Raw genomic sequence first — 57,671 nt, 5'->3', positions numbered from 1 at the left:
TCGATTTCAAGGAACACGTCAATCCCCTTATCAAGAGTTTCATTAACATAAGTCAGTGGTGTGCCATAGTAGTTTCCTACGTATTCAGCATATTCCAACATTTGACCATTTTTAATAAGCTCCTCAAATTCTTCACGAGTTCGGAAGAAATAATCAACGCCATCGACTTCTCCTGGCCGTTTTTGGCGTGTTGTCATAGAAACGGAATATTCAAATTTATGATCCGGTGTTGAAAAAATTTCTTGGCGAACTGTTCCCTTACCAACCCCAGAAGGTCCTGAGAAAACAATTAACAAACCACGTTCGGTCATGCCACTCTCCTTATTATAGACTACAAGTTAAGACTTGCTTTTTATCAATTAGACTACAAACTAGTGTATCAAAAACATAGCCATTTTTCAAGGAATTTTAAAAGCTTCCGTGGCTCTTTCCGCATAAAAAATGCTGTTTAAATCTTAGTTAGACATTCCACTTAAGTTCTAGTAATTTCAGCAACTATTTCTTAGTAAATAAATATCGATTAAAAAAGAAGCGCTAAGATTAGCACCTCCTTTAAAAATTGTTTTATTTTGCATAATCAACTGCACGAAGTTCACGAATAACGGTAACTTTAATGTTACCCGGGTAATCAAGATTACCTTCAATTTTTTCACGAACTTTGTGAGCTAAGATTGTTACCTCATCATCAGAAACTTTAGTTGGTTGCACCATAATGCGAATTTCACGTCCTGCTTGCAAAGCATAGCTATTTTGGACACCTTCAAAGCTTGTGGCAATTTCTTCCAAATCACGAAGGCGTTTGATGTAATTTTCCATTGATTCGTTACGAGCACCTGGACGAGCTGAGCTCAGCGCATCTGCAGCTGCAACAATCACAGCGATAACACTTTCTGGTTCTACATCACCGTGGTGACTAGCAATGGCATTAACGACAATCGGATTTTCCTTGTATTTACGAGCAAGTTCCGTTCCGATTTCAACGTGGCTTCCCTCAACCTCACGGTCAACGGCTTTCCCCATATCATGCAAGAAACCTGCACGACGAGCAAGCGTCACATTTTCACCAAGTTCCCCTGCGAGAATACCTGCCATCTTACCAACTTCGACAGAATGACGTAAGACGTTTTGACCGTATGATGTTCTAAATTGCAGGCGTCCCATAATTTTAATCAAATCAGGGTGCAAGTTAAGGGCTCCAATTTCAAATGCAGCAGCCTCACCATATTCACGAATACGGTTATCCATTTCCAAACGATTTTTTTCAACCAATTCCTCGATACGAGCTGGGTGAATACGTCCGTCCTGAATCAAAGCTTCCAAAGTCATTCGAGCGATTTCACGACGAATCGGATCAAATCCTGAAAGAACAACAACTTCAGGGGTATCATCAATGATAACGTCAATTCCTGTCAAACTTTCAAGTGTGCGGATATTACGTCCTTCACGTCCAATGATACGACCTTTCATGCTATCGTCTGGTAAGTGAACTGTTGTAATAGTTTGTTCAGTAACATATTCACCTGCCATACGTTGCATAGCTTGCGCGAGAATATTTTTAGCAAGTTTGCTAGATTTATCTCGGACTTCACGTTCAGCATCTTTGATACGAGTAGCAATTTCGTGCGTCAAATTAGTTTCTGTTTCCGTTAAAATAATTTCACGCGCTTCAGCAATCGTCATGAGCGCTACGCGTTCAAGTTCTGCTTTTTTCTGTTCTTCTAGTTCTCCGATTTGTTTTTCACGCTCATTAATGTGTCTAGATTTATCGGTTAGACTTTGTTCTTTACTATCCAACACTTTTTCCTTGCTGGTTAGGTTTTCATCCTTGCGGTCAAGAGAAGAAGCTCGTTCTGTCAAACGAGTTTCCATTTGTTTTAACTCTTGCCTTTCAGATTTAAATTCTTTTTCAATCTCTTCACGATATTTTCTAGCCTCTTCTTTTGCCTCGATTAGTAATTCTTTACGATATGATTTACTTTCTCGTTCGGCTGTTTTTCTGATTTGCTCAGCTTCTAACTCCGCTTGACCACGTAGATTAACAGCGTCTTGTTCTGCATTTAAAAGAGTGAGTTCTGCCGCTTCTTTCGCAGACTTAAGTCTAACTGAAATCAGCGCATAACCAACTATCAAACCAATGAGGGCAAAAACAATCAAGATAATAATATTTGGCATGTTTTTACCTCAATAAAAATTTTAGATTTCATCTATAGAAAGCTACTTTTAAGTTTATCATAAAATAAGCTTTTTCACAATTTAAAATTGTAAAGCGTTTTACTAAAATTTGTGTTATGATATTTACAAGGAACAAAAAAGGAGTGTACTATGTCTAAAAAAGAAGTTACTGTGGAAAGTTTTGAACTTGACCACACTATCGTTAAAGCCCCTTACGTCCGCCTTATTTCAGAAGAAGCTGGACCTCTAGGCGATGTTATTTCAAACTTTGATATTCGTCTTGTGCAACCTAACGAAAATGCTATTCCAACAGCTGGTTTACATACTATCGAACACTTGCTTGCTAAACTTATTCGTGAACGAATTGACGGAATGATTGACTGCTCTCCGTTTGGTTGCCGTACTGGTTTCCATTTGATTATGTGGGGGAAACACAATACAACTGAAATCGCCAAAGTTATCAAATCAAGTTTAGAAGAAATTGCCAACGTAACATCATGGGAAGATGTTCCAGGAACAACCATTGAATCTTGCGGCAACTATAAAGACCATAGCCTTTTTACCGCTAAAGAATGGGCAAAATTAATTTTAAAAGACGGTATTTCAGACGCCCCATTTGAACGTCATGTCATCTAAATATTAAAGTCAGCTTAGCTGGCTTTTTTAATAACAAAAGGCAAAGAGAAGCACTTCTCCTTGCCTTTTATTCATCGATTAATGGAACTGCATACCGCCATCAACAATGATTGTTTGACCTGTAATGTAATCAGAATCAGGTCCTGCTAAAAAGCTAACAGCTTTTGCAACGTCTTCTGGTTCTGACAAACGTTTTAAAGTGATGTCCTTTGCAAAAGTTTGCATTCCCCATTCATCATCTTTACCAGCATTTTTACCGACTTCATGCGCAATGTCAAACATCATTGGTGTTTTAACAATTCCAGGTGCGTAAGCATTTACTGTAATGCCATCCTTAGCTAAATCACGTGCTAAGGTTTGTGTGATGCCACGCACCGCAAATTTACTACCACCGTAAACAGTCAAGTTAGGATTACCAACAACACCTGCTTGTGAAGTTGCATTAATAATCTTACCACCGTGTCCTAATTTTTTGAACTCTGCCAAAGCTGCTTGGGCTCCCCAAATCGTACCTCCGACATTAATGGCAAAAGTACGTTCAAACACTTCCTCAGTAATCGTATCCAAAGGTGTCGTTGGAGCTACGCCAGCGTTATTAACCACAACTGATAAATCTCCAAAGTGTTCAACAACTTTTGCGAAAGCTTTTGCTACTTCGTCACGTTTTGACACATCTGCAACCACAGCAAAGGCATCTGTTGGAGAAATTTCCTGAACAGCCTTTTCAGCTGTTTCTTGATTGTAATCAAGGATTCCCACCTTAAAACCATCGTCATGCAGACGTTTTGCAATAGCAAAGCCAATTCCTTGGCCTGCACCTGTAACAATAGCGACTTTTACCATAATATCACCCCTTATCTTTAAGTTAACTTGATTATAGCGCTTACAATATTTTCTGTCAATTTTTTGAAACTTTTTTCAATCAGTTTTCATTACTTTTATTTATCAAATAAAAAATGCCCTCCGTAAGGAGAGAGCATTTTGTTTTTAATAATCAAGTGCATCCGAATTACCAGAAGCATTCCCAACAAAGTAACCTGTTTTACAGTTAATTGAGAAAAGGTATGTTCCGTCAGCCTTGAACATATTGTAGTAACCATTTCCATTAATGATATTAACTTTTTCAAGAATGTAATCATTTCCTGAGAAGTAACCACGTGATTGAGATGTTGCCACAATTTTATCAAGTACACCGTCCGCAAATGTCCAAGCAGAATTGCTTGAATCCGCAATCGCTGAATCACTATAAGGAACACGGCTCAAGCTACGTTGAAGTGTAGAAGCATCATAAGATGTGATACCATATCCACTAGCTCCAGAGACAGTTGGTGTTGTTGACGTATCAGATGATGATTGAGTTGCACTTTCTGTTTGGCTTGAGATACTTGCACTTGCTTCTTGACTGCTTGATGATGCCAAAGCAGCTAACTGATTCTTACCATCAGTAATCGCTGATTGCAACAATGTATCTAGATTAGCATTGCCTGTATTCAAAAGGTCACTTGATAAATTATCAAAGTTAGCATCAGATTTTACAGTTGCTGAAGCTTTTTCACCATTTACAATAACATTTGATTCAAATAAGGCATTGATTGTTTGGATAGCTGTAATTTGAGCTGCCAAAGTATCGTATTCTTTCTTAGCATCGTCATAGTAATCTGTGTCTTTCAAGTCATCAAGTTTTTCTTTTAATGATGAAATATTGTCAAATTCACTATTTTTCAATTTTGTTTTAGTATCATCTGTAAAGAAGGCTGCATAGGCATCGTCGAATGCCCTTTTCGCCTTTTTAGCTACTGCAGACGAACTAGATGATGTTGATTTCTTAGTTGTAGATGTTGATGAGCTAGCAACACTCGTGCTTGGTTCTTTAGTATAATTCAAACCGTAAGCCACAGCAAAAATAGCGACAACAAGAACCGCCAAGCCACCAATAATCACACGTTTATTTTTATAAGTTGGTTGCTCATCTGCCGTTTCAAGAGCAATAGCTTCACTGTTTTTGTCATCAGCAACCACAGCTGATGCAGCTTCTGGAGTTGGCTCTGAAACTGCTGAATCAGCATTTGGTATTTCAATACTAACATTTTCTTGCTGAATTGTTGAGTCGTTTTCAGATGCTACATCTTCTGATACTGGTACTTCTTGCGAAGTCTCTTGAGTGTCCTCAACTTTTTCTGCTTCAAAATCAACAGCTTTAGGCGTAGCTTCATTTTCTTTCAAAGCAGACTCACCAACAAGCCCGCTGTTGACCAATTCTGCACGTTGTTTCTTAATGAAATTGTCCAAAGCTTTGGTATCTAAATTGTCAAAGTCAGATAATTTAGCCTCAAACTTTTGTGATGTCACTTCGTCTCGGTGTTGTTTAATGTATTTATCCAAAACACCGTCAGACTCAGTCACTCCAGCTTTTAACTCAGAATCTTTCCGAACAGCTTCTCCAATGGTCATATTTTTTACATCTTCTAAATTAAGTCCTTCTTGTTCTTCAGAAGACGGCAATTCTTTCTTGTCTGACACGCTTGTTCACCTCTCTAAATCAGATTGTCTTTTTTATTAGGCTGTTTAACGCCGTATTTTACTTTTCTTGTGTTGGCGTGGTAACTAAACGTTTAACACGTTCGCCATAGAATTGGTACAAATCAACTCTTAGTGTACCGTTGTACAGTTTACGTTTTTTATCAGCCTGTGAACCATAGTTTTGTTCAAATTGTTCATCACTTGTTAGGATAAATTTACTCCATGTTTTTAGCGGAGCAAAAGTCTGTCCCATTTCATTATACAAGATGTCCACAGCTTTGTCATCCAGCAACCGTTCACCATAAGGGGGGTTAGACACGATAACACCGTTGATTTTATCAGTTTTTAAATCTTGAAGTCGCATTTGTTTCAATTTGATGACATCTGCAAGTCCAGCTTCCTCAGCATTCTTTTTCGCAATGTCAATCATGCGTCCGTCAATATCAAATCCAGAAATATCAAGTTCAATGTCATAATTAGCTTTTTCTTCAGCTTCATCACGAACTTGTTGAACCAAATCGGCGTCAACCCAATTCCATTCCTCAAAAGCAAAGTCACGATTAAAGCCTGGCGCAATGTTCATGCCAATCATAGCCGCCTCGATACAGAAGGTTCCCGAACCACATGTTGGGTCGATAAAAGGTTTATCTGGATACCAGTTTGACAACTCAATAATTGCTGCTGCCATATTTTCCTTAATCGGTGCCCCACCTTTTTCCACACGGTAACCGCGTTTGAAAAGACTTGCTCCTGTTGTATCAATCATAACTGTTGCTTTATCTTTTAAAATGGAAACTTCTATTCTAAACTCTGCCCCACTTTCTTGCAGCGGAATACCTTCTGGACGATGATAAACTTTTTGAAGTTTTTTAACAACAGCTTTTTTACTAATAGCTTGAACACTTGGCTCATTATGTAGTTTAGATTTCACACATTTTGCCTTTGAAATTGGAAACTTAGCACCAAGTGGTAAATAATTTTCCCAATTTAATTTGTAAACACCTTGAAATAACTCCTCAAAAGTACGAGCCGGAAATTCACCGACTACAATTTTAATACGGTCAGCTGCACGTAACCAAAGGTTGGTTGTCGCAATCGTTCTAACATCTCCTTGAAAGCGGACTTTTCCATTTTCGACTTGGCAGTCAATGCCTAAATCACGGATTTCACGCCCTACAACCGCTTCAAGTCCTGCTGCCGCTGTCGCTACTAAATTAAACGTTTTTTTCATTCATTAATTCCTATTTCATCAAATTCTTATCTATAAGTTTAACACGTTTTACTGGCTTTAAGCTAGTAAAAATCAATTAATTTTCAAACACCATTATTAGCCAATATCTAGTATTAAAATACAACCAAAAATAAAAGCTAGCCTAAGCTAGCTATATACCTATATGCAATTTTCTATAAGCCATGTTTTGTTCCAGAGATAACTAGGTCTTATCTCCTTCGATAATCATCTGTCTACTGTTTCCAGTCAGGATAGATTGTTCGGATTCCAACTATCCCATGCCCCTACCAAAGTTTGGGTTGCTAGCTTGAGGGGTTTACCGCGTTCCACTTCTTAGGTTTCCCTAAGAACTACGTCACTGTGGCACTTTCAGGGCTATTCAGACATATCCATAAAGAACTTAGCCTTTTTGCCCGCCGTAACATCAAAAAAGATGCCCCTAGGCTTATTGATTCACCTAGCACAAACACTACCGGCATCACAGCCAGTGCTAGCATGGACTTTCCTCATGGTATAAAAATACCACGCGATTATCCAAAAATTGCAATTTATAAACTCACTTTGACAAATTTCCAAAATAAGTTAAACACAAAATCAAAACAGCTTACTAACTGTCGTTAGTTAGGCTGTTTATTCAGTGATTTGTTTTCCAAATACTTCTTTTTCCAATCGGCTAATACGTTTCAAAATATCAATATTTGTTGCTGATTGAGCAACGCGTGTTTGTTGCTCTGCATTAACCGTATGTGAACCAACATAAGATGGTGTTGGCGCTGATTTTGGTTTTGAAGCGAGTTGTTGTTTTATTTTTTCATTTTCAGCGCGTAGTTCTTGAACCTGTGAAATATAACTTTCATAATCCTTGATGATGTCATCAAGGAATTCATCCACTTCTTTCTTATCATAGCCACGCATACTGGTTTTAAATTCTTGTTCAAAAATGTCCTTAGGACTGTAAATAATACTTGCCATTCTATCTCTCCAAACAAAACTATTCTAGTTAAAAGTAAGAATATGAAATCATCATATCAGGATATATGTTACAGAAAATTTAATGAAAAATCAAGCATTTACCTTTATTTCATTATTAAAATTTTATTACCATTCTTCTAAGAATTCATTAAGACGGTCAAAGGTCAGAAAATTAATCGGATAGTCCTCTTTTTCTTGCATCACTTGTAACAAATATTTTAAATTTGTTTCATTTTCACTATCGTAAAAAAGATAGGCTCCTTCTGTATTATCTACTAAAAATTGATTATAGTTTTTAAATTGACTTGGATTTTCATAACTTTTATAGGTATACTTGACAAAATCAACCTGCTTAAATTCACCTAATTTTACTTGGTTAGCTTCATTCCAATTTTGACCATGATTTTCAAAAGTAAAAATCGTTGCTATGCTAAACTCATACTCTTCATGCAATTCCTTGGCAACTTGTAAAGCCCAATATTCAAAACCAAGATTTCCCATAAAAATCAGCCAATCAATTCCTTCTTCAAAATAACGAATCAAATCATAGCGGATAGCTTTTTTTATAACACTAATGCGCTCATCCTTATCTTGAAAGATTCCTAATTCAAAACTCTTATAACCCGTCACGAGAATTGCAGCCATATTCTGTTTCCTTTCTAAAAATATGTTATAATAAGATTGCTTATATTGACTTAAGCATGAATGTTAGGAGTTCTATGGTTAATTACCCTCATCATCTTATTCGAAAACAAGCAGTTCCTGCTTCTAAAAAAGTGAAAAAATCAACGGTTAACTTTGCTAATCGTGGGATGAGTTTTGAAGCAGCAATTAATGAAACCAATAATTATTACTTGTCTCGTAATATTGCTGTCATTCATAAAAAACCAACACCGATTCAAATTGTTAAAGTTGATTATCCGAAAAGAAGCCGTGCCAAAATTGTAGAAGCGTATTTTCGACAAGCTTCCACGACCGATTATTCTGGTGTCTATAAAGGACGCTATATCGACTTTGAAGCCAAAGAAACGCGGCAAAAGACATCTATGCCATTAAAAAATTTCCACGCTCACCAGATTGAGCACATGGCAAATGTTTTAAAACAAGACGGCATCTGCTTTGTTCTACTTCATTTTTCGACACTTAAGGAAACTTATTTTCTACCTGCTAGTGCTCTAGTAGATTTTTACCAAATCAATCTCGGCACCAAATCCATGCCACTTGATTATATCAGAAAAAATGGTTATGTAGTGACAACAAGTTCACTACCTCAAGTTCCTTATTTAGATATTATTGATCAAAAAATTTTAGGCGGTGATCACAATTAAAAAGAAAATAACAAGAAAACAAAAGAAAACTAATCCTACTACTTCTTCAAGAAAAACAACTGCTCTTAAAGTCTTAAAATATGGCTTGATTGCAGGACTAACACTTATCATTGCAGCTGTTTTGGCTGGTGGCTCTCTCTTTGCTTACTATGTAAGTAGTGCCCCAAAATTGTCTGAAAGCAAGTTATCATCTACTAACTCCAGTTTAATTTACGATTCAAGCGGCAATTTGATTGCGGACCTTGGTTCTGAAAAACGTGAAAGTGTTACGGCTGATAATATTCCTTTGAATTTGGTAAATGCCATTACTTCTATTGAAGATAAACGTTTCTTCAAACACCGTGGTATTGATGTTTACCGTATTCTTGGAGCTGCTTTTAACAACTTCACTAGCTCGAGCACCCAAGGTGGATCCACACTTGACCAACAGCTGATTAAATTGGCTTACTTCTCAACGAGTGAATCCGACCAGACCTTAAAACGTAAGGCTCAAGAAGCTTGGCTTGCTCTCCAAATGGAACGCAAATATACTAAGGAAGAAATTTTAACTTTCTACATTAACAAGGTATATATGGGAAATGGCAACTACGGTATGCTTACCGCTGCTAAATCTTACTACGGTAAAGATTTGAAAGATTTGTCCATTGCCCAACTTGCCTTACTTGCAGGAATTCCTCAAGCTCCTAGTCAATATGACCCTTATACTAATCCAGACGCAGCACAAAGTCGTCGTGATATCGTTTTGGCAGAAATGTACGAGGACGGTAACATTACAAAAGGCGAATACGATACTGCAGTAGCAACTCCTGTTACAGACGGCTTACAAACACTCACGGAGACTTCAAGTTATGATGCTTACCTTGATAATTATATTAAGGAAGTTATCGAAGAAGTCAGCGATAAGACAGGTCAAGATATTTATTCAGCAGGACTCAAAGTCTATACAAACGTTGATACTGATGTCCAACAATATCTCTGGAATGTTTACAATACTGATTATTATGTCTCTTATCCAGATTCTGATCTTCAAGTTGCCTCAACTATCATTGATGTGACAAACGGTAATGTTATTGCTCAACTTGGCTCACGTAACCAAGATACTTCTGTCTCACTTGGTACAAACCAATCTGTTCTAACAGATAGGGACTGGGGTTCTACAATGAAACCTATTACTGATTATGCACCTGCTATTGAAAATGGTATTTACACAAGTACCGCAGCTACGACAAACGATAGTAAATATTACTGGCCAGGCACTTCTACTCAGATTTACAACTGGGACCGTCAATACTATGGTACAATGACCATTCAAACAGCGATTCAACAATCACGTAACGTACCTGCCGTTAAGGCTCTTGAAGCTGTTGGGTTAGATGCTGCTAAAGAATTCCTTGAGGGGCTAGGTATCTATTACCCTCAACTTTACTACTCAAACGCCATTTCAAGTTCTACTAGTGATTCTGATGAAAAATATGGCGCAAGTAGTGAAAAAATGGCTGCTGCCTATGCGGCATTTGCCAACGGTGGTATCTATTACGAACCTCAATATATTAATAAAATCGAGTTTAATGATGGTACTACTCAAACTTACAGTTCTTCTGGTACACGTGCCATGAAAGAAACAACAGCATATATGATGACATCAATGCTGAAAACTGTTTTAACTTACGGTACAGGTACTGAAGCTGCTATCTCTGGTGTTTACCAAGCTGGTAAGACTGGTACTTCTAACTATTCTGATGATGAATTAGAAGAAATTGAAGAATCAACTGGTATTTACAACAGCGTTGTTGGTACAATGGCTCCAGATGAACTCTTTGTTGGTTACACCACACAATACTCAATGGCAGTTTGGACAGGTTATAAAGATAGGATGACACCAATTTATGGTGATGGTTTGAATATCGCAGCTGATGTTTATAAAGCAATGCAAAGCTATCTAAATGAAAAATATGGTAGTGGCAGTAAAGACTTCACCGTACCAAGTGGTGTTTATACTAGCGGTAGCTATGTTTACCTAAGTGGTTCAAGTAATAACTACACTTACTCATCAACATCAAGTTCCGTTTACAGTAACATCTACGGTTCAAGTTCAACTTCCTCTGAAGAAGAGTCATCAACCGCTGAATCTACTAGTGAAAATAGTTCTTCAACCGAATCATCAAACGAAGCTGACAACAATTTAGATAATAGTAGCACAGAATCTAGTAATGATTAGCACAAAAAACTCTCTCTGAACGACCTGCACTCTGATCGTTAGACACGACATCTAACGATTGGAGTGCTTTTTGTATGACATTAAGTTATGAAGATAAGGTTCAACTCTATGAGTTACGCCAAAATGGAGAGTCGATTAACTCCTTATCAGAAAAGTTTAGTATTGTTAAGGCTTATATCAAATATATGTTTCGACTGATTGATCGGTATGGAATAGGTATCGTCTAGAAAAGGAAAAATATCTATTACTCTCCAGACTTAAAGCAGGAAATGATTGCTAAAGTTTTGTTTAAAGGTCAATCCCAAAAGCAACTAGCTCTTGATTATGCCTTACTCAATTATAGTCAGCTGGCAAAGTGGCTGGCACAATATAAGAAAAATGGGGGTACTATTGTTGAGAAAACTAGAGGGAGCCCACCAAAGATGGGGCGAAGCAAGGCTCAAAGAGCGACAAAAATCATTCAAGAATTAATTGATCACTTTTCTCTAGAAACTTTGCTTAAAATTCTTGATTTATCCCGTTCAACTGATTACTATCAAGTCAAACGACTAGTTCAAGAAGATAAGGATACAGAACTAAATTCTTTCACCAATGATTTGTCTAGATTTTTGAGGACAGTACAAAAACTGGAGGGAGTATTTTATTCTTATATGCAAAATGACATCAGCCAAACAGCTGATGTCATTCTTTTTATTTACTTGCAAGAGCTCCCATTGGATCCCATGGTGCAAGGACGATTGGTTCTGCTTCATAAGCTGCGCGTTCTTCTGCTGTCAAAAATTCTTTACGTACAACGATTTGGTAAGTAAATTCATCCATCCAAGCGTCTGAAGCGACAAAGTAACCTTTGTTACCAACTTTATCTCCCCATGAATTTTCAACTTTCCATTTAAGAGATTTGCCATTTTCGTCCAAATCAACACCTGTAAGCACCATAGCGTGTGTCATCAGACTTTCGCTGTAATCAAGACGTCCTGCTTTGTCTTGAGTGAAATTGATGTCCATAGCTGTTTCAAAATCATAAACGTTTGTCGCCATGATACCTTTTTGACGGTCTGAGATTTGGCCAACATCAGAACCAAACCAAACAGTTTCACCAGCTTGCATTTGAGCGATAGCCAATTCTTTGAAGCGTTCCATATCAAGGTTAAGGTAACGAACTTCACGGCTACCAACCACATTACCAAGCATTTCAACAGTGTAAGATTTGCCGTAAGGTTTATCGGCTGTTGGCGCATTGATAACTGATACGTATTCTGAAAGGTCTAAACCAACATATTTTTTGAAAAATTCTTGTGGTGTGATGTTTTTATCTGAATGATAATTGTTATCTTTGTCACGGTAAGCAAAGTCAATCGTGCGTGGTGGCAAACCAAGATTGATTGCTAAGAAATTAAAGACTTCTTGGAGAAGGGCTTCTTTTTTCGCTTGAACAGCTTTGTCATCAGCACCAGCTGCAATAGCTTCACGCAAAATTTGAGCGTCTTGACGCAATAATTTGTTAAGGTATTGGTTCAATTCGCGGCTGTTGCTTGATGAAATTGATTCTGGGTATGCTGCTTTTGGTACGACACCGTATTTTTCAAAAAGGGCAACAACCATATCCCATTGTCCACCGTCTTGTTGTGGCACATCAAACAAGAATTTTACTTTACGACTACCGAGTTCTTGATCTGCTGTTGCGATAACTTGTTCTAAGAACCAGTTTGATTTTTCGTATTTATCCCAGAAGAATGTGTGGGCTTGAGAAAGCTCAAAATTTTCCAAGTTCAAATCTGAAATCATTTTATGACGGAAAGTATTGAGTGCTGCAAACATCCAGCAACGACCTGATGCTTTTTGGTTGGCAACCTTATCTTTTGTCAAATCAATTGAAAAAGCGTGATCGTTTTCCATTTCACTTTGACGTGTTTCAAGTGATTTTAACAATCCATTGTGAGTTACAGCATTTTCAACAGCACGTAATTTGCTATCAGCTTGAAAATCAGCAAAGAGTTTTTCGGTAAATGTTGATGATAATTCTGACATAATTCCTCCTATATTATCGGTTGACAGTCATGTAATGTTTTCTGACTTAACCATACTTAACTAATATCCATTATATCGCTTATTAAGGAGATTGCAAGAATTTTTGATAAAAAATTCTGACATTTTTAAAGGAATTACAAGAGTATGTAACCTTTTGTGACAACTACAATTTCAGACTACTGTTTTTCAAAGAAAAAAGACCCAGCGGGTCTTTTGTTTTATTTCCAGAAATCATCAAATACTGTGATCGGTAAGTGACGTTTGTGTTCTGTTTTACGCCACCAATTTTCAATTTTTTCTTTGGCTTCTGATGAAACTGTTTTACCTTCAAGATAGTCATCAATATCATTATATGTGACACCTAAAGCAACTTCGTCTGCAATTCCTGGGCGATTTTCTTCCAAGTCAGCTGTTGGAATTTTTTCATAGATTGCAGGATCTGCACCGAGTTCTGCTAACAATTGTTTTCCTTGACGTTTGTTTAAACGATAAAGAGGAATAACATCAGCACCACCGTCACCAAATTTAGTGAAGAAGCCTGTGATGTTTTCAGCAGCGTGGTCAGTACCAATAACAGCTCCGCTATTTGCTCCAGCAACGGCATATTGTGTGATCATACGTTGGCGTGCTTTGATATTTCCTTTATTGAAATCTGAAACATCAATGCCAGCTTTTTCAAGTTCACGAACCTGTCCGTCAACACCTTCTTTGATATTAACGACAAGGCTAACATCTGGCTGGATGAATTTAAGAGCACGTTGAGCATCCTCTTCGTCAGCTTGGACGCCATACGGTAAACGTACAGCAACAAATTTGTAGCTATCATCGCCAGTTTCAGCACGTAGTTCTTCTACGGCAATTTGTGCCAAACGTCCTGCCAAGCTTGAATCTTGTCCACCAGAAATCCCTAAAACATAACTTTTAAGGAAAGAATGTTTTTTTAAATAATCTTTAAGAAAATCAACTGATACGCGAATTTCTTCTTTAGGGTCAATACTTGGTTTAACCCCTAATTCAGCAATGATTTTTTCTTGTAACGTCATTTAACTTCTCCTTTTTGTTGTGCTTCTTTTCGGATACGGTCAATAAGGTTCATTTTGTTTTGCCAAACTTCTTGTGACAAATCAACTGGGTAATCTTGTGGATTAAGCAGGCGTTTATATTCATCCCAAAGTTTGTCAAATTCTTTACGAGCATATTCTTGAATCTCGGAAAGAGATGGTAAGTTATAAACTAATTTCCCTTTGTCGAAAATATCAACAAGAAGTGGCACAGCCTCAAAATCTCTTACTATTTTATTGATATAAGTGTATGTTGGGTGAAACATGTAAACTTCGTCAAGTTTATTAACATCAGTGTCTGTGAAAGTGATGTAGTCACCTTCTGTTTTATTTCTTTCACGACTAGTAATACGCCACACTTGTTTTTTACCTGGTGTAGAGACTTTTTCGGCGTTATTTGACAACTTAATAGTATCTTGCATGACACCATTTTCATCTTCCATAGATACAATCTTATAAACTGCACCAAGTGCTGGTTGGTCGTAAGCTGTGATTAATTTTGTTCCAACACCCCAGACATCAATTTTGGACTTTTGCATTTTAAGGTTGAGAATGGTATTTTCATCCAAGTCATTTGAAGCGTAAATCTTAGCATTTGGATAGCCGGCAGCATCTAACTGTTTACGAATTTTTTTAGACAAATAAGCCATATCTCCTGAGTCAATACGAACACCAAGGAAATTAATCTTATCACCTAATTCGTTGGCAACGCGAATAGCTGCTGGAACACCAAGACGAAGAGTATCGTATGTATCAACTAAGAAAACACAATCTTTGTGAGTACCGGCATAAGCCATGAATGCTTCGTAATCATCGCCATAAGCTTGAACTAAAGCGTGTGCATGTGTTCCTGATACTGGGATGTCAAACATTTTACCAGCGCGAACATTTGAAGTGGCATTTGCACCACCAATAATAGCTGCACGTGTTCCCCAAATAGCTGCATCCATTTCTTGGGCACGACGACTACCGAATTCTAGCAAGGGCTCGTCCTCAATGACAGAGCGAATACGAGCAGCTTTTGTCGCAATCAATGTTTGGAAATTAATAATGTTAAGCAAAGCTGTTTCAACCAATTGACATTGGGCAAGCGGTCCTTCGACTTGAACGATTGGTTCATTAGCAAAAACCAAATCACCTTCTTTAGCTGAACGAATGGTTAATTCCAATTTGAAGTCTTTCAAATAAGCAATAAAATCAGCTGGATAACCTAAATCTTCTAGATAAGCAATGTCTGTTTCTGTAAAACGAAGATTTTCAAGGTATTCAACCATACGTTGCAAACCAGCAAAAACGGCATAGCCATTGGCGAATGGTTCTTTACGGAAAAAGATTTCAAAAACTGCATTCTTATTGTGAATGCCTTGATTAAAGTAAACTTGCATCATATTGATTTGATACAAATCTGTATGGAGAGTTAAACTATCATCTTGATACATGTGGTATCCCCTTTTTAAGAAATATGAGCCTTGATTAGTCTTGTTAAGACATTACCAGCCTCACAAGAATTTTTTGTTATCTCCAGCTCAAAGTTAATTTATCCCCCATATTATAGCACAATTACGACAGACTGACTAAAACTTTGTGAGGTTTTGCTCAAAGATTTGAAAAAAAGCTGATTTTCTGAAAATATTTTCACATTTTCTCACAAATCTAACAACTAATAAAAAAGCCTAAGATTTTCATCTCAGACTTTAGTGATGTGATTATGTCATATTTTCAATATATTGGTAAACGCCTTGTCCAGCAATAGCTCCGTCGCCAACAGCTGTCGCGATTTGGCGAAGTTCTTTTTGGCGAACATCTCCAATGGCAAAAATGCCTGCTTTTGGTGTCATCATGCGTTCATCTGTTATCACCCAACCAGCTTCATCTGTGATGCCAAGATCAGCTACCATACTTGTTACTGGGTTAACCCCAACGTAGATAAAAATACCACCAAATTCGTGTTCGCTAAGCTCACCAGTTTTAACATTTTCAACGGTTACACCAGAGACTTTAATATCAGTTCCTTTGATTTCTTTGACCACAGAATCCCAGATAAAGTTGATTTTGTCGTTAGCAAAAGCACGATCTTGCAAAATCTTTTGAGCACGCAATTCATCACGGCGATGAATAATCGTTACAGATTTGGCAAATTGTGTGAGGTAAACAGCTTCTTCGACTGCCGAATCCCCACCACCGACAACTAATAAATCTTGATTACGGAAGAAAGCACCGTCACAGACAGCACAGTAAGAAACGCCGCGGCTTGTGTATTCTTCTTCACCAGGTACATCAAGAGTGCGGTATTTAGCACCAGTCGCTAAAATAATTGTTTTTGCTTCATAGCTGGTATCCTCAGTAATGACACGTTTCACATCACCAGCATCCTCGATAGATTTCACAATACCGTAAATATTTTCAACACCAAACTTTTCAAGTGGCGCATGCATATTCATCGACAATTCTGGTCCTGAAATATGGTCATATCCTGGGTAATTTTCGATTTCTGAGGTATTATTCATTTGTCCACCAGGGGCTCCTTGTTCAATAATACCAACTTTCAAATTAGATCTAGCGGCATAAAGCCCTGCAGTCATACCAGCAGGACCTGAGCCGATAATTAATGTATCGTACATTTATTCACCTCAATATCTCGATTATTTCTTCATTGTAGCAATCAGGTATTAAAATTGCAATTATTACGCTTTGAACATTAATAAAATCGCCATAAATGCAAAGGACAAAACTGGGATAGTCATAATTGACATCATTAACACATCATATAAAAAAGCTTGGCGTTCTTTGACTGTTTTGTCCAACTTACGAACAGCACGCCAAAAATTCCAAATGATACCAACTAAAAAAACAAAAGCAATAGCTAATAGAAGTCCTTTGATATAAAGACTAAAAATTTCTAAAAACATACGTCACCTATACTTAAATCAATTTTTGCTTTATCACTCTAAAAAGAGCTGAAAAAGTCTCCCAGCTCTCATTATAACAAAAGTTAGTGGTTAAATATACGTTTTTGTATAGTTTGCGAAGAATTCTTTGGTTCTAGCTTCTTTTGGATGATTGAAAACATCATCTGGTTTACCAGCTTCAAGAATATGCCCCTTATCAAGGAATAAAACCTTGTCTGCCACTTGATAAACAAAGTTCATGTCATGGCTAACCAAAATCATTGTTTGCCCTGCTTTAGCGGCATCCGCAATTGATTTTTCAACTTCTCCAACAAGCTCTGGGTCAAGTGCTGATGTGGGTTCATCAAGCAAGAGGATATCTGGTTTCATTGCCAAAGCACGCGCCAAAGCCACCCGCTGTTTTTGCCCACCTGATAAATGACGTGGGTAATAGTTTTCACGGTCAGACAAACCAACCTTAGCTAATTCTTCTTTCGCAATTTTTGTCGCTTCACTATCTGGAAGCTTCTTGACAATTTTTAAGCCTTCTTTGACATTTTCAAGGGCTGTTCGGCGTTCAAAGAGATTAAATTGTTGGAAAACCATAGCTAATTTACGACGTAAAACAAGGACATCTTCCTTAGAAATCGTTTGAAAATCAACTTTGAAATCACCAATAGCAATACTACCAAAATCAGGTTTTTCTAAAAAATTTAGACTACGCAAGAAGGTTGATTTTCCTGCACCTGAAGCACCGACAAGAGCTAGAACTTCTCCCTTTTGAATATCAACATCCAAACCAGCTAAAACTTTTTGCCCTGAAAATTCTTTGGTTAAATTTGTAATTTTAATCATTAGCGAATATCTCCTGTCACTTCTTTTTGACTTGATTGAGGCGTATCGATATCCATTCGTTTTTCGATGAGACGACCGATTTGTTCAATAATAATACTGATTACCCAGTAAACAAGCGCAACTGAAATGTAACGTTCAAAATAACGATAATCCGAACCTCCTAAAATCTGCGCTTGGGCAAACATTTCAACAATACCTGCGTTAAATGCCAATGATGTTCCCTTCGTCAAGCCAATCAAGCTGTTAATCAACGTCGGCGTTGCAATGACAGCTGCATTTGGAATAATTACGCGACGGTAAACTTGAAAGGAGGTCATTCCCAAGCTACGCGCAGCTTCAATTTCTCCGATATTAACAGCTTGAATCGCAGCTCGAATGGTTTCGCTAGTGTATGCCGCTTCATTGAAAGCAAATGCAGTTACCGCAAAAACAGATGCTGGAATAGCATTGATATTCCAATCAAAACCGTATCTTATTTTGAGAAATTTCAAGAAAAGTGGGATACCGTAGTAAGTCAACATGAGTTGAACAAGGATAGGTGTTCCACGTAAAAAGCTAACAAAAACAGCTTGAATCGGATACAAAACCTTTGTGCGATTGATTTTCACGATAGCAAATAGTAAAGCTAACAACAAGCCAAATATCGCACCTGCTATTGTTAAGCCAAGCGTTGTTGGTAAACGTTCTATTAAAGACGGAATGGCATCAAAAACCGCTCGCCAACTGAATAATTGACCTTCTGGAATTTTTTCAACCAACTTATCATACCAAGACAAGCCAGCTGCTAATGTTGTTAAAGTCATATGAACTCCTTTTCTATTATCCTACACTATAACGATAGCCCTATCACCAATCCTTTTCTTTTTCATTTTTAATTGATTGTTGAAACGAAGTCACCACCAAAATATTGCTCGCTTAATTCAGCCAATGTGCCATCGTCTTTTAATTCTTTGATACGTTTATTGACAAATTTTTGTAGTTTGGTTCCTTCATCTGTATCCGCAAACAATAGGTACTCTAAACCATCTGTCGCGCCGCCAATATCATCTGTTACATTGGTCACTGTCAAATTGAAGCCTTGGTCCTCAACGAGATAATTCGATGAAATCGCATCATACAAAATAAAGTCGATTGTCCCATTTTCAATATGTTGCACACGTGTTGTCAATCCTGTTGAGCTAGAAGCGTAATTAATCTTAATCGGCTCTTTATCAGGATTTTCATCGTTCCATTTTTCTAAAACTTGAGCATAGTTAGAACCTGAAATCACTTCAGTTGATTTTCCAGATAAATCATCAAGACTATCATAACTTGTCCCTTCAGCACTTGTTATGGCATAGTTTGATTTAGAAATTGGGTCTGAGAAAAGGTACTTTTCAGCACGTTCTTCATTATAGTTAAAGTCATTTGCCGCAATTTGGTAACGGTCTGCATCTACTCCTGTTAAAATAGAATCAAACGCCGTTGTCACAAATTCAACTTTATATTTCTTGGAATCCTTAAAAATGGCTTTCACCACATCAATATCATAACCTTTAAAGGTGTCATTTTCTTTGTAAGTAAATGGTGCTGTATCTGAGTCTGTTGCCACTTTGATGACTGTTTTACCACTTGATTGTGATTGATTGGAACAAGCCGCCAGAGCTAGTGTCAGCATAACCAAGAAACCAAACGATAGTAATCTCCTCTTTTTCATTTGTCTTCCTCTTTTCTAATAATTCCTTTCCAGTCTATCAAACTTAGCCACACTTTCCCAATACATTTTTTCTATGGACTTGATAAGAAAAAACTATCAGGAAATAAATCACATTTCTTGACAAAGCTAACCAAGCGCTACTTGCTTAAAATAAAAATCCCGAAGTTATTTCGGGATTCTGTTTTCTAGAAAGTTTGTTTTCTTGCTTTACGTTCAGCACGTCCTTTGGCACGATTAGCGGCACGGCGTTCACGTTTGCGTTTTTCATCAACTTTCCATTGAATTTTTTTCTTGTAGCCTGGTTTAATTTTTTTCTTTTTCTTTTTAACCAGACCGATCATTTCAGTATCTAATTTTTGGTAAGATTTTTCGCGGTTAGCTCGACGGTCACGGTCGTAAGTATCTTGAAATTCACCGTTTTTAAGCATTTTAGGGACAAATTTAATCCCCATTTTTTCAAGTTCACGAATATCAGAATCGTCACTTGGTTTGTAAAGCGTAATAGCAATACCATTTAAATCATTACGTCCTGTACGTCCAACACGGTGCACAAAGAATGATAAATCTTGCGGAATAGCATCATTGATAACATGACTAACTCCTTCAATATCAATCCCACGCGCTGCCAAATCTGTCGCCACAATGTATTCGTATGACAGTTTTTTGATTTGGTTCATGGTGCGTTTACGTTCACGTGGAGGAATATCGCCGTGAATTTTTGCCACTTTCAATCCATTTGACACAAGATAGCTATGCAATTCATCTGCACGTTCTTTTGTGTTTACAAAAATCATGGCAAGATATGGATTTAGGGCTTTAGTGATTTCCAAGATTTGCGCATTTTTATCACGTCCCTTAGTTGAAACCAACCAATTATCGATTGTATCTGCGATAACAGTAGTTGTCTTGATTTTTTCCATGACTGGATTTGTCAAATATTTTTTCAAGAAGGGTTGCAATTTTTGTGGAATAGTCGCTGAGAAAACCAAAATTTGAACATCTTTTGGCAATGTCCCTGCAATCTTATCCACTGTATCAAGGAATCCCATATCAAGCGTCATATCAGCTTCATCAACAACAAAGGTATGAGCTTTATAAATTTCCAAATCACCTGATTTGACCAAATCATAGATACGACCAGGTGTACCAATGACGATGTGTGGCTGAGATGATTTCAATTTTTCAATTTGACGTAGTTTATCTGTACCACCAACGTAGTTTACCACACGAATTTCTGTTTCAGATTTTTCAGCAATTTGTTTGGTTGCTTGATAAATTTGCGTTGCCAACTCACGGCTTGGTGCTGTGATAACCACCTGAACATTATTACTGTTTTCATCTAATTTCTCAAAAATCGGCAACAAGAAAGTGTGTGTTTTTCCTGAACCAGTTTTAGATTCTCCAACCAAATCACGACCAGAACGCACAACAGGAATTAACTTTTGTTGTACTTCTGTCGGATTTGTGAATTTAAGCTCTGCAAGCGCCTCACGAATGTAGGGCTTAAAATTAAAATCATTAAAAGACATGCTTTACCTCAATTTCTTATCTCATCAAGTTTCACTTGAAAAGTTCTCTATATTTACTTATCGTTTAATCCCCAGCCAAAAACGACTAAGCGAATTTTTTCGTTCTCTTTTATTATATCATTAAAAGGGGGATTAAAGCAAAGTACACTGCGATTTAGAATCAAAAACGAGCTGAAAACCCAGCTCGTTCATTTATTAAAATGTGTAAAGTGCAATCAAGGTCAAAATACTTGCAATAGCGCCAACACTCCACAAAAAAGCATCAACTTTCCATTCTGACCATTTTTCTGATTTTCCTGTCAAACCACCAAGTTCCAAATGATGATGGAATGGTGTCATGCGGAAAATACGACGCCCTTCACCATATTTTTTCTTCGTGTATTTGAAATATGACACTTGAAGCATGACTGAACTTGTTTCAAAGACATAAACGATACCAATGATTAACAAAGTCCATTCTTGGCGAAGCGCAATGGAAATCGCTGCAAGCATTGCTCCTAAAGCCAAACTTCCCACATCACCCATAAAGATTTTGGCAGGTTTATGGTTAAAAACAAAGAAGCCAAACAAAGCACCAATCATTGTCACGATAATCAACAAGACATCAAATTGTCGTTGAGCAAAGGCGATGATACCATAGGCAACCAAGCTGATAGCAACTGAAATAGAAGCCAAACCGTCAATACCGTCTGTCAAATTAACGGCGTTTGAAAAACCAACAACCCAGAAAAGAACAAAGAAAACGTAAAGAATACCAAGATGAAGGTCAAAACCAAAGATATTTAAATCATCTGTTCCGCTTGGACGGACATGAACGAAGTAGAAAATCAAACCACCAATAATTTGCAAGCTCATTTTTTGCCAAGGTGTCAATCCTTCATTAATTTGTTTAAAGATCTTCAAAAAATCATCAAGAAAACCAATAATACCATAAATGAGAACCACCAAAAGAATGCCTGCCGTTGCTCCCATTGAAGCACCGTTTTGCTTTTCGATTAACAAGCTAAAAATGAGACTAACAAGGATTCCAACTGTTAGAAAAACTGTTCCTCCCATGGTTGGAGTACCAGCTTTAGCCAAATGTTGTTTGACATCCTCGTGCATTTGTTGCCCGCCGATTTTCTTGATTTGGTAAATACGGATAAAGTGGGGCATGGCAAATACTGTCAACGCAAAAGCGACAATACCTGCGATTAAACTTAAAAACATCTTAGTTTATTCTCCTAGAGTAATTGTAATTTTTTTAACACCGTCGATATCTGTTTCGGATTCGACACTTTGTTTCGTGACTGTTCCCGAATCAGAACCTTTAAAGGTTATCTTAATTCCAGTCCATTTAGCAAATTTTTCAACATTTTCTTTCGTCCAACCATACATATCTGGTACTGTTTCAAGATTACCCGTCCAAAGTAAGATTCGCTCGTTGGCAGAAAGATTGCTACCGACTTTCTTAGACATTTTCTTAATCTTGCTACCCGAACCAACAACAACTGGTTGTACAAGGTTATCACGAAGTTCTTGGGCTGTATCCCCTGGGTTTTCACCGATATAATCTTTTAGTGTATATTCGGTTTCTTTATCAGTTCCCGTTACTGCTGTACTAGTCAAAGTATCTTTAATCATCATCGCTCTTTCAAGCACAGGATTAATAACATCTTGCCAATACATAGCTCTGAATTGTTCTGATGGTTGTTGAAGCGTTACATACATAATAAATTCTGGATCATCTGATGGCACAATCGCAACAACTGAGTAAATGTAATCATTATCTCCTGTTAAGTACCCACCACCGTCTTCAGCCGAAGCGGCAATTTGGGCAGTACCAGATTTAACGGCGACGGAATAGTCACCAACTTGGATATATGGTTGACCTGTTGTGCCGTTATACAATGTACCATATTGTGAATCAGTACCAACGGTTACCATGTAATCAAGTGTTTGGTCAGCAGCATCTTCTGAAACAGGATTACCAACAACTTCTGATGTCGCTACACGTGTCGAATTAGTATTTGAATCGTAGATCTGACTAATGAATTGCGGCTCTAGCATGACACCACCATTAGAGATAGCTGTAAAGGCACGCAACATTTGTACTTGTGTGACACCAATACCTTGACCAAATGAACTCATGGCTACCGTTACTTCATTGTCAGAAGGTAGCAAACCGCTATCTTCATTTAGCATACCAAAACGTGTTGGATAACCAAATTTAAAACGCGAAAGATAAGTAAGCCACTTGTCATTACCCATTTTTTGTTCAAGGCTAGTCATGGCAACGTTACTTGACCAAGCAAAACCTTGGGCATAAGTTAAGTACTGAACCGAAGTCATTCCTTCATTAACATTCCAGTCATTGATTGTCGTATCAGCAACTGTGATACCATTGATTGTTGAAATAACCTCATTAGGATTGAAAACACCATCATCAATCGCTGAAGCAAGGGTCATAACTTTCATGGTTGACCCTGGTTCGTAATAGTTCTGATAGAGTAGGGTGTTCCAAGTTTTTAGATTGTCCTCACTATAGCCATCCAAGGTTTGCGCATTGTAAGTTGGACGTTGTGTCGTAGCTAAAATTTCACCTGTTTTTGCATTAACAACTGTGGCACTAGCATATGTTCCTTGGGCTTCATTTTGGAAGATATCCATTTGAGATTCCAAGTAAGATTGCAATGGTTCAGAAAGTGTTGTGTAAACATCTTTCCCATCGATAGCTTGTTTAACTGTTGTTTCGGTACCAAGTAACAGATTACCATTTTTATCTTTTTGATAAATCACTTTACCGTCTGTCCCTGACAAAATATCATCTAAAGCTGCTTCAAGACCTGATGTACCTACAAGACTCGATGTACCATCTTTGTTCTCTTTTAGTTGTGTCAAACCAAGGAATTGTGAAGCAAAAACACCATTTGGATACATGCGTCCAGGTGTTGAAGTGAAACCAATTCCTTTAATGCCAGCTTCGTCCATAGCTGTTTCAATAGCTAATTTTGTACTATATGACAACCCAGAACCTGAACTTCCGAAAGAAACTTGGAAAAGCCCATCTTGTTTAAGCTGACTGAGCACTTCATTTTTGTCAATTCCAAGCTTTTCATTTAAAATCTCTGCCACTTTCTCATACTGAGATTTTTTGACATATAGTTTTTCGCCTGTTGATGAAACATAAGATGTTGAAATAATAGCATAGATACTGTAGGTTGTTGAATCCTCTGCAAGAGCAACACCATTACGGTCATAAATCGTACCACGTTTAGCCTGAACAGTCACTTCTTTCTGATAAACTTCTGACGCTTCTGTTGACAAATTGTGTCCGAACTTTGTATCTGTCCCAATAATAATAGCAAAATTGATAACAAACACAAAGAAAAGGAAGACTGCCAGAATCATCAAATTCTGACCAACACGCTCACGGTTTTTGTTGGGCGTTCGTCTATCCTTTACCACATAGTCTAAAAAACGGTTTATTAATTTCTTCATAGACTATTTTTACTCCACCTGTTTAATATTATCCTGTTGGCTGGTCAAGCCTGCATTTCCTGCTATTTGTTCAATACGGTCACGACTTGTCAATTCGTTAACCTCTTGTTTAGCATTATCATAATCTGTCTGCATATCACTTATCTGACTATTGAGATTTGTGATTTCTTGTTGCACTTGTAGATTACGACTCTGTAGGTAAATAATACTAACAGCCATAGTAATAGCCGTCAAAATAATAGCACCATAAAAAACTTTTTCAATTCTCGAAAATTTTCTAATCCGTCTTTTAAGAGCATTAGAAATAGCTTCGTTACGATGTTTATCTGTCATAATTATTTACGAACCTTTCTAGCCACACGGAGCTTGGCTGAGTGAGAACGATTATTGACTTCTAACTCTTCTTCGCTTGGTAAAATAGGTTTTCGATTAACCAAAGTAAGCTTAGGTTGCATATCCTCAGGAATAAAAGGCAACCCTTTCGGCACATCTACAGTAGAAGCCTCTTTGAATAATTGTTTTGTCAAACGGTCTTCCAAAGAATGGAAAGTAATCACTGAAATACGCCCATCAACTGCCAATAGCTCAATAGCTTGTTGAATAGACTCATCTGCCGCACCGAGTTCATCATTAACTTCAATACGAACGGCTTGGAAAATCTGCTTCGCAGGATGTCCTTTTTTCTTGAGTTCCTTAGCAGGCTTAGCAGATTTAATGATTTCTGCTAATTCTGTCGTTGTCTCAATCGGCTTAACTGTTCTCGCTTGCTCAATTTTACGTGCAATTTGTTTTGAGAATTTGTCCTCGCCATACTTGAAAAAAATACGAACCAAGTCATGATAATCATAAGTATTAACCACGTCATAAGCTGACAAGTCTTGGTCACGATTCATACGCATATCGAGCGAAGCATCTTTTTTATAAGAAAAACCACGCTCACGTTCATCTAATTGCGGACTAGATACTCCAAGGTCATATAAAATACCGTCAATCTCAGTTACTCCATGCATGGCTAAATTTGAAGCAAGATTACGGAAATTGTCCTTGATAAAAGTAACTTGTCCTTTTTCAATATAGTCTTTTAAACGAATTTGTGCATTATCAATAGCCGTCTGGTCTTGGTCAAACGCGTAAAGATGACCAGTCGGTCCAAGCTTAGAAAGTAAGTACTCACTGTGCCCTGCCCCACCAAGCGTTGCATCTACATAGATGCCATCAGGCTTGATATCAAGCATATCAACGGTTTCATGTAGAAGCACTGTAATATGATGAAAATCTGTTGTCATACCTTTCATTATATCATAAATTACAAGATTCTTCCTTAAAACCTCTACAAGAAATACAAAAACCAAAAGCTGATAATATCAAGCTTTTGGTGATATTTTTTATTGTAAAGGCTGCCATCTGCATAAGGACAAGCAGTAAGCAAAAATCAATTATTCTCGAATTTGTCCTTTACCATTAATGTAAAATTTTGTACTTGTCAAAGCTTCCAAGCCCATTGGACCACGCGCATGCATTTTTTGCGTTGAAATACCAATTTCTGCACCCAATCCAAAGACAAAACCGTCTGTGAAGCGTGTTGAGGCATTGACATAAACCGCAGCCGCATCCACTTCATCTTGGAAACGTTCCGCGTGTTCAAGCTCTTTGGTGATAATCGCTTCTGAATGATGAGTCGTGTAACGATTCACCCAATCAATAGCATCATCAACAGAATCAACCACTTTGACAGACATGACATAATCTAAAAATTCTGTACCGTAATCCTCATCTGTTGCGGCTACTGCATTTTTGAAAATAGCTAGCGCTTTATCATCTGCACGAAATTCAACAGCATGAACTTTCGCAATTGCTTCTTCTAACTGTGGTAAGAATGTTTTTGCTACCGCTTTGTGAACAAGCAAGCTTTCTGCAGCATTACAAACACTTGGACGTTGCGTTTTAGCATTAATCACAATCTTCGTTGCTATATCAAGGTCAGCCGAATCATCAACGTAAATGTGAACATTTCCGACACCTGTTTCAATAACAGGAACTTTTGATTTTTCTTTGACCGTTTGAATTAAACGAGCTCCGCCACGTGGAATAAGAACATCAACATAATCAACAGCTTGCATTAATTCTTCAGCAACGGCATGACTAGTATCCTCAACAAGCTGAATGACGTTTTCATTTACACCTGCTTTAGCAAGAGTTTTTCGGATAACCGTCACAAGGGCTGCATTAGAATGAATGGCATCGCGACCACCACGCAAAATAATAGCATTACTTGTTTTAAAAGCAAGGCTGAAAGCATCAACAGATACATTTGGACGGCTTTCAAAAATCATGGCAATCACGCCAAGTGGTACACGTTTTTGAACGATTTTCAAGCCATCAAGATTGGTATAACCACGGACAACCTGACCAATCGGGTCTTGCAAATCCGCAACTTGACGGACGCCCTCAACAATCCCCTCAATACGCTTAGCATCTAGGCGCAAACGGTCAACCATAACAGGCGAAATACCATTTTTTTGTGCTTGGTCAACATCACGTGCATTTTCAGCCAAAATATAGTCTGTCTCTGCAAGCAAAGCATCCGCAACTTGTCCTAAAATCTGATTTTTTTCAGCAGTTCCAAGCTTTACCAGACTTCGGCTAGCTACTTTAGCATTTTTACCTAATTCATCAATATAGCCCATCTTTGGTCCTCCTTTTAGTTCACTTGTGAAAACCACGTTCCAATATTAGCACCTTCTAAAACTTTTAAAATATCACGCGGATTTGCACCGTTCATCAAAATCATCTGACTGTTATTGTCAAAAATCATTTGAGCACTCTTAATCTTGCTGAGCATGCCTCCCGTGCCAAATTTACTTCCAGCACCGCCCGCTGATTTAATGATTTCGTCCGTAATTTCAGTAACGTGTTCGCGAAGTTTGGCATCATCATAGATATTTGGATTTTTATCGTAAAGTCCGTCAATATCTGATAACATAATTAACAAATCTGCTTTGGTTACCTTGGCTACAATCGCTGAAAGTCGGTCATTATCACCAAATTTTGTCGTATGGTCCATTTCATCAACGCTAATAGCATCGTTTTCGTTAACAATTGGCACAATTCCCATTGTTAATAACATTTCAAAGGCATTAGTGAAATTTTCTAAGCTTTCAGGATATTCAATAACATCACGTGTAATCAACAGCTGACTAACTTCTGTCTGATAGTGCGAAAAGATTTGAGAATAAAGGCTCATCATAGCAACCTGCCCAACACTTGACACCGCCTGTTGACGTGCAATTTCTGTCGGACGTTTGTCCATATTTAACACATTGAGCCCAAATCCCATGGCACCAGATGACACCAAAATAACATCTTTTCCTTTATTCATCAAGCTAGAGATAACAAAAGCTAGTTGGTCAATTTTTTCAAGATTAATTTTGCCATTTGGCATGACAAGCGAGCTTGTCCCAATTTTTATAACAATTCGATTAACAGTTTCAAAATTTCGTTTCATATGCCTATTATACACTAAAAAAACAGTCCGAGGAACTGTTTTTATTAGCTTTATTACGAAATCAATGGGATTTTTAACACAATACCCTTTAGGAGATTTTTTTATAACTTTTTCCAAAATGTGTGGTAAATCACTATTTGAGAAGCGATTCCTATCAAAACAGCCAGTATTGCAAACAAAACATTCGCCAACAGAACATCTTTGAGTAGAGCTCCGAGTAAAAATGTGCTTGCCCCTAGACTTCCACCTACTACTAAAGCGATTAGGATAATAGCGAGGGTCAGCCATTGTCCTGCGTGACGGTTAAAAAGTTGGGTCACATCTTGCCATTTTAAATCAAGAAATTTAAAATCACGGCGATACATAAGTTGTCCCTGAAGCAAAATACTCGCAAGAAGTCCTAGGATAAAGAAAATGACCAAGACTAGCGATGCTTTTAAAACAAACAAGCCCACTAATAAATAAACGATAGCTGGAACAAGTGCTTGGAGTCCTACCAGCGTTAAAAATTTTTGAACAAGAAAATCCTTGAAATTGATTGGTAGAGCTTTAAAGATAGTCAGATTTTCTTTCTCCAATGAAATCCCTACCCCAACAAATGAGCTTGGCGTGCTACAAAAACTTCCCAAAACAATTCCGATAAGCATTGCCACACCAAAATAATCATTCGGTACTTCAGCCAAGCTAACTCCACTTGTCACACTCGGTGTAATAAAAATCACCACATAAATCAAAGGCAATAAATAAGTTTGTGTCAGCAAGGTCGCATTTTGTAATGTTGACACATGGTGACGAATCATCATCGTTTTCAACGATTTACCTTTCAACGCTTTTTGAGATGCTGACGATGCTTTTTGTTTCGGCTTAGATTTAGGCTTAACATAAAGAACTTCTTTGTAATACGTTGGCATCAACCATTTGACAACCCCAACTGTTAAAATCATCAACACTAACAAAGGTAGCCAAAAATTAAGAACAGTCGCTGATTGAAATGGTGCTTTTACCACGTCATAAAAACCACGAAAATATGGTAAAACAGTATGGTCTGCAAGGGCAACATTATCATCATAAGTCATGTTCTGACTGTTGATAACATTCATGTAAAGAATGGCACCAACTGCTCCAATCGTTGAAATAGACATGAGAACAGTCGAGACGATTTTTCGGTGCTGACTTCGAAGAATGATTTTTCCCACAAAACTATTAAGATAAAGTGCCAACAAAATCACAGCCGCAAACAGAACGAAAAAGAGGATAATTGTCAACGGAATCGCTAGTACAAGCCCTGCTATTTGCCAGTAAGCGATAAAAAACAAGGACAAAAGTGGCATTAAAAATGTAACGCCCATACCAAAACTGGAAATCACTTTTGCCATATAAAGTTCACTCGATTTAATCGGCAAATGTGCATAAAGCCGAACATCATCGCTCTCATAAAAAATGCTATACATGGCTGAAAAAGCATTTAGAGTTGCCATGATAAAGAAAATCGCTATGTAAAAAGAGAAATACCCTGGGAAATAACGAAAATCAATGTTAGCATACATAAAAATGTAAATAACCGCAAACAAAAGGCTGAGGAGAATTTGCTGGCGCATCACACTCTTATAAGCCGAAAAACCTTTGCTTGGTTTGCGTTCTTGTTTTCGCTTTGCCGCCGTGACAGACTGTGGGCTAGAATAGAGGATATTAATCTTGATTAACTCCCAAACTGTTGACCAATTCATACGCCTAGCCCTCCTCTTGCGCTTTACGCCCTGCTAATTCAAGATAGATTGTTTCTAAATCTTTATCAGGATGATTAGCTTTCAATTCATCTAAGGTGCCGATAAAAATCAACTTGCCATCTTTTAAAATTCCAATACGGTCACAAAGTTGCTCCGCAACAGCAAGAACATGTGTTGAGAAAAGAACCGTATTGCCACCACGCGCGTGCTCTTTCATCATTTCTTTCAAATCAAAAGATGCTTGTGGGTCAAGTCCTGTCAAAGGTTCATCTAAAATCCAAATATCTGGATTTGATATCAGAGCACCAATAAGAATCACTTTTTGACGCATACCGTGTGAAAAACTATCAATCAAATCATTGATATTCTCCGCAATATCAAACAAATGTGACAATCGTTCAATCCGTTCATCAGTGAGCTTATCATCAACGTCATAAATTTTAGCTAAAAAATGCCAGTATTCTATCGCCGTTAAGTTCAGGAAAATATCAGGTGAATCAGGCACGTAACCAATGCGTTTTTTGATATCATCACGGTGCTCAGAAAGAGGTAACTCATCAACATATACCTCACCATAACTCGCTTCAATGATTGACGTTAAAATGCTAATCGTCGTTGTTTTTCCTGCACCATTATGCCCAATCAAGCCAAAAATTTCGCCATTAGCAATGGTCATATTGACATCACTTAGCGCTTCCTTATCACCATACAACTTTGAAACATGATCAAATCGAATCATACCTAGCTCCTTCTCTATTCTCCTAATATCGGTAATCCGCAGCAAATTCCTGTGTCAACTGTTTCAATAATTTTGCCCCTTTTGGTAGCGAAAAATCATGCCTTGTACTATACAGGCTTAACTGACGGTCAAGATGAAGAGCACTCAACCCAGCATCTCCAGACCTAATCACCTCATTTGACGCAGAAAGTAAGATTTTTGACAAATCGTTATCTTGACGAATAGTCATATCTTCATAAGCATTCCTAATTGCCTTATATAATTCACTGCACTTCTCTTCCATAAAATCCCCCTAAATTTTCATTTGTACTATTAAAGTGATACAAAAAATATTTTTATTCTATCTTACCTTTTCAGCTATTATTTGTCAAATAATTATAAAAACCCTCCTTAAAAACAAGGCGGGTTCAGTCAGTTATTAATTACAATGATTCATAAAGATTTACAGCGTTATCAACTGTGAAGCCGTATTCTTCAAAGATTTTGGCGCCTGGTGCAGATGCGCCCCAAGTATCGATTGTAAGAGTTTTACCTTGGAGACCAACGTATTTGCCCCAACCAAAGCTTGAACCAGCTTCGATAGCCAAACGTTTCGTGACGTTAGCTGGAAGAATGCTTTCTTTATAAGCAGCGTCTTGTTCGTCAAAGATGTTTTGTGCTGGCATTGAAACCACACGAACATGAACACCTTTTGCTTCCAAAGTAGCTTGCGTATCAAGCGCCAATTTCACTTCAGAACCTGTTGCAATAAGGATACCGTCAAGGTCACCTTTTGCTTCTGAAAGGATATAAGCACCTTTATTAACACCTTCTGCTGCCAATTCTTTTGTCCCTTCAAGGACAGGAAGATTTTGACGTGTCAAGATGAGCATTGTTGGACGATCAGTTTCAGCAAGAGCACGTTTCCATGCAGCATTTGTTTCGTTACCGTCAGCAGGGCGGATAACGTTAAGGTTAGGCATAGAACGAACGCTAGCCAATTGTTCAACTGGTTCGTGAGTTGGTCCGTCTTCACCGACAGCGATTGAATCATGCGTCATGACATAAACCGTTGGTAATTGTTGAAGAGCAGCCATACGAACAGCTGGAAGAAGGTAGTTTGAGAATACGAAGAATGTACCACCGTAAACACGAGTACCACCATGAAGGGCAATACCGTTCATGGCAGCTGCCATGGCAAATTCACGCACACCAAACCAAATATTACGACCAAGGTAGTTGTCTGGTTGGAAATCAGATTCTACTTTGACCATTGTATTGTTTGATGCAGAAAGGTCAGCTGAACCACCCCAGAATGATGGCACTTGTGCTGAGATTTGTTGGATAGCTTGTTGACTTGATGAACGACTAGCAAGGCTTGTACCGATTTCGAAATCTTCAAGTGTCACGTCAACTGGTTTGTTAGCGAATGCTGCTTTGTATTCAGCGGCTAATTCTGGATAAGCAGCTTCGTATTCACGGAATTTAGTATCCCATGCATTTTCAGCAGCTTCACCACGGAATTTGATACCAACTTCAAAGCGTTTAGCCACCTCTTCTGGTACTGTGAATTCTGGATATTCCCAACCGTAAGATTTTTTAGCGTAAGCAATGCCATCAACGCCAAGAGGGGCACCGTGAACAGCTGATGTTCCTTGTTTTTCAGCACCGAAACCAATGATTGTTTTCACTTCGATAATAGATGGTTTTTCAGTTTCAGCTTTTGCTTCTTCGATAGCTTTAGCAATCGCTTCGAGGTCATTACCATCTTTAACTAAAATGTGTTGCCAACCGTAAGCTTCAAATTTACCTTTGATATCTTCTGTGAAAGCTTTTGATGTTGGACCGTCAAGTGAAATGTCGTTTGAATCGTAAAGAAGGACTAATTTGCCAAGTTTAAGATGTCCAGCAAGGCTGGCAGCTTCTTGACTGACACCTTCCATCAAGCAACCGTCACCATGCAAAGCATAAGTGTAGTGGTCAACGATATTAAATCCTGGTTTGTTAAATTTAGCTGCTAAGTGAGCTTCTGCCATTGCCATACCAACAGCATTGGCAATCCCTTGCCCAAGAGGTCCAGTTGTAGCTTCAACACCGTCTGTATGATTGACTTCTGGGTGACCTGGTGTTTTTGAACCCCATTGACGGAAATTCTTCAAATCATCAATGCTAACATTGTAACCTGATAGATGAAGAAGGCTGTATAAAAGGGCAGAACCATGTCCTGCAGATAGCACAAAACGATCTCGGTTAGACCAAGAACGGCTTGTCTTCGGATTAACATTCATTACATGATTCCAAAGAACATAAGCCATAGGTGCAGCTCCCATTGGAAGACCAGGGTGACCTGAATTAGCTGCCTGAATGGCATCAATTGAGAGCGTACGGACAGTATTGACTGCCAACTGATCAATAGCATCAAATGTCATGAGTGAAACCTTTCTGTTTTTAAGGACTTATAGTATTATTGTTCGGATTCTATTATATCATAAATAATTAGAGTTTTTAAAACAAATTATTATTCGACTTTATTTTTAAACGTTTCCCAGTCTTTAGTAAAGTTTTTTATGCCGCTTGTCGTCAAAGGGTGTTTGGTCATTTTATCAAAAACAGCATCTGGAATGGTAGCAATATGAGCACCTCGTTTCGCAACGTTCTCAACATGAACTGTATTACGAATACTTGCTGCAATGATTTCCGTATCAAAGTCATAAAAATCAATGATTTCTCGCAAATCTGAAATCAATTGGTAAGCATCTGTGCCGATGTCTTCCAAACGTCCGACAAACGGACTGATAAAGGTTGCACCAGCTTTGATAGCCATAAGCCCTTGAGATACCGTAAAAATAAGAGTGACGTTGGTTTTAATGTTTTCTTTTGAAAGCACATTGACTGCTTTCAGTCCTTCCATTGTCATCGGAATTTTGACCACAATATTGTCTGCCCATTTAGCAATATCACGCGCTTCAGCAATCATTTCTTCAGCTGTTACGCCTGTGACTTCTGCCGATACGGGACCGTCAACAATCTGGCAAATTTCCTTGATAACCGTCTCAAAATCACGCCCTTCACGGGAAATAATCGTTGGATTAGTCGTGACACCGTCCACGACACCTAGTTCATTAACCGTTTTAATCGCCGAAACATCAGCTGTATCTAAGAAAAATTTCATTATTTGTCCTATCTCCTTTATCAAATATTAAAGATACGACTCTAACAATCATCGTAAGTCACGAAAATTAAGTCCGTATCTTTTAATCATCCTAATCAATTCAGAAAGATTATCACTCAAATGTTTTTCCTGTCATTTCAAAATAATCCTTCGTCATCATGTGCCATGATTTTTCTATGTCATCATTCAAAGCAAACAAACCACTCCTTCCAATGACATAAATATCTGGATTAGCTGCATCAATTCGTTTAAACGTTTTACGACCAGAAGAACCATCCATTTCTATAACATAAGAGTAACCTTGCTTTTTACGTAAATGACGCAACTCAATAATTTTTTCTAATGTGTCCTCTAAGAAACGTTGCCCAGCAAAACCAGGATCAACCGTCATGATGGTAATTTTATCCACTAATGCTATATAGGGAAAAATAGTTTCAATAGGTGTTTCAGGATTAAGAACAACACCCGCTTTTAATCCTGCCTCATGAATTTGATCAATAAGCCGAAAAGCTAGACCATTTAATACCTCTGCATGCATACAAATCCATTCGCATTTAATATTAATTAATTCTTGAACCCAAAATGTCGGATCTTCTACCATAAGGTGAGCTGACATGGGTAAGTCACTAATTTTTCTAACTTCTTGAATAAACCAAGGTGATAATGTAATGTTAGGAACAAAATGCCCATCCATAATATCCATATGGTAAGATTGTACATGTTTATTTAAAAATGTAATTTGCTCAGTAAATTTATCTAAATCCATACACATTAAGGATGGCGATAACTCTGCTGTTTTCATATTAATACTTCTTTCTTTTATAAAATTTCAATATCAGCTAAATCGATTTCCTCTTCGTCAATATCATTTTCTGATGTAAAATCTTCAGCTGTTTTATTTTTTGCAATTAATGCATAAACTACACCTGTTACAACAACATTCACAATGATTGCTAAAAGCCCAGTCCATGGCCTAGTCATCGTTGGAAGCATCAAAAATCCACCAAATGGCACTGTCGAATCTGCACCAAGAACCATAGAAGTTGCACCACCAGCAGCACCACCAATCGCTGCTGCGATAATACCACGAACTAAATCATTCATGACAATAGGAATAACCCCTTCAACAATATTTAACACTCCCATTGGTACAGCTGATTTTAAATTTTCAATTTGTTCTTGACCATAAATATTTTTGCCTAATAATTTAGCAATAAAATAAGCTAAACCAAATCCAATTGGAGTTGAGGTGTTTACTAATTGGAGAGCTGTTACAGGTTCGTTGACCCCTGAAGCCAGTAGCGTCAGTGTAAAAGCGTAAACTGTTTTGTTAATAGGTCCTCCAAAATCAACAATACTTAATGTGCCAATCACTAAACCTAGAATTAACATTGAAGATGATCCTAAACCTTGAAGGAAATTAGTTAACCAATTTGTAAATGCTGCAATGGGAATTCCGATAATGTAAATCATCAACAACCCCGAAATCAATGATGTTAATAAAGGCACAATAACCGTAGGCATAAGCCCTTTTGCCCAGTCAGAAACCTTGACATTTTTTAAAATCCACAGAGCTAAGAATCCAGCGATATAGCCGCCAACCATTCCACCAATAAAACCTGCACTAATAGCATTTGCCGAAAGACCAACAACAAATCCAGGAGCAATACCAGGTTTACCTGCAATTGAGAAGGAAACTCCTGTTGCAATAATCACTGGAAGTAGACCTAAAGTAGTTCCTCCCATCGTTGCAAGGGCATCCCAAAACGAGAATTCTCCTTGGATAAGTTCACTTTGTGAACTCCCCCCTAACGCCATACCAATAGCCACAAGAAAACCTGCGCCACAAACAATTGGTATTAAATATGAGATAGCAGTCAGTAAGTGTCCCTTGAAATTCATCTTCTTCCAAATTTCTTTCATTTACTTTTACCTCCTAGTTCATCTTTATAAAACTTTTTACTTTTTAGCTACTTCAACAGCTTTTTCAATCAATTTATTTGGTGATTTAACAGCAATTTCAGTCGGTACTTTTAAAACTTTTTTATCTTTAAAACGTTCCATACCAGCAATTTTTACATCAATGGCTAAAATTACAATGTCAGCATCATCAATTTGTTGCTGAGTCAATTCATTTTCAATTCCAATTGTTCCTTGGGTTTCGATTTGAACATCATAGCCTGCTTTTTTAGCGGCATTTTCAAGTTTTTCTTGAGCGATATAAGTATGAGCAATTCCTACTGTACAAGCTGCAACTCCAACAATTTTCATTATTTGTTCCTCCATTCATAAAAGACAGTATTTAAATAAAAGCATTAATAACATCATCAACTGTTTTTGAATTAATTAGATTTTCAACAACGCTATCATTACCTAATTTACGTGCAAAAAGTGACAAAAGTTTTAAATGTTCCTTAACGTCTTCGTTGTCATCTCCAACAGCAAACATAACAATAACTTTAACTCCCTTTCCATCAAGGGTTTCCCAAGGAATTTCTGTTTGATTTATAGCGATGGCTACACCAATTTTTTTGACAAAAGGACTCTTACTGTGCGGAATTGCAATAAAATTTCCTATTCCTGTTTGACCTTCTGCTTCCCTAACATACAAATCCCTAATAAAATTTTCAATATCCGAAATATAATCTTCTTTCAATAAAATGTGACTCATTTTTTGAAAAGCTTCATTTTTTGTCTGGCACTTCAAATTTGTTATTATTAAATGACGATCAATAATATCTTTGATTTCCATATTAACCTCCATTATCTATTTTTCTTAATTTTTATGTTTTAATTTTTCAATAAAATCATCTGATGCTAAATTTTTTACAAAATCTATCACTTCTGATTTATCACTCCCATTTGTTAACATCAATGCGATAACTAAATCAACCTGCACAATAGTATCCGACCAATCTACAATTGTATGTTTAGGTTTAATAATTATTATTTTATTTCTGTTAATAGCTCCTTCAAAATGCGGTAAAACAACACCTTGTGCGATTTCAATATTTCCCATCGCTTCACGTTCTAGGAATTTACTTTCTATCTCTTGCTGACTTAGGGTTTGACTGTCAATTTGAGATGCTAAATATCCATAAACTTCTTGCCGATTATTGAAATTTTGGTTAGAAACGTATTGATATAAATCAGTTACCATAATTAATCTCCCTTATTGCATTTTGGATATTCTTTTTATCTTCATCTGTTAATAAGGCACTTACAAGGATTGTCTTTACGTTTAACATTTCTTGCAAACTAACACTCGTGATAACTAATTGAATATCTGGATAATTTTGTAACATTTCTTTGATATTTTGAGAAGATACTACTTTAACAATATCAAGATTTTGAAAAGCCGTTTCAATTTTCACTTTAAGCAGTTCTGAAATGCCAATTCCAGATGAACACATCACAACCGCTTTTATGGGAGTTGGGTTTAATTCTTTGAAACGAACAAAATATAACGTCAAAAAGCCAATTTCATCAGCACTTAACATTGAAAAACCAAATTGTTCTGTCATCTCCAGAGAAACTTTCTCTGTCTGATTAAAAATATCAGTATAACGGTCTTTAATATCATGCAACATATTATTTTTGATATAAATTTTATTATCTAATCTTCTTAACAATGGACTGATATGGTTTGCCAAATCAATAAACATAGGAGATTGTTCATTTATTGATTCTGACTTTGTCATTTCCATCTTTTTAAAATAAAATTTTGTTACAGAAACAACACGCGTTGAAAATTCAATTTTTTGCTGATGTGTACTAAGTTGAAATCTTGACGAATACAAGTATTGATAGAGATAATTAATTTCTAAATCATCAATACTCCTCCCTAAACGATTCCCAATATCATTTATAATCTTTTTACTTTCTTTGAGAATTGAATCATCGTAATCTGTCATCTTGATATCCACTACTTCTGCGTTAACGATTTTACGACTAGAAATTTTTAACCGTTCAAGCATAATGTAAAGATGAGAAAAAATATTAACATTGTATGGGTATGGTAACCTTGCCTGTAAATCCGCCTCAATTTGGTCAATTTCTTCCAAAATAATTTTGGCAAGCTCTAAATCAAAATGACTTTGGTTAGTAGTATTAGACAAATTGTCAATATCAATCATGCTAAACGTTGGTACCAAATCCGCTAATGCTCTACGAATATCCAATTCTGAACCTGTTATAAAAATATAGCCTGTCCGAGTTGAGATTTTTAAATGAAAGGGATTGAGTCGCTTTTGAATCTCGATTTTATCTTTCATAATAACAGAATCACTGACATAATACTCTTGTGCTAAGTCATATATAAGTAATTTTTTAGGTGATATCGTTAACAATCTCTCCAAAATTTGAATTTGCCTACTAGCTGGTGTAAAATCATTTTGCTTAGAATTTATTAAAGTATCATAATTTTTAAGTCTATTAAGTTTAAAACCACGTCCTCTCTTTTTTATGATAAGTTCATCAGGAAAATAGTTTTGATTTATTTCCTTTACAAGACGATAAACCGTTTTTTCAGATAAATTCAATTGTTCGGATAAAGATTTTGCCGTGATATAATCTGAATTCTGATGCAATACTGCTAGCAATCCATCAAATTGTAATTGTTTTTTATTCATCTTCATTTTCCTTTCACACTTATTATTGTATGCGTTTTCCAATTATCACAAACTCCTTTTAGTGTCCACTTTAAAATGGACATTTTTCCTTCTCATTGTACACAAAAATCCCAGTCATTACTGACTGGGATTCCTATCTTACGAATTTGGGTCGTCAAGGCTTCTGCCATGCAAACCACGTTCGCGTTGGAGTTGTTTTAGTTTTTCTGGTGTCACATCATTTCCTTCTTCATCAACAAGTTTAATCCCTGCGATATGATGAAGAAGTGAGCGACGATACCCTTCAATGTACTCTTTGCGAAGCTCAGCTTGTTCAACTTTTTCAGCACCTGTCAAACCAACTGTTTTTTTCTTACGCGCAAGTTCATTAATGCGTTGAATCTTTTTTTCATTCATGAGTAAGACTCACCAAACGTATAAAATCCATAAATTCTACACGCTTTTTCCTTTCTTATAATTTACCAAATCAGAAAATCAATTAGCTATTACGCCTCTAAAATGACAATGCTAACTTAGCAGTCATTAGCAAAATTTTAGCCGACTGTGTCAGGAGTGGCAAGCGAAATGCCACTTCTTATTTGGTATTCAATTTGTTAAATGCTGCTACGCTGCTAGCTTTTGCAGTCAATTCAGTAAGGATAGCCAAGCGATTATTTTTAACAGCTTCATTATCCACCATTACCATTGTATTGTCAAAGAATTTGTCGATAACTGGGCTTAAAGCAAATAATTGTGCCAATTTATCATTAGCGCTACCTGACAAGTTCAATTCTGCTGCAGCTTGTGCCAAAGCTTTTTCTTCATCATTTTCAAACAAGCTTGCATCCACAGTCACGTCAGCTGGTGTTTTTTCAGCAAGGTTGAATACACGTGAAAGACTTTCAACGGCGGCTTTATAATCAGCAGCTTTGCTTGCTTCAACAAGAGCATCAGCAGCTTCAATCATTTCAGCCACAACAAAGTTTGAACCAGCAAGAACAGCTTCTTTAATATCTTTAGAAACTGATTTGCTCATCATTTTTTCAACACGCGCACGGATGAAATCCATAACTTCTGCTTTGTGTTCATAAGTCAAGCTATCAAATGACAAGGCGTAAAGGTTGTCAATCAATTCATCCATTGGAATTTTCAAACCAAAGGCATCCATGATACGAACAACACCAGCTGTTGCACGACGAAGAGCATATGGGTCATTTGAACCTGATGGAATCAAGCCAACTGAGAAGAATGACAAGATAGTATCCAATTTATCAGCAAGTGCCAAAAGAGCACCAACTTTAGTTTCTGGAAGGTCACCGTCAGCTGAATTTGGAAGGTAGTGTTCACGAATAGCTGTTGCTACTGCGGCATCTTCGCCTGCAAGAAGGGCATATTTTTCACCCATGATACCTTGCAATTCATCAAATTCACCAACCATACCAGTCAATAAGTCGAATTTATAAATTTCAGCAGCACGAGCCAGAGCTTTGCTTTCTTCGGCAGAAGCCCCAGCTTTTTCGGCAAGGTAAGCTGCAATTACTTTGCTGCGTTTCATGTGTTCAGAAAGTGAACCGATTTTTTCGTGGAATGTAACGTTGTCAAGTTTTGCCACAAGATCAGCAATTTTAAGTTTTTGGTCTTCACGCCAGAAGAATTCACCGTCTTCCAAACGAGCCACGAGCACTTTTTCATTACCTTTAATGACATTTTCAAGGTACTCAGCATTACCGTTACGAACTGAGATGAAGTTTGGCATTAATTTACCAGCTTGGTCACGGACAACAAAGTAACGTTGATGGTTTTTCATTGATGTGACAAGCACTTCTTCTGGTACTTCAAGATATTTCGTATCAAAGCTTCCCATAAAAGCAGTTGGGTATTCAACCAAGTTAAGGACTTCGTTAAGCAATTCGTCATCGATTTCAACTTGGACGTTTTGTACTTTTTCAATGTCTTTGATTTGGTTAACAATCATGTCTTGACGTTCTTTAGCGTCGGCGATAACAAAGACTCTACGCAAATCTTCTTCGTATGAATCAGCGCTAGCAATTTCTGTTTCATGACCAAGGAAACGGTGGCCACGGCTAACACGACCTGAATGAATATCCAAGAAATCAAGGTCAAGAGCTTCATCATCAAGAAGAACAGTCAATGTGTGAACAGGACGAATGTATTCAAATGTATTATTTGCCCAGTGCATGTTTACTGGGAAAGTCATTGCTGACAAGATTTCTGGAATGTCAATAAGCACTTCTTTGGCAGCTTTTCCTGCTTCGTGTTTTGTAACGTAAACATACTCTTCGCCTTTAACTTCGCGGAATTCAATATCGTCAGTTGTCAACCCTTTACCACGGACAAATCCTTGAGCCGCTTTTGTGAAGTTACCGTCAGCGTCCAATGCGATTTTCTTAGAAGGACCTTTAAAATCTTCTGTTAAATCAGTTTGCGCATCAGCAAGACCACTCACACGAACAGCCAAACGACGTGGTGTAGAAAAAGTTTGAATGCCTTCAAATGCCAAACGTTTTTCGTTCAAAAATGCTACCATACGATCGCCAAGTTGTTTTTCACTTGGAGTAACCACGTAAGCTGGTAATTCTTCTAAACCAAGTTCTACAAGTAAATTTTTAGCCATTATTCAACATCCTCCTTCAATAATTTTTCACGTGTTGCTTCATCAAGCAATGGGTAACCAAGGCGTTTACGTTCTGCCACAAATGTTTTGGCAACGACACGAGCCAAGTTACGAATACGAGCGATGTAACCAGCACGTTCTGTTACAGAAACCGCACCACGCGCATCAAGTAAGTTGAAAGTATGTGAACATTTCAAAACGTAGTCATAAGCTGGGTGTACGAGGTGTTCATCCAAGCAACGTTTTGCTTCTGCTTCAAATTTTTCAAAGTTTTCAAGAAGCATATCTTGATTAGAAATTTCAAATGAATATTTTGAGTGTTCAAATTCTGGTTGAAGGAAGATTTCACCATATTTAACACCTGGTGCCCATTCAATATCATAGACAGAATCCACTTCTTGAATGTAAGATGCCAAACGCTCAAGACCGTAAGTAACTTCTGATGTTACAGGACCTGTTTGCAAACCACCAACTTGTTGGAAGTAAGTAAATTGAGTGATTTCCATACCGTCAAGCCAAACTTCCCAACCAAGGCCAGCTGAACCAGTTGATGGGTTCTCCCAGTTATCTTCAACGAAACGAATGTCGTGTTCTAGGGGATTAATTCCTAATTTTTCCAATGATTCAAGGTAAAGTTCTTGAATGTTTGATGGTGATGGCTTCATAACCACTTGGAATTGGTGGTGTTGGTAAAGACGGTTAGGATTTTCACCGTAACGACCGTCAGCTGGACGACGTGATGGTTCCACATAAGCCGCATTCCATGGTTCTGGACCAATGGCACGAAGGAAAGTGTAGGGACTCATTGTACCAGCACCTTTTTCATTGTCATAAGCTTGCATCAACATACAACCTTGGTCATTCCAAAATTGTTGCAAAGTCAAAATAATTTCTTGAAACGTCAATTTTTTAGACATGTATCTACTCCTTATTTTAGTAACTAATTTTGCGACGTATCTTGGAGGCTAACGTTTTTCCATAATAAAAAACCGCCAACACACCCATATGATACCTCATAAGGGGCGTTAAAACGCGGTTCCACCCTATCTTATTACTTCATTTATCTGATTTTAACTTAGCCTTGCTAAGCGAAAGCGCCAGCGACCCACTTCAGTTTCATCCGACTTCCACCACCTCGGACTCGCTAAGAAACACCATGAGACTTTCTCTCTTTAAAGAGTATTTTAGCACAAATGACTTTTAGTGTCTAGGTTCAAACAAAAAACTAATAGCTGAAATCTCATCTTCACTAATTTCAGCATCCAGCATTCAAAGACGAGATAAAAAAACAGTTTTCATCTAGCAAAAACTAAAAGCCCAAGATTTCTCATCTCAGGCTCGCATGTTTAGGCGTTCCAGACTTTTTCGCCACCTAAATAAGTTGCTCGCAAATCAAAGTCCTTATCAAGAACAATAAAATCAGCTTTATGTCCTTCTTTAATTTTTCCGCACTTATCATCAATACCAACAGAAATAGCTGGTATCAAACTAGCCATGCTAATTGCTTGTGCTTTTGAAGCTACACCCCAATTAACAACATTTTTGACAGCATCTTTCAATTGGAGAATTGATCCTGCCAGACTACCGCTAGATTTCAAACGAGCTGTCCCTTTTTCAACAATAACAGGATATTCACCCAGCATATAATCACCATCTTCAAGACCACCTGCACTCATACAATCAGTGATCAAAACAACATGATCATATTGTTTTTGATTCATCAAAATTTCACAAGCTGATGGATGAACATGATGACCATCACAGATTAACTCTGCATAAGTATTTGGAAGTTCATAAACTGCACCAACCATACCAGGTTCACGATGATTAAGTCCACGCATACCATTATAAGCATGAACCCAAATTGAAGCTCCAGCTTCTACGGCATTTGCAGCCTGATCATAAGTAGCGTCAGAATGTCCTAACGCAACAAAAACATTTTTTTTATGTGCGTAATTAATAAATTCAGTCACTTCATCACGTTCAGGTGCTAAAGCAACTTTTTTTAGCAATCCTTTTGAACTTTCTAACCACTGATCTAACTCAGCGATTGATGGGTTACGCATGTAAGAAGGGTTTTGCGCACCTTTATATTTTTCAGTAAAATATGGACCTTCAAAGAAAAGTCCTTGAATACGTGCTCCACTTTCTTGACCTACAAAACTAGCTGCAGTACGACAAATATTATCTAAAGTTTCAAATGATGCTGTCAATCCAGTTGGTAAAAAACTAGTAACCCCAGCTCCCAAAAGTGCCTGACTCATTGTTTCCAAAGACTCTTGACTATTATCCATAACATCTGCACCAGCAAAACCATGAATATGAGTATCAACTAAACCAGGAGCAATACTGTAACCAGTATAATCAATGATTTCAGCATCACTTGGTACTTCAGTCTGCCAGCTCCCAAAAGTATCTCCTTCGATAGCTAGGTAACCAGCTTTTTTCACTTGATATGGATAATAAAATTCATCTGCTTTAATATACTTTGTCATTTAAAAACGCCTCCATTCATTTATATTATATGCTAAATGTTCATTTTTGTAAATGGTATATACCGTTTTAATTCTTATCTAAAATTTCTAATTACTTTAGCAGTAGAGCCTATTCTCATTTCAAACAATCATTCTATTATTTGAACAATTAGTTGCTAACACATACATTTAATAAACCGATAAAATCATCCAACATCTAATTATAGTTGACCTCTTAAGCTTAAAAGTCCCCCAAACTTTCTTTTGCATAAGATTGGGGAACTTTATAATCATGTAACAAATTCTGCTTTAGTTAGCTGTTTAATTAAGCTAGGAAACTAATTAGATATTAGCGACCGGAAATCATGTTTCCCCTAGTCTTAGAACCAGGATAGAAACTAACAAATGACTACTCATCATCCTCGCTATCGTCAGATAATAAATCATTCACACGATGAATATTTTCCTTACCATAATGGATGATATCAACTTCAGAACCTAACAAAACACCGTTTAGAAAACCAATAACCATCGGCATATTCATACCTGCATAAAGTTCGAAATGGTATCCCTCCATCAATAAACGTGACACCACGTTACAAGGTGTACCTCCTAATAAATCTGCGAAAACAATGTAATCATCTAAGTTCTCAACAACTGAAAGAAATTTTTCTTTGAAGTCTTCCGCACCTTCTGAAGGTAGTAAAGGTACAGGATAGATATTTGTTTGGGGTCCCATAATCATCTCAGTACTATTTTTCAATTCTTCACAAAAAGTACCATGACTTACTAAAATTAAATTTTTTGCCATATTTTGCCTACTAAACTCCTAGAATTCCAAAGAAAGCCATAGCAAGTGCGAAAACAACAATAACTAAAATAGCTTTCGTAGAAGTCATTCCTTTACGTCCTAATAACCAGAAGATACCTGCTGTGAACAATGCTGGTACTAAACGTGGGAAAATTTGATTAAACAAATCTTGAATGTCAATTACTTTATCACCAATTTTTGGTGCTGCAGTAAATTGGAAGTTAATCATTGTTGCAATAAGAGCACCTACCATGAATACCCCCATAACAGAGGCAGCTTCAACAAGAGAAGAAAGTTTATCTCGCATTGTTGTTACAAGTTTTGTTCCTTCTTTGTAAGCAATCTCTAACTGTTTCCAACGAAAAACATTAATCAAGGTAGTAACACCAATCCATAGGAAAACTCCTAACGGGTTACCATTCATCGCCAGAGATGCTGCAATCGATCCCATAATAGCTGGAACTAAAGAACCAAATACTGAATCTCCAATTGGTGCAAATGGTCCCATAAGACCAGTTTTTACACCATTAACCGCATCCTTAGCTTCTATGCCTTCATTCTCTTCTAAAGCAAGATCAATACCTGTAATAATAGTGTGGAAGAAGTTGGAAGTATTGAAAAACTGAGCATGAGTTTTCATCATTTCTTTCAATTCAGGGGTACCGTCGCCATACATTTTACGTAATTGAGGTAGGATGATGAAAAGGTAGCTTGAACCTTGCATACGTTCATAGTTCCAACCTAACTGAAACGTAAACAAACTACGTTTATTAATTTGTTTAAAGTCTTCTTTGGTTAATTTATAATTAGATTTCGTCATCTTCTATTTCCCCACTTTCTGAAACCTCTGTGTGCTGTGACTTCTCTGCTGATGAACCAGCATTTTGACCATTCTTATAGTGAATTGTCGCAAGAGCTGCCCCGATAATCGCAATACCAATCATAGGGAGACCTTTAAAAGGCGCAGCATCAAAGTCTTTGACAACAGTTGCAATAGCTGTCCCTGCACTAGTTAAATTAGTGTAAATAGTTGTCAACATAGCTGTAACGGCAAATCCAAGAGCAAGGTAATGAAGATTTCTTTTGACTGGTAAATAACGAAGTAAGATAGCAAACCCAAGAGCCGGAAGCATCTTACCAGCAAGAGTCAAACCATCAGCTAACCATTGTACTTCACCAATTCCTTTTACAATAGCATCAACTGCTCCACCACCTAATGTCAAAGCAAGAAGTACTGGTAAAGCACGTGATAGCCCCCAAGGAATTGCCCCCAAAAGGTAATTACGTTCAATTCCTGCGTAGTCAAATTTTTCAATATTTTTATCAATACAGTGTGCAAAGTAAGTTGTTGAGAAACGACCAAGGACGTCCGTGTAAACCATTAAAGCTGCCACCGGAACTGCAATAGTTGAAATAGCTAACTCAGGTTTTATTCCTTGGGCTACCGAAAAGGCTGTTGCAAGAACCGCTCCTGATGTAGCATCAATACGTGAAGCCCCACCAAAAGTACCAACTCCAAGTACCATTAATTGCAAGCTACCACCTATCCACAGTCCCGTCGTCATATCACCCATAATTAATCCGGAGATAAAACCTGCAAAGACAGGTGACCCTGCAGAAGAATTAATTGTCAGCTCATCACAAATTTGATATGCCGAATACAAAGTCAATAATAAAATTTGCCACCATTCAATCATGATGTTGTCCTCCTAAAATTTTAGCTATATAGCTGATAACTTATCTCACTTTTTCCAGCAAAGATAAGAAGTCTACTGGTGTATCACCTGGTACCATTTGCGCAATTAGTTTTGTCCCTTTCGCATTGATAGCATCAAAATCTTTTATATCATCACTAACAACATTAATTGATCGTGTTACAGAACGCGTTTCAGAACTCTGTGACATATTTCCCACATTAAGTTCAGGAATAACAACCCCCCGCTCAATTAATCCCAAAAAACGATCTGGTTTACGAGCAACAATCATCAAACGTTGTGAATCATATTTTCCTGCTAAAATATTATTCGCCGCTTTCTCTACTGTTAAAATGGATAATTTGACTCCTGCAGGTGTAGCTAACTTAAGTGCTGTTTTTTCAAGGCTACTATCTACAATTTCATCATCCACTACCATAATTCGACTAATATTCAATTTGGTAGTCCACAAATTTGCAACTTGACCATGAATAAGTCTTCCATCAATACGTGCTGCAATAATTGTCATAAATTTTCTCCTTCTATTTTTTTGAAATTAGGCTCCATGCAAAGATTTAGAGTTTCTTGGTAATATCCCTCTGTTTCAAAAATAGTAATCGTATTTTCGCCACAAACCATCATTCCCCTAGGAATATAAAGTGACAATGTTGGTCCAATATTCCAAAATCTACCAAGATTATAGCCGTTAATGAAGGCAACTCCTTTTCCGAATCCAGACATATCCATATAAGTATCTTCTGGATTTAAACAATGAAATTTAAATTCATAAAAACTTGGTACTCCTTCTCGCCAAGGGCTAGAATACTTAAGGTTCTTAATAGAATTCATAGATAAAGGATAAGTTTCCCATTGATTAACAAAATGTAAATCAAGCATCACACCACGACCGATTCCTTTATGTTGACTTGGTGCTGTTAATTTGTGTCCATAATTTACCCGCCCCATATTTTCAACTAAAATATCAAGTTGACTCTCTTCTGAAGTGAAGTTAACTTGAATATCATCTCCGATTTCTTCCTGGTACTGGGTAACAATATGGTTGCCATTTAAGAAAACTTGTGCTCTATCTCTTGTATCAATAAGTCTCACTTTTTCAGTGTTTCCCTGATAACCATTTAACTTAGTTCGATAAAAAATATAACCAGTTGACTGATTTAAAGCTTCCATATTCTGAGGATAAAAACTCGTATGACACTCACCGATATCTTCAAGAACTGAAACTAAATTCGTTTTAGCTGAAAGAGCAATATCCTTTATAGCCATAGTTGGCTTTACTAAAGGTGCAGCATAATGCAACTCTGGGTATTTATTTTTTAAACGATGTTGCAATATGTAGAATTTTTTCGTTGGATTACCTGCTTCATCTAATATAGCATCGTAATCATATGAAGTAACCTGTGGTAAATCTGTCTGTTTCCGAGCGGAACAGCCATTCATAAAACCAAAATTGGTACCACCGTGAAACATGTAAAGATTGATGCTTCCTATTTCAATAGCTTCCATGACAGCATCAGCTAACTCCTCAGGGTCACGTTTAATCACGGGTTCCCCCCAACGATTAAACCAGCCATCCCAAAACTCCATACACATCAGAGGCCACTTTTTACCATATTGCTGGAAAAACATTTCCATAGAAGCAAAATTCTCTTTTGCTTTAGAACCAAAATTTCCTGTTACTAAAACATCATCTTCAATAAGGCTTCCTGCACGTAGAGCCGTATGCCAAGGGCCATCTGAGGTAAAGAAGGGTTCTTCCAAGCCTAGTTCAAGCATCATCTGCTTAAGTTCTCTTAAATAAACCTTATCTTCACCATAAGAACCATATTCATTTTCAACTTGAAACATCAGAATATTTCCTCCTTGATCAAGTTGATGCTTAATCAATCTAGGAATTAATGCTTCATAATAACGTTTCACTACCTGTAAAAAGTCTTTATCTTGTGAACGAACTCTAACTCCTTTCTCCAGTAGCCATGCCGGTAAACCACCAAATTCCCATTCAGCACAAATGTATGGTGAAGGTCTAACAATAGCATATAGTCCTAACTCCTGTGCAATCGTTAAAAATCTTTCTAGGTCTAAAATACCAGTAAAATCAAATTCTCCCTCACGTGGTTCGTGTAAATTCCAAGGCACATATGTTTCAACTGTATTGAATCCCAAAGCCTTTAAATTATAAAGTGACTGATACCAGTCATCTGGATGAATTCGAAAATAGTGAATAGAACCAGATAAGATCTTAAATGGCTTACCGTCAAGAAAGAACGATTCTTTAATTTGAAAACGCTTCATTTTTTCTCCCTTTATAACCGCCTTCTATCTATATAAATAATAACATTATTAAGTGGTTATATCAAGTGTTTTTTTATTATTTTTTATAAATATTTAAATAAATCAGCTATTTTCCATCACTTAGCCTATAATCAAGTTAATTTTACAAATTAGTTATTATCTAGTAAAATGGTTGGTATTAATATTGTGAGGATTTGAATAGAATGGTTAAAAAAGAACCAAAATATAGAATGATTCAAAAAGAATTACAAGAAGAAATTATTTCAGATAACTATATATGTGGTGATAGATTTTATAGTGAAGCAGAGCTTTGTACTCGTTATCAAGTGAGCTCCATCACCGTTATTAGAGCTCTTAAAGAGCTAGAAAAAGCTGGGTATATTACTAGAAAGCAAGGTGTTGGTACTTTTGTATCCCAACCTCGTAAAGAAAAGATCGTTAAATTTTCAAATATTGAAGATTCCTCAACAAAGCAAGATGTTATAAATGTGCTTTCTATCGAAAAAGGAAACGACCCTTATTATCTTAATAAATTGAATCTCCATAAAAGTGAATATTATTATAAGATTACCCGTATTAAATACAACGACAGCACCCCTTATATATATCATCAAGCCTATATTCCACATGATTATATTTTAGATTCACATGTGCCCTTAGAAAAATTCAATTCTATTTATAGACGCTTCCGACATGATTTCAATATCTATCTATCTGAGGCCTTATTCAGAGAAACTACTGAAGTAATCTTCCCTGCACCAGAAACTATTGCTTCACAGTTAGAATTACCAGATAAAGAACCTGTAATTTACCAATTGAAAACGATGAAACATCCTAAAAATGGCCGTATCTTAGAATACTCTGAAACATACAAGCATTGGCACTTCTTTAAAACTGAAATCACTCATCAAAATTTTTAGATGAACAAAAAATTTTTCCTATCCTGATACCTTATTTTATTCTAAAACCTTAGGATCAATTCCCCTAGTTGTTTAGACATCATATCAACTCTAAATAACGATATAACCTCTTATCATCCTACTAACTTTAAACTGCATGATGCATAAATAGTATAGAAGCGATAATTTTTCACTAATAAGACCGAATACACAAAAATGGGAAATCACTATATTGTAATTTCCCACCTGTATAATATATTTAGTTCATATGCAAGATATCACTAATACTCTAACAAAGTAACTATTATCTTACACTTTCTCAGTCCAAGAGCTAGCTGTTTTGGCAAGGACTTCATTAAGTTCTTCAATGTTTTTACGTCCTTGTGTTCTTAACCAATCACGGGCTGCTGCTTCGCCTTCTTCGATATACACTTGTACAGAGCCAGCCCAAGTAGCACGTCCACAAAGGACACCGTTGAATTTAGCACCTGACTCAGCCGCAAATACCAACGTTTCTTGGAAAAGTTTTGCTGAAACACCCGCGCTAAGATAGATATATGGCAAATGACTTGCTGCTTCTTGATCTTTGAAAGCTTTAGCGGCTTCTTCTTTAGTGTAAACCACTTCACCTTCCGCAAAACCTTCAACATATGTCATGTTGACAGGGACTTCAACCTTGAGCACATCAATACCAAAGCGGGCATCAGAGAAAACTTTCATGGCTTCGTTAACTTTGTGAGGTTTTACTTTGGCAAAGGCTGCGCTTGTATTATCAGAGATAGTTTCATCATAAGTTAAGATTTCAAGGAAGAAAGGCACATCTTCAGCTTTACATTCTGCACCAATACGTTCGATATAAGCTTGTTTTTGAAGATTAACGTATTCATCACCATCAACGTCATAATAAAGCAAGAATTTCACTGCATCAGCTCCCGCTTCTTTAAGACGTTTAGCTGACCATTCTACCAAACAATCTGGTAAACGACTTGTTGTTGTCGCATCGTAACCTGTTTTTTCATAAGCTAACAAGAGACCTGAATCCGCATCACGAACCTTACTTGCTGGCAAACCATACTCAGGGTCAAGAAGAATAGATGACGCATACGGTGTCAATTCTTCTGAAACCAGGGCTTTCAATTGTTCGATTTGTTCAACACTTGGTTCTTCTGTTTGATAGTTTGCCATCATGCGTTTAAGTGCTCCTCGTTGGTCAAATGCCAAAGCAGAAATCACGCCATCACGACTAAGCTTTTCAAGCAAGTTACGTTTTTCTTGTGTTAATACTACCATATCGCTTCTCCTATTTTTCAAAAGGATGTATTGTAACACCCTTAACTACTCGATTAACTGTTCCAGTAGCTGACGGCGTATCTGGTAAATTTTTTACCTTAACAGATGACAATAAAGCTATTATTTGAGCTACAAAAATCATTGGAAATGCAAGGTAAGCATCTGGCAAAAGCTCTGCTTCTACAAAATCAAATTTATCTCCAGAAAAATTTGATTTTCCTTTTTGAGCAATTGCAAGAGTCTCCACTGCCACTTGATCTGTGTAAACTTCCTCTAAAATATCTAAGTCATACTGACGAACATAAGGATCATTATTAACAAACGTAATAACAATAGTCTGCTCATCAACAAACGATTTTGGACCATGTCTAAATCCCATTGATGAATCATAAAGAGTTGCAATTTGTCCAGCAGTTAACTCTAAAATTTTTAATTGTGCTTCGTGTGTTAACCCTTTTAAACAACCTGAGCCTAAATAAACAATTCTATTAAAATCTTTTGAAACAATATGTTGGAGTTCTTCTTCCCTCGTAATAACGTCGTTGGCAAGTTCTCTTATTACCTTGATATAACGTTCTTTATCAGATAATGATGCTTTTAAATCAAAAACTAACAAAGATGTCAACATCATACAAGAGAAACTACCTGTCATAGCAAAACCAGCATCATTTGACCGCTCAGGCATTAAGAGTAGAAGGTTATTTTGTTGTTCCTTAGCTCTTTTAGCGAGAGCACCGTCAGCAGCACAAGTTATTGTTAAATGGTAAACATTATTAATTAATTGTTCTGCTAAATTAACAGTTGCCACACTCTCTGGGCTATTTCCACTTCTTGCAAACGATACTAGTAATACTGTATCATTTTCGTAAAAATAATACTCTGGACATGACACAATATCTGTTGTTCCAATACTTAAAAAGTCAAAATGTTCTGTGTCACCGTGTTTTTGAAGATAGGCATAGATAGTTTCTCCGATATACTCTGAAGTCCCTGCTCCCGTAAAAATTACTTTTACTTTTTTTCCACCAGAAGAAACAACTACTTTTTTTAGAAACTCTTCAATTTCTGACTTTTTACTGATGAAATAATCAAATACTTCTTGCCAGAGTTCTGGTTGTTGTTTTATCTCGCGTGTCGTTATCTCGGCACCCATAGTTTTTAGTTCTTCAAAAGATAAATTAAACATTTACTAATCCTCCATGATTAAAATTAGATAGAAGACGGTTTTAATCAATTAGATGGATAATGTATAACTCGGTAGCGAAACTGATCAGCACGCGCAATACTGAAAGTAAATTCAATAATCATATTTTTATCATTGAATGTCTTACGTACCATATGTAAAACAGGATCACCCTTTTTGATTCCTAATAATTTTGCTTCGTAATCAAGGGCTATACTAGCATAGAACTCTTCATCCGCCTGACGTATAATTTGCTTATAATCCTCTGAAAAAATTTCATAAAGTGGCTTATCTTGCAGTCTTTCTTTTTTCAAATCTGAAAATAAGCTAGCAGGTACATAAGTCCTTTCAAACATCATAGGCTTGCCGTCTGCCTTTCGTAGACGCTCAAATTCTAGCATATCTGTTCCCACTTCCAAATTCAAATGCTTTGAAAGATAAGGAGTTACCTGCATCTTTTCAAACGATAATAAATCGGTTTGCGGCTTTTTGCCTAATTCTTTCATATGTTCAGTGAAACTATAGGCAGACGCTAAATCTGTAGTAGGTCCTTTTATTTCAGAAACGTAAGTTCCCTTACCTTGCTTTTTGTAAATCAGTCCTCTACTCTCCAATTCTTTTAAAGCTTGTCTTACTGTAATACGACTAACATCATAAGTCGTACTCAACTCACGTTCAGATAACAACTTATCATTTGGAGACATCGAATTTCTTATTTCCAATTCCAACATATCTACTAATTGTAGATAAAGAGGTTGATTTTTTTTAGTGCGCACGTTCTCCTCCTTTCTGGCTATAACCACTTATAGTTTATTATATTATTTGTTTTTTGTCAACACATTATGTATAGTTAATAATTACAATTTATATTACCAGATCAAAATTCATTCAATTTATAATAAATTTACAGAGACGAGCCCTTTTTCGATCGTTCAAAATACTTTAAAGGACAGTATTTATGTTAATCATGGAAAGTTCTAAAATGAAGTTAGCCACCTAAGGGTATCAAAAAACATCTCAGAGAGATATAATTGTAATCACCACAACAACAATTAGAAAGACTCTGAGATGCAAAACTATTATACACCAAAAAGTAAACATTTAACACTAACTGAACGTAGAATGATTGAACGTTGGCTTCAAGAAGGGCTCTCAAACCGTGAAATCGCTAGGAGATTAGCTAAAGCTCCTCAAACCATTCACAACGAAGTCAAACGTGGTCAGGTTAGACAACAAGTGCGTAAAGGAAAATTTGAAGTGATCTACTCAGCTGATTTTGCTCAAAAAGCCTATCAAAACAATCGCAAACGTTCTGTTAAACAAGTCTCCCTAACCAAGGGACTCAAAGAAAAGATAACTCACTACATCGAACAGAAATACTCTCCCGAGATGATGATAAAGTCAAAAGGGATACCTGTTCCCATCTCTACCATTTACTACTGGATTCATCATGGACACTTAGGATTGACCAAGGCTGATATGCTTTATCCTCGACAAGAGAAAGCTAAGAAAAAGCATGCTAGTCCCAATTTTAAGCCAGCTGGAAAGTCTATTGAGGAACGACCAGAAAGCATTAATAAGCGTGAGAATATCGGTGATTTTGAAATTGATACAGTTATTCAAACACGGGCAAAAAACGAGTGTCTGTTGACTCTAACCGATAGAAAGAGTCGTTATCAAATCATTCGACTCATTCCCGATAAGTCCGCGTTTTCAGTCAATCAAGCTCTGAAAGCAATCCTCAAGGATTATCAAATGAACTCTATCACAGCTGATAACGGGGCTGAGTTCAGTCGTTTAGCAGAAGTTTTTGACCCTACTCATATCTACTATGCCCACCCGTATTCTTCTTGGGAGCGTGGTACTAATGAGAATCATAATAGACTCATCCGGCGTTGGTTGCCTAAGGGAAGCAAAAATGCGACTCAACAACAAGTCGCATTTATTGAAAACTGGATTAACAACTATCCAAAGAAACTATTCAATTATAAATCTCCTAAAGAGTTTTTACAGACTGGCTAATTTGAACTTGAAATTTGGCTTTATGTTAATCATATATAAAATTTTTGAGAGAATTTCAAAAAAAATTAATGCGCTGTTATTTCTATGTTATAATATACGAAGATGCTTTGTTACTCGCAGAAGTTTAACATCATTGAACTTATCTAATAACACTATGTTATTGAAGGAATCTTTAAATTTATAAAAAGGAAAAGGAGCTTTCATGAAAAACTCAAAAAGTGAAGTTACTTATCTCATTCTTAGTATTATTTTAATTGCCTTTGGAGCTGGTATCTACCTAATCTTTGGTAACAGCTATGCCAGCAACTCAACTTCACAAGCAACTACTGCTACCTCATCTTCTTCGTCTACTACTAGTGAAGAAGATTTAGAAGCTAAAGCGGCATCCTTACTCGCAGAAGCACAAGCTAATCCGACATCAGAAGCTGTTACTAATGCACAAGCAGCGATTAATAAACTTTCTGATGAAAGTAAAAAAACAGATTTACAATCACAATTGGATGCTGTCTCTGCTGAAGTAACCAATGAAAGCAATGCGGAAACAGCTGTTGCAACGGCAGAATCTGAACAAACAAGCGCAAATGTCACTGCGGCACAAGCAGCAATTGATGTTCTAACAAATGAAACCGTCAAAGACCAACTTCAAGCTCGTTTGGATGCTGTTTCTAACGCTATCGCAGCAGCAACTACACAAAACAATACTACTTCAGGTAATTCAACATACAGCACTTACGGTAATACTTATTCTGATTCGACTATCACTAATAGCGATTCTTACGGATACTAATTATTATGTCAATCGGGCTTATCTTTTCAGCCATTGGCGCAACTTGTTTAGCAATCTCATCTTTTGCCAAAACTAAGAAAAGCATGTTGAGTTGGCAACTATCTGATTATTTCTTTACCATGGTTGCCAATTTTTTGTTGGGTGGCTATACGGGAGCTATTTCTATCAGTGTTTCTATTATTCGAAATACGCTCATGATTAAGAAATGGGATTCAATTTATACAACTGTTCTCCTCGTTATCATTCAAGTAACATTAGGCATGCATGTCAATAATTTAGGATTAATCGGCTGTTTACCTTTGATTTCATCAGTATCTTATACTATCGTTTCTTTTTTGACTGATAAGGTACAATGGCTTCGCTGGGTAACGGTTGAGAATATGCTACTTTGGTCTTTATACGACTTCACCATTAAAGCCTATCCTGCTTTAGTTATGGACGTGGTCATCACAATTACAACACTTATTGCTATTAAAAAATACAGTGGCTTAAATCGTCATACACAAAACACCCAAGACTGATATTCATCTTGGGTGTTTTAACGTTTATTTTGTTTCGTATCCTAATAAGATACCACCATCTTCACCATAGAAGCTACAAAGTCCTGAAGCTTTGATAAATGTGATATCGGCTTGAGGGTATTTCTCTTTGATTTTATCACTTAGCTGTTGGCAAGCTTTTTCATTGTTGGCGTGAGTAATCATGACTTTACCACCTTGATAACCTTCTTTGAACATTTCATCGATTGTTGCTTGAACAGCTTTTTTCTGACCTCTTGCCTTGTGAAGAAGCTCTAAAGTCCCTTCGTCACTAGCTTTTCCGACCATACGAATGTTAAGAAGTCCGATAACTTTACCAATCAATTTGCTCAAGCGACCATTTTTCACCAAGTTATCCACACGAGCAAGAATAAAGAGTAATTTGGTCTTAGCTTGGTAAGCAGTAATCGCTTCGACCACCTCATCAAAGCTGAGACCTTTAGCAATTAGACGGTTTAACTCTAAAACAATCAAGTCAATTTCACCGCCTGCAGATAGTGAGTCAATCACATGAATATTAACATTTGGGTGTTCTTCAAGAAGCATATTTTTAGCCACTTGAGCGCTGTTTTGACTTCCTGATAAATTTCCTGTAATCGTAATAGCAATGACATTTTCAGCGCCTTGGTAGGCTTGTAAGAAGGCATCTGGGCTTGGGCAACTTGATTTTGATGATGTAGGACTTGCATACACACTTGCCATCATATTATCGACATCTAACCCTTCATCATCCACAAAAATTTCTGAGCCAATCTGTATTGTTAGAGGGACATTTTGAAATTCTGTGTGGTCTGCGATAGCTTCGATATGTTTAATATCACAGCCAGAATCTGTCACAATTTTCCAAGTCAAATCTCTTTTCCTCCATTTCTTTTGATTTTGATATTATTTGACAAACAAAGTATTTTCTCCTAAAATTATATCATTAGAGCCTTTATCTTAGCTATCAAAAACAATCAGACGTCACAAGTGAGAGGATTTTGTCATGACGGAAAAAACAATTTCACAAAAATCCTTGCAAAATTTGCAGGTGTCCAACAAGGAGTCACGAAAATTAACGCGTGAATCACTTGAAACTGCGCTTTTACTTCTTCTTGAAAAGAAACCACTAAATCAAATTACGATTTCTGAACTCGTCGCTAAAGCTGGCGTTTCACGTAATGCTTTCTATCGAAATTACAAATCTAAGGAAGCCATTCTTGAATCTATTTTAACGCAAATTGTTCGCCGTATTTTTCGAGGCATCAAAAATTTCGATTTAAAGACACAGCTCTCCCAAGCGTGGCTTTTCATATTGACGGAGGCGAAAAAGGAAGCCAACGTTTTACGAATGATTTTTGAACAACACCTTGAAAAGCTATTAACAAGTATCGTTTCTAAACGCTTAAAAGCTTATCAACGTTTCAAGAAAAAGCATGATTCTCGCTACACTAATTCTTTCTGGAGTAATGCCATTATCTCGGTACTCTCAAACTGGGTAGCCGACGATATGCGAATTCCTGCCGAAGAAGTAGCCGCTATTGGTTTACCCCTTTTCTTATGAAAAGACCCCCTCTAACCACGATTTGGTTGGAGGGATTTTATTTTGGGTGAATTACCTAATCTTGATTACATTTTTTCTTTGGCAAAAGTAAACATTTGTTCTAAAATCAAATCACAAACTATACATTTGTTGATTTTAAAGGGGTAGATTATGGCAATAGAAGAAAAATTAAATTGTAGAACCTTAAAAACTCGATTAACAATCAGAGAAGCCTTGTTGGCACTATTAAAGCATAAGGAATTAAGAGAGATTACCATAAAAGAATGTCTTGACTCCCTTTACACGATTACGCAAACTCTGGACGGCGTTTACATGGCAGATACAGGTAGCCAATGGAAAAAGAACATTAAATTATTGGTTAAAGATTTGAAAGAAGCCACACCGAGTAGTAAAGAAAGCTGGAAACAGGTAGCCAAAACATTTGGTCAGGCAGGACTTAGCCACCACAGAACCATTTTTATCAAATAAAAACCTGATTGAGTCATATCAATCAGGTTCACTTGTTATTTCAACACATAATCGTAAATGGCTTGGGCTACGCCTGCTTGGTCGTTGGTTGTTGTTTCGTAGCGGCAAAGCGCTTTGACTTCGTCAGTCGCATTTCCCATGGCAACACTGTTATCAGCAAATTCTAGCATTTCAATGTCGTTAGCAGCATCACCGATTGCCATTACTTCTGCTGGAGTAAAGCCAAGTTTTTCTGACAAAGCTTTAAGAGCAGTGGCTTTTGTATAACCTTTCGGCATAATTTCAAAGATGTATTCTTGACTGCGCACCACGCTAAATTCAGGTGCCAAGGCACTTTCTTTAGCTTCTTGGAATAGGTCTAAATAAGGCGCTCTTGCCATATACATGGCTTGGAAGATAATTTCTGAACTAGCTTTCAATTCATCAATGCTAACAGCTTTAGCTATATCGAAAACAAGCCCTGCATCATATTGAACCAATTCTGGCACTTCGCTTCCAACGGCATAATAATGTTTTTCGCCTGTCAATGTCAAGCAAACCTCTGGATAGCCCTCAACCGCTTGGTCTAGTTTGTCCAATTCGTCATTATTCACTTGGGCATAACTGACAAGCTCCCAATTCTTAGTATTGTAAATACTGCAGCCATTATTCATAATAATATATTCTT

At 37.1% G+C, this 57,671-nt stretch carries 56 protein-coding genes, 1 other RNA gene and 1 pseudogene (2 of these 58 running past the window's edge); 10 read left to right on the top strand and 48 right to left on the bottom strand.

Features of this window, described 5'->3' with window-relative positions; translation table 11 throughout:
• Both gmk and E8M05_RS02450 read right to left on the bottom strand, forming a co-directional pair.
• On the bottom strand, positions 1 to 311 hold the 5' portion of the coding sequence (gene gmk, locus E8M05_RS02455) for a guanylate kinase (protein WP_003063524.1). 307 nt of this gene lie to the left of the window's left edge; only the first 311 of its 618 coding nucleotides appear in the window; it begins with the start codon at positions 309 to 311; its stop codon lies off the left edge, out of view.
• Between the two features lie 253 nt (positions 312 to 564).
• Positions 565 to 2,172 (bottom strand): ribonuclease Y, encoded by a 1,608-nt coding sequence (locus E8M05_RS02450; protein ID WP_048791287.1) that lies wholly within the window; start codon positions 2,170 to 2,172, stop codon positions 565 to 567.
• Positions 2,173 to 2,322: 150 nt separating this feature from the next.
• Between E8M05_RS02450 and E8M05_RS02445 the strand changes: the two genes are divergently transcribed.
• Positions 2,323 to 2,808, top strand: coding sequence for an S-ribosylhomocysteine lyase (locus E8M05_RS02445; protein WP_117479654.1), 486 nt, complete (start codon positions 2,323 to 2,325; stop codon positions 2,806 to 2,808).
• 78 nt (positions 2,809 to 2,886) lie between these two features.
• On the opposite strand, the gene E8M05_RS02440 is transcribed toward E8M05_RS02445, so the two are convergent.
• The 6 genes from E8M05_RS02440 to E8M05_RS02415 form a co-directional block, all read right to left on the bottom strand.
• Positions 2,887 to 3,651 carry a (S)-acetoin forming diacetyl reductase gene (locus E8M05_RS02440; protein WP_003063521.1) on the bottom strand — a complete coding sequence of 255 codons (765 nt, stop codon included), beginning with the start codon at positions 3,649 to 3,651 and terminating at the stop codon, positions 2,887 to 2,889.
• A gap of 144 nt (positions 3,652 to 3,795) precedes the next feature.
• Complete coding sequence (locus E8M05_RS02435; RefSeq protein ID WP_048791285.1) at positions 3,796 to 5,328, bottom strand: cell division site-positioning protein MapZ family protein; 1,533 nt, start codon at positions 5,326 to 5,328, stop codon at positions 3,796 to 3,798.
• A gap of 58 nt (positions 5,329 to 5,386) precedes the next feature.
• Complete coding sequence (locus E8M05_RS02430; RefSeq protein WP_003063519.1) at positions 5,387 to 6,559, bottom strand: THUMP domain-containing class I SAM-dependent RNA methyltransferase; 1,173 nt, start codon at positions 6,557 to 6,559, stop codon at positions 5,387 to 5,389.
• A 171-nt stretch (positions 6,560 to 6,730) separates the two neighbouring features.
• Positions 6,731 to 7,101, bottom strand: an RNA gene (rnpB, locus tag E8M05_RS02425) — RNase P RNA component class B.
• An 88-nt stretch (positions 7,102 to 7,189) separates the two neighbouring features.
• The gene (gpsB, locus tag E8M05_RS02420) at positions 7,190 to 7,531 is read right to left on the bottom strand and encodes a cell division regulator GpsB (protein WP_003063518.1); all 342 of its coding nucleotides are present in this window, start codon (positions 7,529 to 7,531) and stop codon (positions 7,190 to 7,192) included.
• Positions 7,532 to 7,657: 126 nt separating this feature from the next.
• Entirely contained in the window at positions 7,658 to 8,176 is a 519-nt protein-coding gene (locus E8M05_RS02415) for an SLOG family protein (protein ID WP_117479656.1), read from the bottom strand.
• A 74-nt stretch (positions 8,177 to 8,250) separates the two neighbouring features.
• Between E8M05_RS02415 and recU the strand changes: the two genes are divergently transcribed.
• The 3 genes and pseudogenes from recU to E8M05_RS11925 form a co-directional block, all read left to right on the top strand.
• Entirely contained in the window at positions 8,251 to 8,859 is a 609-nt protein-coding gene (gene recU, locus E8M05_RS02410) for a Holliday junction resolvase RecU (RefSeq protein ID WP_003063516.1), read from the top strand.
• Positions 8,846 to 11,077 carry a penicillin-binding protein PBP1A gene (gene pbp1a, locus E8M05_RS02405; RefSeq protein ID WP_117479658.1) on the top strand — a complete coding sequence of 744 codons (2,232 nt, stop codon included), beginning with the start codon at positions 8,846 to 8,848 and terminating at the stop codon, positions 11,075 to 11,077. Before recU ends, pbp1a begins: the two co-directional genes overlap by 14 nt.
• A gap of 74 nt (positions 11,078 to 11,151) precedes the next feature.
• Positions 11,152 to 11,514 (top strand): annotated as a pseudogene (locus E8M05_RS11925) (transposase); the annotation flags it as partial.
• Between the two features lie 253 nt (positions 11,515 to 11,767).
• Here the strand turns inward: E8M05_RS11925 and pepC are convergent.
• The 35 genes from pepC to E8M05_RS02225 form a co-directional block, all read right to left on the bottom strand.
• The gene (gene pepC / locus E8M05_RS02395; RefSeq protein WP_117479660.1) at positions 11,768 to 13,105 is read right to left on the bottom strand and encodes an aminopeptidase C; all 1,338 of its coding nucleotides are present in this window, start codon (positions 13,103 to 13,105) and stop codon (positions 11,768 to 11,770) included.
• A 218-nt stretch (positions 13,106 to 13,323) separates the two neighbouring features.
• Positions 13,324 to 14,148, bottom strand: coding sequence for an ammonia-dependent NAD(+) synthetase (gene nadE, locus E8M05_RS02390; protein ID WP_003063511.1), 825 nt, complete (start codon positions 14,146 to 14,148; stop codon positions 13,324 to 13,326).
• Positions 14,145 to 15,605 (bottom strand): nicotinate phosphoribosyltransferase, encoded by a 1,461-nt coding sequence (locus E8M05_RS02385; protein ID WP_003063509.1) that lies wholly within the window; start codon positions 15,603 to 15,605, stop codon positions 14,145 to 14,147. The genes nadE and E8M05_RS02385 overlap by 4 nt, the downstream gene beginning before the upstream one ends.
• Before the next feature lie 267 nt (positions 15,606 to 15,872).
• Positions 15,873 to 16,787: a thioredoxin-disulfide reductase gene (gene trxB / locus E8M05_RS02380; RefSeq protein ID WP_003063507.1), complete on the bottom strand. Its 915-nt coding sequence runs from the start codon at positions 16,785 to 16,787 to the stop codon at positions 15,873 to 15,875.
• Between the two features lie 63 nt (positions 16,788 to 16,850).
• The gene (locus E8M05_RS02375; protein WP_013851515.1) at positions 16,851 to 17,075 is read right to left on the bottom strand and encodes a DUF4059 family protein; all 225 of its coding nucleotides are present in this window, start codon (positions 17,073 to 17,075) and stop codon (positions 16,851 to 16,853) included.
• A gap of 90 nt (positions 17,076 to 17,165) precedes the next feature.
• Positions 17,166 to 17,909 carry an amino acid ABC transporter ATP-binding protein gene (locus E8M05_RS02370; RefSeq protein ID WP_058692756.1) on the bottom strand — a complete coding sequence of 248 codons (744 nt, stop codon included), beginning with the start codon at positions 17,907 to 17,909 and terminating at the stop codon, positions 17,166 to 17,168.
• Entirely contained in the window at positions 17,909 to 18,712 is an 804-nt protein-coding gene (locus E8M05_RS02365; protein WP_003063501.1) for an amino acid ABC transporter permease, read from the bottom strand. Before E8M05_RS02365 ends, E8M05_RS02370 begins: the two co-directional genes overlap by 1 nt.
• Positions 18,713 to 18,780: 68 nt before the next feature.
• Positions 18,781 to 19,605, bottom strand: a complete 825-nt coding sequence (locus E8M05_RS02360; RefSeq protein ID WP_003063499.1) for a transporter substrate-binding domain-containing protein — start codon at positions 19,603 to 19,605, stop codon at positions 18,781 to 18,783.
• 185 nt (positions 19,606 to 19,790) lie between these two features.
• A complete protein-coding gene (locus E8M05_RS02355) occupies positions 19,791 to 21,134 on the bottom strand; it encodes a DEAD/DEAH box helicase (protein WP_003063497.1) in 1,344 nt (447 codons plus the stop codon).
• 195 nt (positions 21,135 to 21,329) lie between these two features.
• Positions 21,330 to 22,343, bottom strand: a complete 1,014-nt coding sequence (gene mraY / locus E8M05_RS02350; RefSeq protein ID WP_013851512.1) for a phospho-N-acetylmuramoyl-pentapeptide-transferase — start codon at positions 22,341 to 22,343, stop codon at positions 21,330 to 21,332.
• 6 nt (positions 22,344 to 22,349) lie between these two features.
• Positions 22,350 to 24,614, bottom strand: coding sequence for a penicillin-binding protein PBP2X (pbp2x, locus tag E8M05_RS02345; protein ID WP_136596401.1), 2,265 nt, complete (start codon positions 24,612 to 24,614; stop codon positions 22,350 to 22,352).
• A gap of 9 nt (positions 24,615 to 24,623) precedes the next feature.
• Positions 24,624 to 24,947, bottom strand: a complete 324-nt coding sequence (gene ftsL / locus E8M05_RS02340) for a cell division protein FtsL (protein ID WP_003063491.1) — start codon at positions 24,945 to 24,947, stop codon at positions 24,624 to 24,626.
• 2 nt (positions 24,948 to 24,949) lie between these two features.
• The gene (gene rsmH, locus E8M05_RS02335) at positions 24,950 to 25,900 is read right to left on the bottom strand and encodes a 16S rRNA (cytosine(1402)-N(4))-methyltransferase RsmH (RefSeq protein ID WP_287550911.1); all 951 of its coding nucleotides are present in this window, start codon (positions 25,898 to 25,900) and stop codon (positions 24,950 to 24,952) included.
• 150 nt (positions 25,901 to 26,050) lie between these two features.
• Positions 26,051 to 27,301 carry a glutamate-5-semialdehyde dehydrogenase gene (locus E8M05_RS02330; RefSeq protein ID WP_069789212.1) on the bottom strand — a complete coding sequence of 417 codons (1,251 nt, stop codon included), beginning with the start codon at positions 27,299 to 27,301 and terminating at the stop codon, positions 26,051 to 26,053.
• A 14-nt stretch (positions 27,302 to 27,315) separates the two neighbouring features.
• The gene (gene proB / locus E8M05_RS02325) at positions 27,316 to 28,119 is read right to left on the bottom strand and encodes a glutamate 5-kinase (protein WP_013851508.1); all 804 of its coding nucleotides are present in this window, start codon (positions 28,117 to 28,119) and stop codon (positions 27,316 to 27,318) included.
• A 101-nt stretch (positions 28,120 to 28,220) separates the two neighbouring features.
• Entirely contained in the window at positions 28,221 to 29,846 is a 1,626-nt protein-coding gene (locus tag E8M05_RS02320) for a hypothetical protein (RefSeq protein ID WP_013851507.1), read from the bottom strand.
• Between the two features lie 4 nt (positions 29,847 to 29,850).
• Entirely contained in the window at positions 29,851 to 30,585 is a 735-nt protein-coding gene (locus E8M05_RS02315; protein WP_003063479.1) for an ABC transporter ATP-binding protein, read from the bottom strand.
• A gap of 22 nt (positions 30,586 to 30,607) precedes the next feature.
• Positions 30,608 to 30,868 carry a bacteriocin immunity protein gene (locus E8M05_RS02310; RefSeq protein ID WP_013851506.1) on the bottom strand — a complete coding sequence of 87 codons (261 nt, stop codon included), beginning with the start codon at positions 30,866 to 30,868 and terminating at the stop codon, positions 30,608 to 30,610.
• 139 nt (positions 30,869 to 31,007) lie between these two features.
• Positions 31,008 to 32,993 carry a transketolase gene (tkt, locus tag E8M05_RS02305; protein WP_013851505.1) on the bottom strand — a complete coding sequence of 662 codons (1,986 nt, stop codon included), beginning with the start codon at positions 32,991 to 32,993 and terminating at the stop codon, positions 31,008 to 31,010.
• Positions 32,994 to 33,082: 89 nt separating this feature from the next.
• Positions 33,083 to 33,736, bottom strand: a complete 654-nt coding sequence (fsa, locus tag E8M05_RS02300; RefSeq protein ID WP_013851504.1) for a fructose-6-phosphate aldolase — start codon at positions 33,734 to 33,736, stop codon at positions 33,083 to 33,085.
• Positions 33,737 to 33,848: 112 nt separating this feature from the next.
• Positions 33,849 to 34,538 carry a D-allulose 6-phosphate 3-epimerase gene (alsE, locus tag E8M05_RS02295; protein WP_013851503.1) on the bottom strand — a complete coding sequence of 230 codons (690 nt, stop codon included), beginning with the start codon at positions 34,536 to 34,538 and terminating at the stop codon, positions 33,849 to 33,851.
• Positions 34,539 to 34,555: 17 nt separating this feature from the next.
• A complete protein-coding gene (locus tag E8M05_RS02290; RefSeq protein ID WP_013851502.1) occupies positions 34,556 to 35,659 on the bottom strand; it encodes a PTS fructose transporter subunit IIC in 1,104 nt (367 codons plus the stop codon).
• A gap of 36 nt (positions 35,660 to 35,695) precedes the next feature.
• Complete coding sequence (locus E8M05_RS02285; RefSeq protein WP_013642714.1) at positions 35,696 to 36,007, bottom strand: PTS fructose transporter subunit IIB; 312 nt, start codon at positions 36,005 to 36,007, stop codon at positions 35,696 to 35,698.
• A 31-nt stretch (positions 36,008 to 36,038) separates the two neighbouring features.
• Entirely contained in the window at positions 36,039 to 36,488 is a 450-nt protein-coding gene (locus tag E8M05_RS02280; protein WP_013851501.1) for a PTS sugar transporter subunit IIA, read from the bottom strand.
• A gap of 24 nt (positions 36,489 to 36,512) precedes the next feature.
• On the bottom strand, positions 36,513 to 36,896 hold the full coding sequence (locus E8M05_RS02275) for a PTS sugar transporter subunit IIA (RefSeq protein WP_013851500.1): 384 nt from the start codon (positions 36,894 to 36,896) through the stop codon (positions 36,513 to 36,515).
• Positions 36,886 to 38,367, bottom strand: coding sequence for a BglG family transcription antiterminator (locus E8M05_RS02270; protein ID WP_013851499.1), 1,482 nt, complete (start codon positions 38,365 to 38,367; stop codon positions 36,886 to 36,888). Before E8M05_RS02270 ends, E8M05_RS02275 begins: the two co-directional genes overlap by 11 nt.
• A 138-nt stretch (positions 38,368 to 38,505) precedes the next feature.
• Positions 38,506 to 38,763 carry a DUF896 family protein gene (locus E8M05_RS02265; protein WP_003063463.1) on the bottom strand — a complete coding sequence of 86 codons (258 nt, stop codon included), beginning with the start codon at positions 38,761 to 38,763 and terminating at the stop codon, positions 38,506 to 38,508.
• Between the two features lie 178 nt (positions 38,764 to 38,941).
• Positions 38,942 to 40,981 carry a glycine--tRNA ligase subunit beta gene (gene glyS, locus E8M05_RS02260; RefSeq protein ID WP_013851498.1) on the bottom strand — a complete coding sequence of 680 codons (2,040 nt, stop codon included), beginning with the start codon at positions 40,979 to 40,981 and terminating at the stop codon, positions 38,942 to 38,944.
• Positions 40,981 to 41,898 (bottom strand): glycine--tRNA ligase subunit alpha, encoded by a 918-nt coding sequence (glyQ, locus tag E8M05_RS02255; RefSeq protein ID WP_003063459.1) that lies wholly within the window; start codon positions 41,896 to 41,898, stop codon positions 40,981 to 40,983. The genes glyS and glyQ overlap by 1 nt, the downstream gene beginning before the upstream one ends.
• A 429-nt stretch (positions 41,899 to 42,327) precedes the next feature.
• Entirely contained in the window at positions 42,328 to 43,476 is a 1,149-nt protein-coding gene (gene nagA, locus E8M05_RS02250; RefSeq protein ID WP_003063458.1) for an N-acetylglucosamine-6-phosphate deacetylase, read from the bottom strand.
• A 388-nt stretch (positions 43,477 to 43,864) separates the two neighbouring features.
• A complete protein-coding gene (locus tag E8M05_RS02245) occupies positions 43,865 to 44,266 on the bottom strand; it encodes a PTS sugar transporter subunit IIA (protein WP_003063456.1) in 402 nt (133 codons plus the stop codon).
• Positions 44,267 to 44,276: 10 nt separating this feature from the next.
• Positions 44,277 to 45,086, bottom strand: coding sequence for a PTS system mannose/fructose/sorbose family transporter subunit IID (locus E8M05_RS02240; protein WP_003063454.1), 810 nt, complete (start codon positions 45,084 to 45,086; stop codon positions 44,277 to 44,279).
• Entirely contained in the window at positions 45,073 to 45,963 is an 891-nt protein-coding gene (locus E8M05_RS02235; RefSeq protein WP_003063453.1) for a PTS mannose/fructose/sorbose/N-acetylgalactosamine transporter subunit IIC, read from the bottom strand. The genes E8M05_RS02240 and E8M05_RS02235 overlap by 14 nt, the downstream gene beginning before the upstream one ends.
• A 40-nt stretch (positions 45,964 to 46,003) precedes the next feature.
• Positions 46,004 to 46,489, bottom strand: coding sequence for a PTS sugar transporter subunit IIB (locus E8M05_RS02230; protein WP_003063451.1), 486 nt, complete (start codon positions 46,487 to 46,489; stop codon positions 46,004 to 46,006).
• Positions 46,486 to 48,273: a glycoside hydrolase family 35 protein gene (locus E8M05_RS02225; protein ID WP_013851497.1), complete on the bottom strand. Its 1,788-nt coding sequence runs from the start codon at positions 48,271 to 48,273 to the stop codon at positions 46,486 to 46,488. Before E8M05_RS02225 ends, E8M05_RS02230 begins: the two co-directional genes overlap by 4 nt.
• 203 nt (positions 48,274 to 48,476) lie before the next feature.
• Here E8M05_RS02225 and E8M05_RS02220 point away from each other — a divergent pair, with 203 nt between their 5' ends.
• Positions 48,477 to 49,193, top strand: a complete 717-nt coding sequence (locus E8M05_RS02220) for a GntR family transcriptional regulator (RefSeq protein WP_003063448.1) — start codon at positions 48,477 to 48,479, stop codon at positions 49,191 to 49,193.
• A gap of 288 nt (positions 49,194 to 49,481) precedes the next feature.
• Here E8M05_RS02220 and lacD read toward each other — a convergent pair whose 3' ends face one another.
• The 3 genes from lacD to E8M05_RS02205 are packed head-to-tail and all read right to left on the bottom strand — an operon-like array spanning position 49,482 to position 52,421.
• Positions 49,482 to 50,462 (bottom strand): tagatose-bisphosphate aldolase, encoded by a 981-nt coding sequence (gene lacD, locus E8M05_RS02215; protein ID WP_013851496.1) that lies wholly within the window; start codon positions 50,460 to 50,462, stop codon positions 49,482 to 49,484.
• Between the two features lie 10 nt (positions 50,463 to 50,472).
• Positions 50,473 to 51,648: an SIS domain-containing protein gene (locus tag E8M05_RS02210; protein WP_003063445.1), complete on the bottom strand. Its 1,176-nt coding sequence runs from the start codon at positions 51,646 to 51,648 to the stop codon at positions 50,473 to 50,475.
• Positions 51,649 to 51,692: 44 nt separating this feature from the next.
• Complete coding sequence (locus E8M05_RS02205) at positions 51,693 to 52,421, bottom strand: GntR family transcriptional regulator (protein ID WP_013851495.1); 729 nt, start codon at positions 52,419 to 52,421, stop codon at positions 51,693 to 51,695.
• Between the two features lie 292 nt (positions 52,422 to 52,713).
• Here E8M05_RS02205 and E8M05_RS02200 point away from each other — a divergent pair, with 292 nt between their 5' ends.
• The 3 genes from E8M05_RS02200 to E8M05_RS02190 all read left to right on the top strand — a co-directional run bounded on the left by E8M05_RS02200 (position 52,714) and on the right by E8M05_RS02190 (position 54,975).
• Complete coding sequence (locus E8M05_RS02200; RefSeq protein ID WP_003067143.1) at positions 52,714 to 53,667, top strand: IS30 family transposase; 954 nt, start codon at positions 52,714 to 52,716, stop codon at positions 53,665 to 53,667.
• Between the two features lie 202 nt (positions 53,668 to 53,869).
• Complete coding sequence (locus E8M05_RS02195) at positions 53,870 to 54,454, top strand: HlyD family secretion protein (protein WP_013851494.1); 585 nt, start codon at positions 53,870 to 53,872, stop codon at positions 54,452 to 54,454.
• A gap of 5 nt (positions 54,455 to 54,459) precedes the next feature.
• A complete protein-coding gene (locus E8M05_RS02190; RefSeq protein ID WP_013851493.1) occupies positions 54,460 to 54,975 on the top strand; it encodes a YgjV family protein in 516 nt (171 codons plus the stop codon).
• Positions 54,976 to 54,999: 24 nt separating this feature from the next.
• Here E8M05_RS02190 and E8M05_RS02185 read toward each other — a convergent pair whose 3' ends face one another.
• Positions 55,000 to 55,845, bottom strand: coding sequence for a DegV family protein (locus E8M05_RS02185; protein WP_003063439.1), 846 nt, complete (start codon positions 55,843 to 55,845; stop codon positions 55,000 to 55,002).
• 133 nt (positions 55,846 to 55,978) lie between these two features.
• Between E8M05_RS02185 and E8M05_RS02180 the strand changes: the two genes are divergently transcribed.
• The gene (locus E8M05_RS02180; RefSeq protein ID WP_003063437.1) at positions 55,979 to 56,536 is read left to right on the top strand and encodes a TetR/AcrR family transcriptional regulator; all 558 of its coding nucleotides are present in this window, start codon (positions 55,979 to 55,981) and stop codon (positions 56,534 to 56,536) included.
• Positions 56,537 to 56,686: 150 nt separating this feature from the next.
• Positions 56,687 to 57,004, top strand: a complete 318-nt coding sequence (locus tag E8M05_RS02175) for a hypothetical protein (RefSeq protein WP_043910108.1) — start codon at positions 56,687 to 56,689, stop codon at positions 57,002 to 57,004.
• 35 nt (positions 57,005 to 57,039) lie between these two features.
• Here the strand turns inward: E8M05_RS02175 and E8M05_RS02170 are convergent, their stop codons facing one another.
• Positions 57,040 to 57,671 carry the 3' portion of a Cof-type HAD-IIB family hydrolase gene (locus E8M05_RS02170; protein ID WP_013851492.1) on the bottom strand. The gene runs 181 nt beyond the window's last position, so only the last 632 of its 813 coding nucleotides appear in the window; the start codon falls outside the window, past its right edge; the stop codon is at positions 57,040 to 57,042.

Source organism: Streptococcus pasteurianus (assembly GCF_004843545.1).
Lineage (GTDB): Bacteria > Bacillota > Bacilli > Lactobacillales > Streptococcaceae > Streptococcus > Streptococcus pasteurianus.
This window is presented reverse-complemented; position numbering and strand designations above follow the sequence as displayed.

Coding starts and splice junctions, on each gene's coding strand:
- E8M05_RS02450 (WP_048791287.1), bottom strand. CDS start 2,172: ATGCCAAATATTATTATCTTGATTGTTTTTGCCCTCATTGGTTTGATA.
- E8M05_RS02445 (WP_117479654.1), top strand. CDS start 2,323: ATGTCTAAAAAAGAAGTTACTGTGGAAAGTTTTGAACTTGACCACACT.
- E8M05_RS02440 (WP_003063521.1), bottom strand. CDS start 3,651: ATGGTAAAAGTCGCTATTGTTACAGGTGCAGGCCAAGGAATTGGCTTT.
- E8M05_RS02430 (WP_003063519.1), bottom strand. CDS start 6,559: ATGAAAAAAACGTTTAATTTAGTAGCGACAGCGGCAGCAGGACTTGAA.
- gpsB (WP_003063518.1), bottom strand. CDS start 7,531: ATGGCAAGTATTATTTACAGTCCTAAGGACATTTTTGAACAAGAATTT.
- E8M05_RS02415 (WP_117479656.1), bottom strand. CDS start 8,176: ATGGCTGCAATTCTCGTGACGGGTTATAAGAGTTTTGAATTAGGAATC.
- recU (WP_003063516.1), top strand. CDS start 8,251: ATGGTTAATTACCCTCATCATCTTATTCGAAAACAAGCAGTTCCTGCT.
- pepC (WP_117479660.1), bottom strand. CDS start 13,105: ATGTCAGAATTATCATCAACATTTACCGAAAAACTCTTTGCTGATTTT.
- nadE (WP_003063511.1), bottom strand. CDS start 14,148: ATGACGTTACAAGAAAAAATCATTGCTGAATTAGGGGTTAAACCAAGT.
- E8M05_RS02385 (WP_003063509.1), bottom strand. CDS start 15,605: ATGTATCAAGATGATAGTTTAACTCTCCATACAGATTTGTATCAAATC.
- trxB (WP_003063507.1), bottom strand. CDS start 16,787: ATGTACGATACATTAATTATCGGCTCAGGTCCTGCTGGTATGACTGCA.
- E8M05_RS02375 (WP_013851515.1), bottom strand. CDS start 17,075: ATGTTTTTAGAAATTTTTAGTCTTTATATCAAAGGACTTCTATTAGCT.
- E8M05_RS02370 (WP_058692756.1), bottom strand. CDS start 17,909: ATGATTAAAATTACAAATTTAACCAAAGAATTTTCAGGGCAAAAAGTT.
- E8M05_RS02365 (WP_003063501.1), bottom strand. CDS start 18,712: ATGACTTTAACAACATTAGCAGCTGGCTTGTCTTGGTATGATAAGTTG.
- E8M05_RS02360 (WP_003063499.1), bottom strand. CDS start 19,605: ATGAAAAAGAGGAGATTACTATCGTTTGGTTTCTTGGTTATGCTGACA.
- E8M05_RS02355 (WP_003063497.1), bottom strand. CDS start 21,134: ATGTCTTTTAATGATTTTAATTTTAAGCCCTACATTCGTGAGGCGCTT.
- mraY (WP_013851512.1), bottom strand. CDS start 22,343: ATGTTTTTAAGTTTAATCGCAGGTATTGTCGCTTTTGCGTTGACAGTA.
- pbp2x (WP_136596401.1), bottom strand. CDS start 24,614: ATGAAGAAATTAATAAACCGTTTTTTAGACTATGTGGTAAAGGATAGA.
- ftsL (WP_003063491.1), bottom strand. CDS start 24,947: ATGACAGATAAACATCGTAACGAAGCTATTTCTAATGCTCTTAAAAGA.
- rsmH (WP_287550911.1), bottom strand. CDS start 25,900: ATGACAACAGATTTTCATCATATTACAGTGCTTCTACATGAAACCGTT.
- E8M05_RS02330 (WP_069789212.1), bottom strand. CDS start 27,301: ATGGGCTATATTGATGAATTAGGTAAAAATGCTAAAGTAGCTAGCCGA.
- proB (WP_013851508.1), bottom strand. CDS start 28,119: ATGAAACGAAATTTTGAAACTGTTAATCGAATTGTTATAAAAATTGGG.
- E8M05_RS02320 (WP_013851507.1), bottom strand. CDS start 29,846: ATGAATTGGTCAACAGTTTGGGAGTTAATCAAGATTAATATCCTCTAT.
- E8M05_RS02315 (WP_003063479.1), bottom strand. CDS start 30,585: ATGATTCGATTTGATCATGTTTCAAAGTTGTATGGTGATAAGGAAGCG.
- E8M05_RS02310 (WP_013851506.1), bottom strand. CDS start 30,868: ATGGAAGAGAAGTGCAGTGAATTATATAAGGCAATTAGGAATGCTTAT.
- tkt (WP_013851505.1), bottom strand. CDS start 32,993: ATGACATTTGATGCTATTGATCAGTTGGCAGTCAATACTGTCCGTACG.
- fsa (WP_013851504.1), bottom strand. CDS start 33,736: ATGAAATTTTTCTTAGATACAGCTGATGTTTCGGCGATTAAAACGGTT.
- alsE (WP_013851503.1), bottom strand. CDS start 34,538: ATGAAAACAGCAGAGTTATCGCCATCCTTAATGTGTATGGATTTAGAT.
- E8M05_RS02290 (WP_013851502.1), bottom strand. CDS start 35,659: ATGAAAGAAATTTGGAAGAAGATGAATTTCAAGGGACACTTACTGACT.
- E8M05_RS02285 (WP_013642714.1), bottom strand. CDS start 36,007: ATGAAAATTGTTGGAGTTGCAGCTTGTACAGTAGGAATTGCTCATACT.
- E8M05_RS02280 (WP_013851501.1), bottom strand. CDS start 36,488: ATGGAAATCAAAGATATTATTGATCGTCATTTAATAATAACAAATTTG.
- E8M05_RS02275 (WP_013851500.1), bottom strand. CDS start 36,896: ATGGTAACTGATTTATATCAATACGTTTCTAACCAAAATTTCAATAAT.
- E8M05_RS02270 (WP_013851499.1), bottom strand. CDS start 38,367: ATGAATAAAAAACAATTACAATTTGATGGATTGCTAGCAGTATTGCAT.
- E8M05_RS02265 (WP_003063463.1), bottom strand. CDS start 38,763: ATGAATGAAAAAAAGATTCAACGCATTAATGAACTTGCGCGTAAGAAA.
- glyS (WP_013851498.1), bottom strand. CDS start 40,981: ATGGCTAAAAATTTACTTGTAGAACTTGGTTTAGAAGAATTACCAGCT.
- glyQ (WP_003063459.1), bottom strand. CDS start 41,898: ATGTCTAAAAAATTGACGTTTCAAGAAATTATTTTGACTTTGCAACAA.
- nagA (WP_003063458.1), bottom strand. CDS start 43,476: ATGACAAAGTATATTAAAGCAGATGAATTTTATTATCCATATCAAGTG.
- E8M05_RS02245 (WP_003063456.1), bottom strand. CDS start 44,266: ATGGCAAAAAATTTAATTTTAGTAAGTCATGGTACTTTTTGTGAAGAA.
- E8M05_RS02240 (WP_003063454.1), bottom strand. CDS start 45,086: ATGACGAAATCTAATTATAAATTAACCAAAGAAGACTTTAAACAAATT.
- E8M05_RS02235 (WP_003063453.1), bottom strand. CDS start 45,963: ATGATTGAATGGTGGCAAATTTTATTATTGACTTTGTATTCGGCATAT.
- E8M05_RS02230 (WP_003063451.1), bottom strand. CDS start 46,489: ATGACAATTATTGCAGCACGTATTGATGGAAGACTTATTCATGGTCAA.
- E8M05_RS02225 (WP_013851497.1), bottom strand. CDS start 48,273: ATGAAGCGTTTTCAAATTAAAGAATCGTTCTTTCTTGACGGTAAGCCA.
- E8M05_RS02220 (WP_003063448.1), top strand. CDS start 48,477: ATGGTTAAAAAAGAACCAAAATATAGAATGATTCAAAAAGAATTACAA.
- lacD (WP_013851496.1), bottom strand. CDS start 50,462: ATGGTAGTATTAACACAAGAAAAACGTAACTTGCTTGAAAAGCTTAGT.
- E8M05_RS02210 (WP_003063445.1), bottom strand. CDS start 51,648: ATGTTTAATTTATCTTTTGAAGAACTAAAAACTATGGGTGCCGAGATA.
- E8M05_RS02200 (WP_003067143.1), top strand. CDS start 52,714: ATGCAAAACTATTATACACCAAAAAGTAAACATTTAACACTAACTGAA.
- E8M05_RS02195 (WP_013851494.1), top strand. CDS start 53,870: ATGAAAAACTCAAAAAGTGAAGTTACTTATCTCATTCTTAGTATTATT.
- E8M05_RS02190 (WP_013851493.1), top strand. CDS start 54,460: ATGTCAATCGGGCTTATCTTTTCAGCCATTGGCGCAACTTGTTTAGCA.
- E8M05_RS02180 (WP_003063437.1), top strand. CDS start 55,979: ATGACGGAAAAAACAATTTCACAAAAATCCTTGCAAAATTTGCAGGTG.
- E8M05_RS02175 (WP_043910108.1), top strand. CDS start 56,687: ATGGCAATAGAAGAAAAATTAAATTGTAGAACCTTAAAAACTCGATTA.